Annotated in this window: 58 protein-coding genes (2 of these 58 running past the window's edge); 28 read left to right on the top strand and 30 right to left on the bottom strand. The window is 59.5% G+C overall.

The genetic code is table 11. The features are described from left to right. On the bottom strand, nt 1-665 hold the 5' portion of the coding sequence (locus AD670_RS09060) for a TatD family hydrolase (protein ID WP_053130733.1). Its footprint begins 142 nt before the window's first position; the window shows 665 of its 807 coding nt (coding positions 1-665); it begins with the start codon at nt 663-665; its stop codon lies off the left edge, out of view. Nucleotides 666-901: 236 nt separating this feature from the next. On the opposite strand from AD670_RS09060, the gene AD670_RS09055 reads away from it, so the two are divergent. The 3 genes from AD670_RS09055 to AD670_RS30765 all read left to right on the top strand — a co-directional run bounded on the left by AD670_RS09055 (nt 902) and on the right by AD670_RS30765 (nt 3,430). Then, a complete protein-coding gene (locus AD670_RS09055; protein ID WP_053130730.1) occupies nt 902-2,323 on the top strand; it encodes a transglycosylase SLT domain-containing protein in 1,422 nt (473 codons plus the stop codon). A gap of 103 nt (nt 2,324-2,426) precedes the next feature. Continuing rightward, entirely contained in the window at nt 2,427-2,861 is a 435-nt protein-coding gene (locus tag AD670_RS09050; RefSeq protein WP_017529401.1) for a DoxX family protein, read from the top strand. 260 nt (nt 2,862-3,121) lie between these two features. Further along, entirely contained in the window at nt 3,122-3,430 is a 309-nt protein-coding gene (locus tag AD670_RS30765) for a hypothetical protein (protein ID WP_082340934.1), read from the top strand. 4 nt (nt 3,431-3,434) lie between these two features. Here AD670_RS30765 and AD670_RS09040 read toward each other — a convergent pair whose 3' ends face one another. The 3 genes from AD670_RS09040 to AD670_RS09030 are packed head-to-tail and all read right to left on the bottom strand — an operon-like array spanning nt 3,435 to nt 6,874. Beyond that, nucleotides 3,435-5,210, bottom strand: coding sequence for a Gldg family protein (locus AD670_RS09040; protein ID WP_053130724.1), 1,776 nt, complete (start codon nt 5,208-5,210; stop codon nt 3,435-3,437). A gap of 15 nt (nt 5,211-5,225) precedes the next feature. Further along, entirely contained in the window at nt 5,226-5,951 is a 726-nt protein-coding gene (locus AD670_RS09035; RefSeq protein ID WP_053130721.1) for an ABC transporter permease, read from the bottom strand. Next, nucleotides 5,948-6,874, bottom strand: coding sequence for an ATP-binding cassette domain-containing protein (locus AD670_RS09030; protein WP_053130718.1), 927 nt, complete (start codon nt 6,872-6,874; stop codon nt 5,948-5,950). Before AD670_RS09030 ends, AD670_RS09035 begins: the two co-directional genes overlap by 4 nt. 207 nt (nt 6,875-7,081) lie before the next feature. On the opposite strand from AD670_RS09030, the gene AD670_RS09025 reads away from it, so the two are divergent. After that, entirely contained in the window at nt 7,082-8,068 is a 987-nt protein-coding gene (locus AD670_RS09025; RefSeq protein WP_053130715.1) for a hypothetical protein, read from the top strand. A 112-nt stretch (nt 8,069-8,180) separates the two neighbouring features. Next, nucleotides 8,181-8,654, top strand: a complete 474-nt coding sequence (greB, locus tag AD670_RS09020; RefSeq protein WP_053130756.1) for a transcription elongation factor GreB — start codon at nt 8,181-8,183, stop codon at nt 8,652-8,654. 44 nt (nt 8,655-8,698) lie between these two features. Here greB and AD670_RS09015 read toward each other — a convergent pair whose 3' ends face one another. Together AD670_RS09015 and AD670_RS09010 are read right to left on the bottom strand one after the other, a co-directional pair. Continuing rightward, a complete protein-coding gene (locus tag AD670_RS09015; RefSeq protein ID WP_053130712.1) occupies nt 8,699-11,209 on the bottom strand; it encodes an ABC transporter permease in 2,511 nt (836 codons plus the stop codon). Then, nucleotides 11,209-11,892 carry an ABC transporter ATP-binding protein gene (locus AD670_RS09010; RefSeq protein WP_016972350.1) on the bottom strand — a complete coding sequence of 228 codons (684 nt, stop codon included), beginning with the start codon at nt 11,890-11,892 and terminating at the stop codon, nt 11,209-11,211. Before AD670_RS09010 ends, AD670_RS09015 begins: the two co-directional genes overlap by 1 nt. A 10-nt stretch (nt 11,893-11,902) precedes the next feature. On the opposite strand from AD670_RS09010, the gene AD670_RS09005 reads away from it, so the two are divergent. From AD670_RS09005 to AD670_RS08995, 3 genes are all read left to right on the top strand, one after another. Beyond that, the gene (locus tag AD670_RS09005) at nt 11,903-12,508 is read left to right on the top strand and encodes an arylesterase (protein WP_053130709.1); all 606 of its coding nucleotides are present in this window, start codon (nt 11,903-11,905) and stop codon (nt 12,506-12,508) included. A gap of 58 nt (nt 12,509-12,566) precedes the next feature. Next, nucleotides 12,567-12,860, top strand: coding sequence for a hypothetical protein (locus AD670_RS09000; RefSeq protein WP_053130706.1), 294 nt, complete (start codon nt 12,567-12,569; stop codon nt 12,858-12,860). 72 nt (nt 12,861-12,932) lie between these two features. Next, nucleotides 12,933-13,901: a L,D-transpeptidase family protein gene (locus tag AD670_RS08995; RefSeq protein WP_053130703.1), complete on the top strand. Its 969-nt coding sequence runs from the start codon at nt 12,933-12,935 to the stop codon at nt 13,899-13,901. A 138-nt stretch (nt 13,902-14,039) separates the two neighbouring features. On the opposite strand, the gene oprI is transcribed toward AD670_RS08995, so the two are convergent. After that, a complete protein-coding gene (gene oprI, locus AD670_RS08990; RefSeq protein ID WP_003172710.1) occupies nt 14,040-14,291 on the bottom strand; it encodes an outer membrane lipoprotei OprI in 252 nt (83 codons plus the stop codon). Between the two features lie 611 nt (nt 14,292-14,902). On the opposite strand from oprI, the gene AD670_RS08985 reads away from it, so the two are divergent. Continuing rightward, complete coding sequence (locus AD670_RS08985) at nt 14,903-15,184, top strand: GNAT family N-acetyltransferase (protein WP_027606976.1); 282 nt, start codon at nt 14,903-14,905, stop codon at nt 15,182-15,184. A 72-nt stretch (nt 15,185-15,256) separates the two neighbouring features. Here AD670_RS08985 and AD670_RS08980 read toward each other — a convergent pair whose 3' ends face one another. Together AD670_RS08980 and AD670_RS08975 are read right to left on the bottom strand one after the other, a co-directional pair. Beyond that, nucleotides 15,257-16,333 (bottom strand): 3-deoxy-7-phosphoheptulonate synthase, encoded by a 1,077-nt coding sequence (locus tag AD670_RS08980; RefSeq protein WP_053130701.1) that lies wholly within the window; start codon nt 16,331-16,333, stop codon nt 15,257-15,259. A gap of 129 nt (nt 16,334-16,462) precedes the next feature. Further along, nucleotides 16,463-16,897 carry a pilus assembly protein PilZ gene (locus AD670_RS08975; protein ID WP_053130698.1) on the bottom strand — a complete coding sequence of 145 codons (435 nt, stop codon included), beginning with the start codon at nt 16,895-16,897 and terminating at the stop codon, nt 16,463-16,465. Here AD670_RS08975 and AD670_RS08970 point away from each other — a divergent pair. The 5 genes from AD670_RS08970 to cysB all read left to right on the top strand — a co-directional run bounded on the left by AD670_RS08970 (nt 16,896) and on the right by cysB (nt 20,808). Next, nucleotides 16,896-17,282 carry a thioredoxin gene (locus tag AD670_RS08970; protein ID WP_053130696.1) on the top strand — a complete coding sequence of 129 codons (387 nt, stop codon included), beginning with the start codon at nt 16,896-16,898 and terminating at the stop codon, nt 17,280-17,282. The two genes, AD670_RS08975 and AD670_RS08970, sit on opposite strands and share 2 nt — an antisense overlap. Then, nucleotides 17,279-18,241, top strand: coding sequence for a putative 2-dehydropantoate 2-reductase (locus tag AD670_RS08965; RefSeq protein ID WP_053130694.1), 963 nt, complete (start codon nt 17,279-17,281; stop codon nt 18,239-18,241). The genes AD670_RS08970 and AD670_RS08965 overlap by 4 nt, the downstream gene beginning before the upstream one ends. A 15-nt stretch (nt 18,242-18,256) precedes the next feature. Continuing rightward, nucleotides 18,257-19,174, top strand: coding sequence for a 5'-nucleotidase (locus AD670_RS08960; protein ID WP_053130692.1), 918 nt, complete (start codon nt 18,257-18,259; stop codon nt 19,172-19,174). Nucleotides 19,175-19,228: 54 nt separating this feature from the next. After that, entirely contained in the window at nt 19,229-19,729 is a 501-nt protein-coding gene (locus tag AD670_RS08955; protein WP_053130690.1) for a universal stress protein, read from the top strand. 104 nt (nt 19,730-19,833) lie between these two features. Beyond that, complete coding sequence (gene cysB / locus AD670_RS08950; RefSeq protein ID WP_003189876.1) at nt 19,834-20,808, top strand: HTH-type transcriptional regulator CysB; 975 nt, start codon at nt 19,834-19,836, stop codon at nt 20,806-20,808. A 5-nt stretch (nt 20,809-20,813) separates the two neighbouring features. Here the strand turns inward: cysB and AD670_RS08945 are convergent, their stop codons facing one another. Together AD670_RS08945 and AD670_RS08940 are read right to left on the bottom strand one after the other, a co-directional pair. After that, entirely contained in the window at nt 20,814-21,296 is a 483-nt protein-coding gene (locus tag AD670_RS08945) for a GreA/GreB family elongation factor (RefSeq protein WP_053130754.1), read from the bottom strand. A gap of 5 nt (nt 21,297-21,301) precedes the next feature. Continuing rightward, the gene (locus AD670_RS08940) at nt 21,302-21,670 is read right to left on the bottom strand and encodes a hypothetical protein (RefSeq protein ID WP_053130688.1); all 369 of its coding nucleotides are present in this window, start codon (nt 21,668-21,670) and stop codon (nt 21,302-21,304) included. Nucleotides 21,671-21,803: 133 nt separating this feature from the next. On the opposite strand from AD670_RS08940, the gene earP reads away from it, so the two are divergent. Next, nucleotides 21,804-22,937, top strand: a complete 1,134-nt coding sequence (gene earP / locus AD670_RS08935) for an elongation factor P maturation arginine rhamnosyltransferase EarP (RefSeq protein WP_053130686.1) — start codon at nt 21,804-21,806, stop codon at nt 22,935-22,937. 49 nt (nt 22,938-22,986) lie between these two features. Then, on the top strand, nt 22,987-23,559 hold the full coding sequence (locus tag AD670_RS08930; protein WP_003172723.1) for an elongation factor P: 573 nt from the start codon (nt 22,987-22,989) through the stop codon (nt 23,557-23,559). A 95-nt stretch (nt 23,560-23,654) separates the two neighbouring features. On the opposite strand, the gene AD670_RS08925 is transcribed toward AD670_RS08930, so the two are convergent. The 3 genes from AD670_RS08925 to AD670_RS08915 form a co-directional block, all read right to left on the bottom strand. Next, nucleotides 23,655-24,074, bottom strand: a complete 420-nt coding sequence (locus tag AD670_RS08925; protein WP_053130683.1) for an organic hydroperoxide resistance protein — start codon at nt 24,072-24,074, stop codon at nt 23,655-23,657. A 150-nt stretch (nt 24,075-24,224) separates the two neighbouring features. Continuing rightward, nucleotides 24,225-24,677, bottom strand: coding sequence for a MarR family winged helix-turn-helix transcriptional regulator (locus AD670_RS08920; protein WP_053130681.1), 453 nt, complete (start codon nt 24,675-24,677; stop codon nt 24,225-24,227). 80 nt (nt 24,678-24,757) lie between these two features. Then, entirely contained in the window at nt 24,758-25,708 is a 951-nt protein-coding gene (locus tag AD670_RS08915) for a LysR family transcriptional regulator (RefSeq protein ID WP_053130678.1), read from the bottom strand. 108 nt (nt 25,709-25,816) lie between these two features. Here AD670_RS08915 and AD670_RS08910 point away from each other — a divergent pair, with 108 nt between their 5' ends. Beyond that, nucleotides 25,817-26,566, top strand: coding sequence for a sulfite exporter TauE/SafE family protein (locus tag AD670_RS08910; protein ID WP_053130675.1), 750 nt, complete (start codon nt 25,817-25,819; stop codon nt 26,564-26,566). Here the strand turns inward: AD670_RS08910 and AD670_RS08905 are convergent. Then, entirely contained in the window at nt 26,556-27,437 is an 882-nt protein-coding gene (locus tag AD670_RS08905) for a LysR substrate-binding domain-containing protein (RefSeq protein WP_053130672.1), read from the bottom strand. The genes AD670_RS08910 and AD670_RS08905 overlap by 11 nt on opposite strands. Before the next feature lie 70 nt (nt 27,438-27,507). Here AD670_RS08905 and AD670_RS08900 point away from each other — a divergent pair, with 70 nt between their 5' ends. Beyond that, nucleotides 27,508-27,714: a DUF1127 domain-containing protein gene (locus AD670_RS08900; RefSeq protein ID WP_053130669.1), complete on the top strand. Its 207-nt coding sequence runs from the start codon at nt 27,508-27,510 to the stop codon at nt 27,712-27,714. A 45-nt stretch (nt 27,715-27,759) separates the two neighbouring features. Then, entirely contained in the window at nt 27,760-28,980 is a 1,221-nt protein-coding gene (locus AD670_RS08895; protein ID WP_053130667.1) for a winged helix-turn-helix domain-containing protein, read from the top strand. Between the two features lie 78 nt (nt 28,981-29,058). On the opposite strand, the gene AD670_RS08890 is transcribed toward AD670_RS08895, so the two are convergent. After that, entirely contained in the window at nt 29,059-30,405 is a 1,347-nt protein-coding gene (locus AD670_RS08890; protein WP_053130664.1) for a class II 3-deoxy-7-phosphoheptulonate synthase, read from the bottom strand. A gap of 125 nt (nt 30,406-30,530) precedes the next feature. On the opposite strand from AD670_RS08890, the gene AD670_RS08885 reads away from it, so the two are divergent. Continuing rightward, nucleotides 30,531-31,286 (top strand): spermidine synthase, encoded by a 756-nt coding sequence (locus AD670_RS08885; protein WP_032889040.1) that lies wholly within the window; start codon nt 30,531-30,533, stop codon nt 31,284-31,286. A 33-nt stretch (nt 31,287-31,319) separates the two neighbouring features. Here the strand turns inward: AD670_RS08885 and AD670_RS08880 are convergent, their stop codons facing one another. Then, nucleotides 31,320-32,111, bottom strand: a complete 792-nt coding sequence (locus tag AD670_RS08880) for a crotonase/enoyl-CoA hydratase family protein (protein ID WP_053130661.1) — start codon at nt 32,109-32,111, stop codon at nt 31,320-31,322. A 411-nt stretch (nt 32,112-32,522) separates the two neighbouring features. Here AD670_RS08880 and AD670_RS08875 point away from each other — a divergent pair, with 411 nt between their 5' ends. Beyond that, nucleotides 32,523-34,196, top strand: coding sequence for a DEAD/DEAH box helicase (locus AD670_RS08875; RefSeq protein ID WP_017136163.1), 1,674 nt, complete (start codon nt 32,523-32,525; stop codon nt 34,194-34,196). 69 nt (nt 34,197-34,265) lie between these two features. Here the strand turns inward: AD670_RS08875 and AD670_RS08870 are convergent, their stop codons facing one another. Further along, nucleotides 34,266-35,033 carry a class III extradiol ring-cleavage dioxygenase gene (locus AD670_RS08870; RefSeq protein WP_053130658.1) on the bottom strand — a complete coding sequence of 256 codons (768 nt, stop codon included), beginning with the start codon at nt 35,031-35,033 and terminating at the stop codon, nt 34,266-34,268. A gap of 105 nt (nt 35,034-35,138) precedes the next feature. On the opposite strand from AD670_RS08870, the gene AD670_RS08865 reads away from it, so the two are divergent. Further along, a complete protein-coding gene (locus AD670_RS08865; protein ID WP_053130655.1) occupies nt 35,139-35,795 on the top strand; it encodes a thiopurine S-methyltransferase in 657 nt (218 codons plus the stop codon). 54 nt (nt 35,796-35,849) lie between these two features. Here the strand turns inward: AD670_RS08865 and htpX are convergent, their stop codons facing one another. Both htpX and AD670_RS08855 read right to left on the bottom strand, forming a co-directional pair. Beyond that, complete coding sequence (gene htpX, locus AD670_RS08860; RefSeq protein ID WP_027607000.1) at nt 35,850-36,737, bottom strand: protease HtpX; 888 nt, start codon at nt 36,735-36,737, stop codon at nt 35,850-35,852. 303 nt (nt 36,738-37,040) lie between these two features. After that, nucleotides 37,041-38,252, bottom strand: coding sequence for a pyridoxal phosphate-dependent aminotransferase (locus tag AD670_RS08855; protein ID WP_017136168.1), 1,212 nt, complete (start codon nt 38,250-38,252; stop codon nt 37,041-37,043). A gap of 202 nt (nt 38,253-38,454) precedes the next feature. On the opposite strand from AD670_RS08855, the gene msrB reads away from it, so the two are divergent. From msrB to AD670_RS08840, 3 genes are all read left to right on the top strand, one after another. Beyond that, nucleotides 38,455-38,847 carry a peptide-methionine (R)-S-oxide reductase MsrB gene (gene msrB / locus AD670_RS08850; protein ID WP_053130652.1) on the top strand — a complete coding sequence of 131 codons (393 nt, stop codon included), beginning with the start codon at nt 38,455-38,457 and terminating at the stop codon, nt 38,845-38,847. A 218-nt stretch (nt 38,848-39,065) separates the two neighbouring features. Next, nucleotides 39,066-39,551, top strand: a complete 486-nt coding sequence (locus AD670_RS08845; protein WP_053130650.1) for a glutathione peroxidase — start codon at nt 39,066-39,068, stop codon at nt 39,549-39,551. Beyond that, complete coding sequence (locus AD670_RS08840) at nt 39,548-40,039, top strand: MarR family winged helix-turn-helix transcriptional regulator (protein ID WP_053130647.1); 492 nt, start codon at nt 39,548-39,550, stop codon at nt 40,037-40,039. The genes AD670_RS08845 and AD670_RS08840 overlap by 4 nt, the downstream gene beginning before the upstream one ends. On the opposite strand, the gene AD670_RS08835 is transcribed toward AD670_RS08840, so the two are convergent. Then, complete coding sequence (locus tag AD670_RS08835; RefSeq protein ID WP_053130645.1) at nt 39,993-42,302, bottom strand: response regulator; 2,310 nt, start codon at nt 42,300-42,302, stop codon at nt 39,993-39,995. The genes AD670_RS08840 and AD670_RS08835 overlap by 47 nt on opposite strands. A 163-nt stretch (nt 42,303-42,465) precedes the next feature. Between AD670_RS08835 and AD670_RS08830 the strand changes: the two genes are divergently transcribed. Then, a complete protein-coding gene (locus AD670_RS08830; protein ID WP_053130643.1) occupies nt 42,466-43,356 on the top strand; it encodes an ATP-binding protein in 891 nt (296 codons plus the stop codon). Further along, the gene (locus AD670_RS08825; protein ID WP_053130641.1) at nt 43,353-43,835 is read left to right on the top strand and encodes a GAF domain-containing protein; all 483 of its coding nucleotides are present in this window, start codon (nt 43,353-43,355) and stop codon (nt 43,833-43,835) included. The genes AD670_RS08830 and AD670_RS08825 overlap by 4 nt, the downstream gene beginning before the upstream one ends. Here the strand turns inward: AD670_RS08825 and AD670_RS08820 are convergent, their stop codons facing one another. From AD670_RS08820 to AD670_RS08785, 8 genes are all read right to left on the bottom strand, one after another. Continuing rightward, nucleotides 43,836-47,495 carry a transporter substrate-binding domain-containing protein gene (locus AD670_RS08820; protein WP_053130639.1) on the bottom strand — a complete coding sequence of 1,220 codons (3,660 nt, stop codon included), beginning with the start codon at nt 47,493-47,495 and terminating at the stop codon, nt 43,836-43,838. It lies immediately after the preceding gene. An 8-nt stretch (nt 47,496-47,503) separates the two neighbouring features. Then, nucleotides 47,504-48,124, bottom strand: coding sequence for a response regulator transcription factor (locus AD670_RS08815; protein ID WP_053130637.1), 621 nt, complete (start codon nt 48,122-48,124; stop codon nt 47,504-47,506). Nucleotides 48,125-48,380: 256 nt separating this feature from the next. Next, entirely contained in the window at nt 48,381-48,776 is a 396-nt protein-coding gene (locus AD670_RS08810; RefSeq protein ID WP_053130634.1) for a response regulator, read from the bottom strand. Between the two features lie 171 nt (nt 48,777-48,947). After that, the gene (locus tag AD670_RS08805; RefSeq protein ID WP_053130631.1) at nt 48,948-50,279 is read right to left on the bottom strand and encodes a deoxyguanosinetriphosphate triphosphohydrolase; all 1,332 of its coding nucleotides are present in this window, start codon (nt 50,277-50,279) and stop codon (nt 48,948-48,950) included. Nucleotides 50,280-50,350: 71 nt separating this feature from the next. Continuing rightward, nucleotides 50,351-51,514: an EAL domain-containing protein gene (locus AD670_RS08800; RefSeq protein WP_053130630.1), complete on the bottom strand. Its 1,164-nt coding sequence runs from the start codon at nt 51,512-51,514 to the stop codon at nt 50,351-50,353. Nucleotides 51,515-51,605: 91 nt separating this feature from the next. Then, nucleotides 51,606-51,944: a hypothetical protein gene (locus tag AD670_RS08795; RefSeq protein ID WP_053130627.1), complete on the bottom strand. Its 339-nt coding sequence runs from the start codon at nt 51,942-51,944 to the stop codon at nt 51,606-51,608. Next, nucleotides 51,941-52,324 carry a phage holin family protein gene (locus AD670_RS08790; protein WP_012723020.1) on the bottom strand — a complete coding sequence of 128 codons (384 nt, stop codon included), beginning with the start codon at nt 52,322-52,324 and terminating at the stop codon, nt 51,941-51,943. The genes AD670_RS08795 and AD670_RS08790 overlap by 4 nt, the downstream gene beginning before the upstream one ends. 2 nt (nt 52,325-52,326) lie before the next feature. After that, complete coding sequence (locus AD670_RS08785; protein ID WP_012723021.1) at nt 52,327-52,641, bottom strand: YqjD family protein; 315 nt, start codon at nt 52,639-52,641, stop codon at nt 52,327-52,329. Between the two features lie 346 nt (nt 52,642-52,987). On the opposite strand from AD670_RS08785, the gene AD670_RS08780 reads away from it, so the two are divergent. After that, on the top strand, nt 52,988-54,196 hold the full coding sequence (locus AD670_RS08780; RefSeq protein ID WP_053130751.1) for an ammonium transporter: 1,209 nt from the start codon (nt 52,988-52,990) through the stop codon (nt 54,194-54,196). On the opposite strand, the gene AD670_RS08775 is transcribed toward AD670_RS08780, so the two are convergent. After that, nucleotides 54,183-54,931, bottom strand: partial view of a monovalent cation:proton antiporter-2 (CPA2) family protein gene (locus tag AD670_RS08775; protein ID WP_156338161.1) — the final stretch only. It continues 988 nt past the right edge of the window; 749 of the gene's 1,737 nt are visible here — the last part of the coding sequence; the start codon falls outside the window, past its right edge; the stop codon is at nt 54,183-54,185. The genes AD670_RS08780 and AD670_RS08775 overlap by 14 nt on opposite strands.

Here is a 54,931-nt window from a genome sequence, read left to right as displayed (position 1 = left end):
GGCTTGGGGCGCAGGGTGCGTGGCAGCAAGTAGGGCGCGTCGCTCTCCAGCATCAGACGACCACGGGGAATTTCCCTGACCAGTGGATGCAGATGTGTCCCACGGCGTTCGTCGCAAATCCAGCCGGTGATGCCGATGTGCAAGTCGAGGTCGAGGTAGCTGAACAGGGCCGACTGTTCGCCGGTGAAGCAATGCACCACGGCGGCGGTGAGATGGTCGCGGTAGCCTTTAAGGATCTCCAGCAGGCGCTGGTTGGCGTCGCGCTCGTGGAGAAACACCGGCAGTTTCAGCTCCACCGCCAGAGCCAAGTGCTCTTCGAGGACTTTTTCCTGTTGCGGGCGCGGAGAGAAATCCCGATTGAAATCCAGGCCGCATTCGCCCACCGCACGTACGCGGCTTTCGTTGAGTAAACCGCGCAGACGTTTGGCGCTATCGCCGTTCCAATCGCTGGCGGAGTGGGGGTGGATTCCGGCCGTGCTGAACAGGCGTTGGCCGCTGTCATCGAGGTTTACGCACAGCTCCAAGGCCTGTTCGCTGCCGTCGACGCTGGTGCCGGTGAGCACCAATTGTTGCACCCCGGCAGCATAGGCGCGGTCGAGAACGGCCTGGTGCTTCTCGTCGAAACTGGGGTTGGTCAGGTTGACGCCGATATCAATGAGTTGCATGGTGCTATCTCCGCCTGCGGCCGGAAAGCATATCAGAGCTGTAGATTTATAAGAAAAACTAAGAACTACAATGAGTTATAGCTGTCTTTGAACGTCGCAAGTGACATCGTGGTTGGCCGTGAAGCTGACGCTGTGCCACCGTTGCGCGCTTTGCCAGCGCATAAAGCGCTCTGTTTCTGACCCCCAACCTTTCGTTTTTCGCGTGGGCGTTGGCCAGTATTCTTTCCGGAGAGCGGATGATCCGACCCTCGGCGTTGCTTATGTTGTGCCTGACGCTACTGCTGCCCATGGCGGCGGTCGCACGTCTGGACGGGCCGCTGGAAGTGACCAAGCCCGGCAAGGTGCGCGACCTGGCGGAGATTCGGTCGAGTCGCACCCTGCGTGTATTGGTCAACCAGAGCCGTAACAGTTCCGGCGAGGTCCAGGGCCAGGCCATCGGTGTCGAATACCATCGCCTGCGTGCATTCGAGCAATACCTCAATGGCCACGCCCGTGATGGCCAGGAAATCAACCTCAAGATCATTCCCAAGGCCAAGGACCAACTGCTCGGCGCACTGGCTCGTGGTGAGGGCGATCTGGTGGCCCCCGGTGAATTGCTGGATGTGAAGGCTGCGCACAAGATCAGCACCAGCGATCCGATCGCCAGCGGTGTGCCGTTATGGCTGGTGGGGGTGAAGGGTGAGCGGCGGTTTACCAAGCTGGAGCAACTGTCCGGACGTACCCTCGCGCTGACCACCGGCAGCGCGGCGGCGGATGCCATCAGCCAGGTCAATCAGAAGCTGGCCTTGCACAAACAGCCGCCGGTCAAGGTGGAATGGGTTGACCCGACCCTGGCGGTGGAGGATGTGCTGGAGATGGTCCAGGCGGGTATTTTTCATCTGACTATTGTCGAGAAACCGATTGCTGAGCGCTGGTCGAAGATCCTGCCCAAGTTGCGCTTCGACAAGCAGGTGGCAATCAGCGAACCGGGCGACGAGTACTGGTTTGTGCGCCAGGACGCCTCGATGCTGCGGGCCAGTATTGATCGATTTCTCAAGACCTATCGCACGCCGTCCGACCAGGACGTGGCATTCCAGCGCATCTATCGACGCCTCTACCAGGTGCGCAACCCGCTGGCCCGAGCCGACCGCCAGCGCCTGGAAAAACTGCGCCCGGTATTACAAAAACACGCCCGTGAGCAGGGTATGGACTGGCTGAACCTCGCGGCGCTGGCGTTCAAGGAGTCGGCTTTCGAGCCGGGTGCGCGCAGCAGCGGTGGCCCTACCGGCCTGATGCAGATCACCCCCTCGGCGGCGCAGCGGGTGGGCGTCAACAACATCGAGAGTCTCGACAGTAATGTGCAGGCGGGCGCGCGTTACCTGGCGTTGATCCGTCGCAAATTCTTCGCCAGCCCCAAGCTCAATGAGCGCGAGCGCATGGCCTTCGTATTGGCCGCGTACAACATGGGGCCGGAGCGGGTGCAGGGCATGCGCACCGAGGCCAAGCGCCGGGGCCTGAATCCCAACCAATGGTTCTTCCAGGTGGAGCGCATTGCCATGGAGCAGGTGGGAATGGGGGGTGTCAGCTATGTTAATAGCGTCAACAAGTACTACTTGGCGTTCGATCGGGAGCGAGAGTCCCTGGAACCGCCAGCGCCGAAAATCGCCTCACGGAAGTAATCGATTTGTTCGATGTTAATCAGGCATTTTTTCGGCTTTTATCATTGTTTAAACTGATTAATATAGCGGCCAACCAACCCCTACTTCGAAAAGGATTCACCCCATGAGCCCAATGATCAAAAGCCTACTGTCCACCCGTGCCGGCTACGGCCTGACCATCCTGCGCATTGTGGTCGGCATCATCTTCGCCGCCCATGGTTCGCAAAAACTCTTCGGCTGGTTTGGCGGTTATGGCCTGGCGGGTACAGCCCAGTGGATGGAAAGCATCGGCCTGGCGCCGGGTACCCTGATGGCGCTGCTGTCGGGTGGCACCGAGTTTTTTGCCGGCCTGGCGCTGATTATCGGTTTGCTGGTACGCCCGGCTGCATTGGGTCTGACCATTCTTTCGCTGGTGGCGATCTTCTCGGTGCATATCCATAACGGCCTGTTCATGGCCAACAACGGTTATGAGTTCGCACTGGCCCTGCTGGGCGGCTCCCTGGCGGTGTTGCTGGAAGGTGCTGGCAAGCTGTCGGCTGACCGCGCCATCGCCAACTGACGACTCTGCAAAACCCTGAAAAGGCCCGCCATGCGCGGGCCTTTTCGTTGCTCAGGATTCTTGACATGGGCCCTCCGGCTTCTCTAGGATGCTGCTCATGCGCCGATTTAAACAGCTAATTGCGGGGCGCCACGGGGTCTCAATGCGACCCGACAGAAGCCTGATCTCCCCTGAGGAGGTCACTTCGAAATACCGCTAAAGCGCTGGTTCGGTGTTGCCTCTCACCTGCCCGCAGACTTTTGAGGCAGAGACACGACACAATGAATGCACTACGCCCCCTGATACGCCTGGCTCCGATCACTGCGGACCTCACTCAGCGCAATCCAAAAATCCTCCTTGGCGGCAAGCATCAGCCGACGCTCCTGCGTTATCTGGACGGCTGGCCACGTCGCAGCGGGCGGCCCTCGGCACTCTTGATTCAGTTTGTTGAAGACGGCGATTCTCTCGCTCGTTTTGCGAATAACAGCTTCGATCTGGCAGTTATCCAGGCCCCCAGCGCTGATAACGCGCAGGAAGTCATTCGACAATTGACCCGCATTGCCAGGCAGGGATTGATTGCCCGGCGCTGAACGCTCAGTGGAGCACGACGTCCGCTTGCAATCGACGCCGGCGATTACCCAGGAAAACCAACCACGCAACCAGGCATAGCATCAGCGGAATCGCCAAGGTCACGACCATTTTTATAGTGAACTCCAGGCGATCTACCTGCGCGTACGCCTCGGCCTTCAGTGCATGTAATTCCATTGGCAAGCGCAGGCGTTCCTTGTTGAGAGCCACCAGTTGGGTCGAAGTGTCCACTGCCTGGGAGCCAAGGGAGACCGCTGTCGGGCTCAACATTTGCCATTCCTGCTCCGTTCGCAGCAGGCGCTTTTCCAATTCAATCGCCTTCTGACCGTAGGCCTGTAAGGCGCTATTGCGCATCCGGTCCAGCACATTCGGCGGTCTGTCCGCCGGCGCGCGTGGGCGAATATTGGTCAGTGCGTCGTCGGCGGACAAGTTATCCAGTGTATTCAAGATAAATAGCGTGTTGCTGTCGGCCGCTGAGCTGTTGACTTGATCCGTGAGTAAATCAGTGTCGGCAACCACCACCACATGGATCTGCGCCTCGTTTTGCAAACCTGCTGGCTTCCCTTCAACGCCGTCGGGGAATATCGAATAGGCCGGCCCTTCTATACGGGCTGCAATCACCTGGCTTTGCGCTTGATTGGAGGCATCATTGCTCATGGAGTCGAACTCGGTTGCTGAGACCAACTGGTTGGTTTCCAGCAACTCGGATTGCCCAGAGCTTTGCAGAAGAGGGGTGAACGTCGTGCGACCTTTTGGGCGGCGAATGAGCACGCCGCTGCTCGACACCGTCACAGTATTCAGTTTCCAGGTGCTGATATCGTGTGTGCTCATTGCCTGCCGAGGCAGGTTCAACCTACCCGGATACGGCGCTTTGAGATTCCCAGGCTCTGGTACCTGCGACGCCGCGTAGCGGTGGTCGATCAGAAACTTGTCCGTTGGCATCTGTATACCCCACGCTGCAAGCAGCTCAGGCAGTCGGGTATTGCTGTCGGTGGAGGTATTGGTTTTGGCTTTGGTGGAGGTGAGGTTCGATTTTTGCTCGCTTACGGGGTCGATAAATACCATTAATCTACCGCCCCTCAGTACAAATTGTTCAATCTCATACAGTGATTGCTCAGGCAGCGCCTGAGGTTGCACGACCATGAGCGTTTTGACCTGTTCAGGAACACGCTGGGTGGCCGCTCCCAGATCGACCAGGTTGAAATGTCGCTGCAGTTCCTTCAGCAACCGGCTCGCAGACTCTCCCATGGCCAGCCCCGAAAGCAGTCCGACAACAGGGCGTTCCGGATGCTGCAATTTATAGATCAGATGGCCGATTTCATATTCGAGCAAGGTCTCCCGGTCCAGGCTGAATGATTCGATGCGTTGTGCTCTGTGGCCGGCTCGGGTGCCGACCAGACCCAGGAACCCCTCATGGTCGTCGAGACCGAAAAGCCTGGCTTTGTAGGCGTCTTCTGAAAAAGGTAAGGGATCGACAAGGTGCAGGTTGATCATGCCCTTCGCGGCCTTTTCGTACTCCAGCAACCGGTCTTCGATGCGTTTGCCATAGCGTTTCAAGGCGTAGCTTCGTTTTGGATCGTTGTTGGCATTGAAGTAATACAAGTCCAGAGGGTGTTGCAGTGACACGAGTAGCTGACGTACTTGAGGAGATAGGGAATTGGTTTTCTCTGGTGAAAAGTCCCATCGGATATCAGGAAGTTTGCCTACCCAAACTAAATTGAACGCCAGGAATAGTAACCAGATGACAGTGAGTGTCATACCGGTGCGCAGAGCAGGTCGCATGGATGGCTTTCCTTCTCAGCTGTATTTGTAGTTGAGAGTAACTGTCGTCGCGGCGAGAAAGGCTAAGATCATGCTAATGAAGTAGAGCGTGTCACGAAGCGTGAACTTTCCATTGTCGATGGCGCTGTACCTCGAAAAAGGGCTGAGGGACACAAGGCTGTCTACCGCCCAGAGGGGAACCTGATGCTCAAGTGCGTCGAGCAAGTAAGACAGCCCGCTGATGATGAGCATCAAGCCCACTGTCAGTATGAAAAGGGCATTACGCTGACGCACCAACGTGAAAATAAAAAAGCCGACAGATAAATAACTGCCTGCCAGCAGCCAGCTCGACATGAATTGTGAGGCAATGACGCCGTTTTCCGCCCCACCCAAGTAGTTCGCAGTAATGACCAGCGGGAAGGTCAACAACAGGCCGATGCCCGCCACGACCCAGGCTGCTAAGAATTTGCCAAAAACCCATTCAAACGTCGTGATGGGTAATGTTTTCATCAGTTCGAGAAAGCCGGCGTTGGACTCGTCCGACCAGAGTTGTGCCGCCAATACAGAGATCAATAACAAATAGAGCCAGGGATGTAACTGGAAGAAAATCTGCATGTTGCTGCTGTCTTCTTCCGGCCAAGGACTCATGTGCAACCCCAATGCCACAGACAGTACTGAAAAAATCGCAATGCTCAGGTAGGTGCCGGGCGTACGGGCATAGTGGTTGAGCTGACGCTTGAAAATGACGGGCAGCAGTTTCAAAGGGGGGCCTCTCGGCTCAGATAGTGAACTACGTCGCTCAACCGACCGGGCTCCACGTTCAACGAGTTGATTTTCCAGCGACGATTGGCAATGAGCGTATTGATGTGGGGGTAGATGGTGTGCCCCGGCATGGCCAGAACGGTCACCGTACCGGGTGCATGCAGATGCTCTTCAATGCCCGCCACCCCAGGCAGCACGGCGAGAGCCAGCAGATCCAAGGGGGCATCTGCACGGAGGGTGACTGCCTGGAAGTGTCGGGAGTCGCGTTGTAGATCAGCCATTGGGGTATCGGCCACCAGACGATCGCCTGCGATAACCAGTGCGCGCGTACAGAGTTCGGACAATTCATCGCAGTGGCGTGAAGCCACGATCACGGTCATTTCTTGTGTCAGCGACTGGATGAGCGTCCTGAGCTTTTGTTTTTGATCAGGTGCGAGCCCCTCGGTCGGTTCATCCAGTAATAGCAAGGCCGGGGTATGCAAAATGGCCTGGGCGATGGCGACTTTGCGCTTCAAGCCGATGGAGAGCGCGTCGAGGGGAGTGTTGAGGACTGGCAGCAGTTCCAGGCGTGTGGTGGCCTGTTCCACCTGAGTGCGTATTGCCGTGCCGCAGAGTCCGCGAATGGTTGCGATGTAGGCGAGGAACTCTTTAACCAACATCGTCGGATGACTGACACCGCTCTGAAGTTGGTAGCCGATGAGTTTTTTTGCTTTAAGTGGGTGGGTTCTAGTGTTGATACCCTGAATCTTGATAAGCCCCTCGGAAGGAACGGTCGAGCCCGCTATTACATCGAGAAGTGCTGTTTTAACTGTAGGATTTTCTCCGAATAGCCCCAGGCATTCCTGTTTGTTTGCACTAAATGAAAAATCACTGATTATTTTTTTCTTATCCGAGTGTTTTGTCAGGTTGATTACTTCGATCATTTAGTTTTATGTGGTGTAGGGGGTGAGGTTAAAAAGGGTACGAGCAATAGCTGTTTTTGGGAACGCCGATCAGCGTTAATAGGAAAAGTCCTACGTGCGTGCCAGGTATATCGCTGAAACAATTGTTTCGTTTTTTAAACCTCTAAATATTGAGTGTTTGTCTGAAGGTTATAGAGACTTTTCGAATTTTAATAAGGCCCGATTATCATGATGCTTCTACGTACTCTTGTTCTTGAACGCGATGGTCAGGATGCTCCGGTCAACGGCGCATTGCTCTGTGGCTTTGCTGTTGGTCAGATCGCTTCCAACTTCCTGGTTTATAGCCTGGATGAAGAGGTTGAACCGGCGAGTTCCAGGGTTTATGTCGCAGTCTTGCGCAAAAAACTCGATCGGTATTTTCTCGGGGGGGTTGAGTCCCAGGAAGACCTGCAAGTGGCGATGCATGTCTTCAAGCAAATTCTCACCTCGGCGGCGGCGGGCACTAAGACGGGCGGCGTTACCGAAACTCAGGTTTCCTACCACTTCATCGATTTGAAGGGCTGCAAGCTGCCGCCTGCGAGGCCCGAGGAACATCACTCGGTGATCATCAAGAAGGCGCTGGTGATGAAAGTGATCACCCTGGGAATGTCTGCTCCGGTGATGCCGGCAATCGAAAGTGCTTCATTGATTGTGCCGTCCATTCGTTTCTCGTCGAAAATGAGTTCGTCTGCCAGGGAGGCTAATCCACCCGAGCCTCCTCGACTTCCCGTGCATGAATCTGTTGTAGAGGAGCCCCGGCCGATGCCAGTCGAAGCGCCTGTGGCCATTGCGCGGGCGGTTCCGGTTGCGCTGAATGAGCCAAGCGCCCCGGCGCAGCCGAAGCCTCAGGCATCCATGGACGACAGCACCCTGTTCGAAGTGGACAGTACGCTGACCAACCTCGCTCGTGTCGCTCAGGAGTTGACCCAGCAGAAACTCGCTGCCATGGAGCGGGAAGCGGCGCTTGATCAATGGCAGGCTCGATTGCAGCAGGAGCAAACGCAGTTGGATGAAAAGAACCGGGATCTGGAGCACCGCACCGCTCAGCTTCATGACCAGTCGCTGGCAGTCAGTCAGCGGACCGAAGCCCTAAGGGGGATGGCCGCGCAAGTCTCAGGCTTGCGACAGAGCTTGCGCGGTGTGCTGCTTGAACTGGATCAGGCTTTGGACGGTTAGACAGACCTGGCTACTTTCTCGGGTTCATTTATCATCCATGCCAGCGAACCGACGCCAGGATGTGATTTCCTGCCCTATCGGTACCTATGACATTGCCTGGGGATGCATGCGTTTGAGTACCAAGCTGATAACCAAAGAAGGTCATGAAGCGCTGAAGAAAGAGCTGGATTACCTGTGGCGCGAAAAGCGTCCGGATACCACGCGCAAGGTGACGTGGGCGGCCTCCTTGGGGGATCGCAGCGAGAACGCCGACTACCAATACAACAAGAAGCTGCTGCGCGAAATCGACCGGCGGGTGCGTTACTTGCGCAAGCGTCTGGAAGACATGCGTGTGGTGGAGTACATGCCCGAGCAGGAGGGGAAGGTATTTTTCGGCGCATGGGTCGATATTGAAAACGAGCAAGGCGAGACCAAGCGTTTTCGCATCGTCGGCTATGACGAGATTTATGATCGGATGGACTATATCTCCATCGACTCACCGATGGCCCGTGCACTGCTGCGCAAGGAAGTCGACGATGAGGCCATTGTGCAGACCCCGGGAGGCGAGGTGTGTTGGTGGATCACCGCTATTGAGTACGTGAAGTAAGCGACGCTACCCGCCCCCGGCAAGGGAGGCGGGTCATTGGCCGCTCAGCCCTCGCGCAATACCGTCAGCGGGCTCGCATTCAGCGCACGGCGTGTGCCGAACACCCCGGCACCGCCGATCAATGCAGCGCCGATCACAGGCAGCAGCAATAGCCAGGGGTGCGGGTGCCAGGCCAGGTCGAAGGCGTAGCGGTACAGCACCCACGTCACCAACTCGGTACCCAATGCCGCCAGCAAGCCACTGACTGCGCCCAGCAAGCCAAACTCGATACGCCGCGCCTTGACCAGCAGCTTGCGCTCTGCGCCCAGTGCTCGCAGCAGTGCGCCTTGGCGAATGCGCTCATCCAACGTGGCTTGCAGGCCGGAGAACAGCACGGCCATCCCTGCAGCCAGTACAAACAACAACACATATTCCACTGCCAGGGTCACTTGGGCGAGGATGCTGCGCAGCTGCTCCAGCAGGGCCTCGACCTGCAGGATGGTCACCGCCGGAAAGGCGCGGGACAGATCAACGATCTGCTGATCACGCCCAGGTGCGAGGTAGAAGCTGGTCAGGTAGGTGGCCGGCAGGTCCGTCAAGGTACCCGGTTGGAAAATCATGAAGAAGTTCGGCTGGAAGTTATCCCAGTTGATGGTTCGCAGGCTGGCAACTCGCGCCTCACGATTTTCCCCGGCAATGGTGAACACCAGATGATCGTTCAGCTTGAGCTTGAGGCTTTGCGCGACCTTGGCTTCCACCGAGACTCCGGGAATTCCATCGGTGGGTTGTTGCGACCACCATGAGCCTTCGGTCAGGGTATTGCCCGGCGGCAGGTCGGCGGCCCAGGTCAGGCTCAAGTCGCGTTGTACCGCGCGGTCACCGCTGGAGTCCTTGCTGACAATTTCCTGTACTGGCTCGCCATTGATACTGATCAACCGTCCTGGCACGACCGGGTACAGCGGCGCTGATTGTGCCTGCACTTCCAGCAGTCGGGCACTAAAGGCGTCCTTATCGGCTGGCAGGATATTCAGGGCGAAATAGTTAGGTGCGTCCTTGGGCAATTGGTTTTGCCAGGTGTCCAGCAACTCGCCACGCAGCAGTGCGATCAAGCCCATGGACAACAGGATCAAGCCGAACGCCAGGGACTGGCCCGCCGCCGCCAGCGGGTGGCGCAGCAATTGGCCCAGGCCCAGGCGCCAGGGCAGGGACGCGCGGGCCAGCAGGCGTCGTAGGCTCTGCAACAGCAGCAGGAGCAAGCCACCCAGCACCAGCGCGGCGACCACGCCGCCGCCCAGCAGGGCGAAGGTCAGCACAAGGTCGAGGCTCAGGCGCCACATGATCAGGCCCAGGGCGAACAGCGCAGCGCCGTAGACCATCCAGGTGCTGGACGGGATGGGCAGCAGGTCGCGCCTCAACACTCGCAGCGGTGGTACGCGACCAAGTGCGGCCAACGGTGGCAGGGCGAAACCCGCGAGAGCGACCAGTCCGGTGCCGATCCCGGCAATGGCCGGCAACAGTCCGCCTGGCGGAACGTCCGCCGGCAGCAGGTCGTGCAGGAAATAGAACAAGCCAAACTGTGCCAGCCAGCCGAGCAGCGCACCGGCCAGGCTCGCCAGCAACCCCAGTACACTCAATTGCAGGCTGAACAGCAACATGGCCTCGCGTCGCGACAACCCAAGGCAACGTAGCAACGCACTGGCGTCGAAACGGCGGGTGGCAAAACGGTTGGCCGACAGGGCCACGGCCACACCGGCCAACAGCACGGCCACCAGGCTGGCCATGTTCAGGTAGCGTTCGGCTTTGCCAAGGGCGCCGCCAATCTGCTGGTTGCCGTCCCGTGAATCCTGAAGACGCTGGTTGGGTGCAAGCCCCGGTTTGATCAGGTCACGGTAGGTTTGCAGCGCGGTGCTGGCCTGCGGCCCACGCCACAACTCGCGGTAGCTGACACGACTGCCTGGCTGGACCACGCCGGTGGCGTCCAGGTCTGCCAGGTTGATCATTACCCTGGGGGTCAGGCTGTAGAAGTTGCCGGCGCGATCCGGTTCGTAGGTCAGTATGCGTGCCAGGCGCAGGGTCTTCATGCCCACATCGATACTGTCGCCGACTTTCAGGTCCAGTGCCGTCAGCAGGCGCGACTCGACCCAGGCTTCACCGGGTTTCGGCCCGCCGCCCGGGGTTTCGTCCCCAAAGGGCGCCCCTGCGCTCTTTAGCTCACCTCGCAGCGGGTACTGCTCGTTGACCGCCTTGATGCTGGAGAGCTGGATACCATTGTCGGTGGCAATGACGCTGGAAAATTCAACCACGCGGGCGTGATCCAGGCCCAGTTCGGTCCCGGAGCGGATTTGTTCGGGGCGGGCCGGTGAGCTGCCTTCGAGCACCAGGTCGGCGCCGAGGAATTCGGTGGCGCGCAACAACATCGCGCCGTTAAGGCGGGCGCCAAAATAACCGATGGCGGTACTGGCGGCCACGGCTACCAGCAGGGCGAAGAACAACACACGCAACTCGCCGGCGCGGGCGTCGCGCAGTAATTGGCGCATGGCAAGGCTGAACAGGCGCAACAGCGGCAAGCGTGCCATCAAGGCTCCAGGGGGGCGACCATCAGGCCGGCTTCAAGGCGGATCAGGCGTCGGCAACGATGAGCCAGGCGCTCGTCATGGGTGACCAGCACCAGGGTCGTGCCGCTTTCTTTATTGAGCTCGAACAGCAGATCGCTGATGCGCTCGCCGGTGTGGCTGTCGAGGTTGCCGGTGGGTTCATCGGCAAACAGCACGTCCGGTTCGGCGGCAAAGGCGCGGGCAATCGCCACCCGTTGCTGCTCGCCCCCGGAAAGCTGGCGTGGTGAGTGGGTCAGGCGTTGGCCGAGGCCCACGCGTTCCAGCAGGTGCTTGGCGCGTTCGCGGGCGTCTTTGCGGCCATCCAGCTCCAGCGGCAGCATGACGTTTTCCAGCGCATTGAGGCTGTCGAGCAGTTGGAACGACTGGAACACAAACCCCACGTGTTCGGCACGGATGCGGGCGCGCTGGTCTTCGTCGAGGGTGCTGAGCGCCTGGCCAGCGAGCGTGACTTCACCGCTGCTGGGCAGGTCGAGGCCAGCCAGCAGGCCGAGGAGGGTGGATTTGCCGGAACCGGAGCTGCCGACGATAGCCAGGCTATCGCCCTTGTTCAGTTCCAGGCTCAGTTCGTGCAGGATAGTCAGTTCACCTTCCGCGCTGGGAACCACTTTGCTGAGGTTCCGCGCGGTGAGAATGCTTGCGCCCATGGAGAATCCGATGCGAATGTGGTTTTTGAGTGCTGGCCTGGCCTTGATGTGCATGGCCCAGAACGCAGCGGCGGGTACAGTCCTGATCGTTGGCGATAGTATCAGTGCCGGTTTCGGCCTGGATACCCGCAAAGGGTGGGTGGCACTGCTGGAGCAACGGCTCAAGAAGGAGGGTTTCGACGATAAAGTGGTCAACGCCTCCATTAGTGGTGATACCAGTGCCGGAGGTCTCGCGCGGCTGCCTGCGGCGCTTGCAGAGCATAAGCCGGACGTGGTGGTGATCGAGTTGGGCGGTAACGACGGCTTGCGTGGGCAGCCACCGGCGCAATTGAAACAAAATCTTGCGTCGATGATTGATCAGTCCAAGGCCGGCGGTGCCAAGGTGCTGTTGTTGGGGATGCAGTTGCCGCCCAATTATGGCCCGCGATACACCACGGCATTCGCCGAAGTCTTTGGCACGCTGGCCAAGGAAAAAAACATCCCGCTGGTACCGTTTTTCCTTGAAGGAGTGGGTGGTCATCCGGAGCTGATGCAGGCGGATCAACTTCACCCGGCTGTCGGCGCCCAGGGCAAATTGCTGGAAAATGTCTGGCCGACGCTAAAACCGCTGCTATGACGCTTTTCTACCGGCAGGCTTTCGGCTAAGGTGGCGCCCCCCCGATCTGGAGCCCCCGATGTCGCGTCCTGCCTGGTCCCTGTTTAACTACCAACTGATCGAGCCGGATGAGCAGCTGGATCTGTTCGCCTGCCAGGAAGTGCGGGTGCATCTGGTGACGCGCCAGTTGGAACTGGGCGGCTCCATTGATCGCACGCTGTGCGGCACACTATTGCCGGCGCAACCGCGCTGGTCGCAGGTGGATCGTTCGATTTTCCAGGACCAGCGCCTGTGCCCATTGTGCCGCGCTATTCTGGAGTCGCAGAAGCGTGGCACGCCGCCGATCTGGCCTGAGTTACGTTTCGAGTTGTAGGGGCAGCTAGAAGCGCGCTTCACGTATACAATCGATTTTTACCTACCCGTCGTTCTGCGAAGGATTTTCCGGATGTTGTCGCGCCTTTCCGTCATCACCTGCTGCCTGTCTATCGCTGCCCTTTGTGCGGCCGGCTCTGCGTCAGCCTTGCAGCTGCCCTTGCCACCACCGGGTGAAGATATCGTCGGTCAGGTCCAGGTGATCAAGGCCAAGTACGAAGATACCTTTGCTGATCTGGGCACTACCTACGACCTGGGTTATTCGGAAATGGTCGCGGCCAACCCGGGTGTCGATGCCTGGTTGCCGGGGGCGGGCACCGAGATTGTGCTGCCGACGCGTTTCATCCTGCCACCTGGTCCACGGGAAGGCATCGTGATCAACCTGGCGGAATACCGGCTCTACTATTTCCCCAAGGGCCAGGACGTGGTCTACACCTTTCCGCTGGGAATCGGTCGTGAGGGCTGGGGTTCACCTATCGCCCACACCAGCATTATCGCCAAAACACCGAATCCGACCTGGACTCCGCCGGCCTCGATCAAGGCCGAGCACGCCGCCAACGGCGACCCGCTGCCCAACGTGGTGCCGGCCGGCCCGGACAACCCCTTGGGTCCGTTCAAGTTCACCCTGGGGACGCCGGGTTACCTGATCCATGGTTCCAACATGAAATTCGGCATCGGCACGCGGACCAGCCACGGCTGCTTCCGCATGTTCAACAACAACGTGCTGGAAATGGCCGGGATGGTCCCGGTGGGGACGTCGGTGCGCATTATCAACGATGCCTACAAGTTCGGCAGCAGCGGCGGCAAGGTGTATCTCGAAGCGCATACGCCCTTGAACGACGACGGCACCCCCTCGGTGGTCGACAAGCACACGGCCGTGATCAACGCCTTGCTCAAGCGTGAAGACCTGGCCAATCACCTACGGGTGAACTGGGATCAGGTGCGTGATGTGGTCGCGGCCGAAGATGGCCTGCCGACCGAGATCGGTGTGCCGGGTGCTGCACCGATTGCCTCCAGCGCGCCGATTGATCTGCAGCAGTAAACGTCTGGTCCGCTAATGAGCCCGCCACGGTCTTGCGCTGCGGCGGGCTTTTTATTGCCTGCAATCGAGAGCCGAATCGCAGGCAATAAAAAAGCCGATCCAAGAATGGATCGGCTTGATAACAATCCCGAGGGATTATTACTTGCGGCTAGCTTTTTCAAGCATACGCAGAGCGCGCTCGTTAGCTTCGTCAGCAGTCTGTTGTGCTTTTTGAGCAGCAGCCAGAGCTTCATCAGCTTTACGGTAGGCTTCGTCTGCACGGGCCTGGGAGCGAGCTGCTGCGTCTTCAGTTGCAGTCAGACGAGCTTCGGTTTCTTTGGAGACGCTGCTGCAACCGGTAGCCAGAACTGCGGCCAGAGCCAGAGCAGAGAATTTCAGAACGTTGTTCATCGTGTTCCCCTTCAAGGACTTTCTATTAAATGGCTACTTTCTCAGAGTGAGCTAATAGCCGGCGTACATACTACCCATTACTTGTAGTAAGTAAACTGACGTAGCGCAAGAAGCAAAAAAAATTCTCGCACCGAATCTATTTTGGCTAATCTTTTGGAGGTTTGTATAAAAACCGTCCAAATTTTTTCATTCTGATGAAGATTGGATCCAGGCTGAAAGCACCGGCCCGCATGTGCCGAGCCTGGCAATCAGATGAAAATTTATATATCTGCGCCGACACTTTGGTTACGTTTGACGTTGCTTGCCAGAGTATCTTTTACGCATGTAGAGGTGACTTTAAGAGCGCCTGTTCGTCTTAAGGTTCAACTGCCGGCAATGTTCAGGCTTTCGGTCACCGGTTGATCGAGGCCCTTTCTATATCCACCAGCGGCTGGGATGACGGGTACGTCTTGAGCAACGACAGGATTGGTGCCTACTATTCCCTACGTGCTGGTTGTGAGCGCTAGAGGTTTTCTCGTTGTCGAAACCGGCACGGGGTGGCGTAGATGTTCCTTCGCCGGAAAAACATCGGTAAGGTAGGGGTCAGAATCCAAGACCCGCGAGGAGTAGTGATGAGCGAGGCGTTGTCCATCCACCATGACCAGGCTGGTCATCAGTTCGAGACCAATGTGGACGGTCATCGTGCCTATCTGACCTATATGGACCTCGGGAAGCAGACCCTGGACATCTATCGGACCTTCGTGCCCAACGCACTACGCGGCCGTGGCATTGCAGCCGCGTTGACCGAGGAAGCGTTGAAGTTCGCCGAAGAGCAAGGCTACACGGTGATCCCGTCGTGCTCCTATGTGGAACGCTACATGGAGCGCCACCAGCGCCATGCCGCGAAGCTTTGAAGCATAAAATGCAGCATGAAAAACGCCGGGCTCAGCCCGGCGTTTTTGTGTGCGCACCCTTCAGATACAGGTTCAGGTGCGTTTGCGTTTCGGCAATACGTCCTTGAGCTTGGCGTGCATGCTGCGCAGGGTGTTCTCGGTGGCAGACCAGTCGATGCAGGCATCGGTGATCGATACGCCGTACTGCAAGTCGGCCAGGTCCTTCGGAATCGCCTGGCAACCCCAGTTCAGGTGGCTCTCGACCATCAGGCCGATGATCGACTGATTGCCTTCGAGGATCTGGTTGGCAACGTTTTCCATCACCAGTGGCTGCAGGGCCGGGTCTTTGTTGGAGTTGGCGTGGCTGCAGTCGACCATGATGTTCGGCTTGATCTTGGCCTTGTTCAGCGCCTGCTCGCACAGCGCAACGCTGACCGAGTCATAGTTGGGCTTGCCGTTGCCGCCGCGCAGCACCACGTGACCGTAGGCATTGCCCTTGGTGGTGACAATGGAGACACCGCCTTCCTGGTTGATACCCAGGAAACGGTGAGGACTGGAAACCGATTGCAGCGCGTTGATCGCCACGGTCAGGCCGCCGTCGGTGCCGTTCTTGAAGCCTACGGCCGAGGACAGGCCGGACGCCATTTCGCGGTGAGTCTGGGATTCGGTGGTACGTGCACCGATGGCCGACCAGCTGATCAGGTCCTGCAGGTACTGCGGGGAGATCGGGTCCAGCGCTTCGGTGGCGGTGGGCAGGCCCATTTCGGCCAGGTCCAGCAGCAATTTACGACCGATGTGCAAACCGTCCTGGATCTTGAACGAGTCGTCCAGGTACGGGTCGTTGATCAAGCCTTTCCAGCCGACGGTGGTACGCGGTTTCTCGAAATAGACGCGCATCACCAGGTACAAGGTGTCGGACACTTCCGCTGCCAGCACCTTGAGGCGCTCAGCATATTCGTGGGCAGCCTTGAGGTCGTGGATCGAGCAGGGGCCGATCACCACAAAGAGGCGATGGTCGGTGCCGTCGAGAATGTCACGGATGACTTCGCGGCCCTTGGTGACGGTCTGCAGGGCAGCGTCGCTCAAGGGGATTTCGCGCTTGAGCTGATCGGGTGTGATCAGGGTCTCGTTGGATTCGACGTTTAGGTCATTGATCGGTAAATCAGCCATCGTGTTACTCGCCAGGGTCACGGGTGCCGGCCGCCAGCCATCCCCGTGCGGCGGGCACAGCATGATTTGAATGCAGGGGGAGGAACCTTAGCGCGTAATACGGGCCCGCGACAATGGGCAAAGCCCGCTTTAATCCCGCACAGCCTGCACAACCGCCTCATGGGAGAACTCGACGGCATGGCGCAGCACCCATTCCCGCGCCAGGGCTTCGACCTGCTGGGGCGTCGGATCGGTATCTTCGTGCTGGCGGCAATAGCGCTCTATCCTGCATGCTTGCTCGCCCATGCGCGCGCCGAACAACGCGTGTTCATCGGTAAACGAGATGCCTACGCGGTAGCCGTTTTCCACCTTGCGACACCAGGCCACGTAGCCTGGGTAGCGAGCGGTGGCGCCCAGGGAGGGAATGAGCAGATCAACAGCCGTGCCCTGACGCCAGGCACGGGGCCAATTGCAGGCGATGCCGCCCAGGCCGACAGTGAGCAGGCGTTGGCGGGGTATGGCGGGAGAGGGGCGTTGGATTAACTCGACAGCGACATCATCAGGGTGAGGTAAAAAACGACCCATGTACACGGACTCCGAGCACCGTCCAGTTGACGGCGGCAGCAGCAGTATAGTGAAGGAACTGGAATTGACCGACCTGGATATTGACCAGCAATTGCTGGGATTGCCAGGTATTTCGCTGGTGGTGTTCACCAGCGTCGGTTGTTCCAGTTGCCGTTGGGCGCGCCAGCAGTTGCCGGGCTGGCGTTTGCCTGTGGACCGCGTGTGTTGGGTGGATGCCGGGCACAACGGCGGTGCGGTCGAACGCTACCAGATCTTTCATTTGCCGGCGTTGTTTGTGGTGTGCGAGGGTCAATTCCTCGGACAGATACAGACACGCCTTACGCCAGCTGACACCTGCGAAGCAGTAAAAACAGCACTTACCCGCACCCCGGAGGATTTGCCATGACCGCACTTGAACCCCAGTCGCCACGTATCGGCATTATCGGCACCGGCGCCATCGGGGGGTTCTACGGCCTGATGCTGGCACGTGCTGGCTTCGATGTGCACTTCCTGCTGCGCAGTGAATACGCGGCGGTCAGCGAGCGTGGACTGCGCGTCAATAGCAATCTGCATGGCAACCTGCACCTGCATCCGGTGCAGGCCTACGCCCGTGCCGCCGATATGCCGCCGTGCGATTGGCTGCTGGTGGGGACCAAATCCACCGGCAATGTGGAACTGGCGCCGACCCTTGCCCAGGTCGCGGCGCCTGACGCCAAAGTGGTGTTGCTGCAAAACGGCCTGGATGTCGAGGACAGTCTGCGCGAACACCTGCCGGCGTCGCTGCATCTTCTCGGCGGGCTGTGCTACATCGGCGTGCACCGCTCCGGTCCGGGTGTGGTTGAACATCAAGCCCTGGGTCGGGTCAACCTGGGCTATCACAGCGGTTCGGCTGCCAACGATGAGGCTCGTCAGAAAGCGATTGTCGAAGCCGGCGCCGCGTTGTTTCATAAGGCCGGGATCGAGTCCCAGGCCATGGCCAATGTGCATCAGGCGCGCTGGCACAAGCTGGTGTGGAACGTGCCGTACAACGGCCTTTCTGTATTGTTGGGAACGGGCACCACGGCAATGATGGCGGACGAATCCAGCCGAGAGCTGATCCAGGCATTGATGGCCGAGGTGGTACAGGGCGCCCATGCCTGTGGCCATGAAATCCCCAAGAGTTACGCTGAGCAGATGTTTTCCATGACCGAGACCATGGATGACTACTTGCCGAGCATGTACCACGACCACCTGCATAAACGACCGCTGGAGCTGGCGGCCATCTATGCTCGACCATTGGCAGCCGCCAAGGCCGCCGGTTGCGAGTTGCCGCGGATGCAGGCGCTGTACCAGGCCTTAAGTTTTATTGATCGGCGTAATCGCTGAGTCGGGGGTAAATGCATGGCGAAGGGATTGGGCGATAAACTGGTGCTGGCGATTTCGTCGCGTGCGCTGTTCGACTTGAGCGACAGCCACAAGGTCTACCTGGCGCAGGGTGTCGAGGCCTACCGCAAATACCAGATTGAGCACGAGGAAGAAATCCTCGAACCTGGCGACGCCTTCCCGCTGGTCAAGAAGTTGCTGAGTCTTAACGCCAGCCTGGGCCGCGCTCGGGTCGAAGTGGTGCTGGTATCGCGCAATAGCGCCGACACCGGCCTGCGCGTATTCAACTCGATTCAGCACTACGGCCTGGATATTTCCCGCGCTGCTTTCGTAGGAGGGCGTAGTCCTTATCCTTATTTAGCGGCGTTTGGTTGCCATCTGTTTCTTTCTACCCATGCTGAAGATGTGCGCAGCGCCCTCGAGGCCGGCTTTGCAGCGGCGACGATTCTGTCGGGCGGTGCGCGCCGGGCTTCCAGTGAGGAACTGCGCATCGCCTTTGACGGTGACGCGGTGCTGTTCTCCGATGAGTCGGAGCGCGTTTACCAGGCCGGCGGGTTGGCGGCATTCCAGGCCAGCGAGCGCGAATCGGCGCGCCAGCCCTTGCACGGCGGGCCCTTCAAGGGGTTCCTGGCGGCGCTGAACCTGTTGCAGCGTGAGTTTCCTGATGAGGCGTGCCCGATCCGCACGGCGTTGGTCACCGCTCGTTCGGCGCCGTCTCATGAGCGGGTGATTCGTACGTTGCGTGAGTGGGACATTCGCCTGGACGAGTCTTTGTTTCTCGGCGGCCTGGAGAAATCCGCGTTCCTGGAGGCGTTTGCCGCAGATGTGTTTTTCGATGACCAGGCCGGTCATTGTGAGAAAGCCAGGGAGGTGGTGGCCACCGGGCATGTGCCCCATGGCATCAGTAACGAAGTGAGGATTCAGGCCGAGAGTTAGGGGCGCTGCTAAGCTCATTCAATCTCCTCCATTCCGGCAGTCCAGGGAGGTTTTATGATTCGTTCGATGCTGTACGCCACGGACCTTGGTCTGTACGCGCCCTATGTGATGCAGCATGCACTGGCGCTGGCGCGGACGTTCAAGGCTGACCTGTACGTGATTCACGCTGTCGAACCCATCGGGTTGTTCGCCGAATCGGTGTTGCAGAGCTACCTTGATGAACAGGCCTTGAGTGAGTGGCAGGCTCAGGGTTTGAGTACGGTGATGGCGACTATCGAGCAGCGGGTGCTCGAGAGTTTCCGCGAGGAGTTGGGGGAGAATGAGCAGGATTTGAAGTTGATCCGCTCGGTGCGGGTGATCCAGGGGGATCCGTGCGAGGTGATTCTCGACCAGTTGCGCAAACTGTCCGTAGACCTGTTGATCGTCGGAAGTCACAGCCACGCGACGGGAACGTCCACACCGCTTGGACGTACTGCCGCGCGGGTGCTGCAGCTGTCTACGGTGCCTGTTTACCTGGTGCCATCGTTACAACGTCGACGCAGTGATGACGTGTGATCGGTTGGAAACGATAAAAAGTTCTAGATTTATAAGTCTAACCTTTAATATAGTTATATACCGTCGCTGATACCCGTGGCGTCTATCTGCTTTGAGGGATACATATGAAGCTTCAACAACTGCGCTACATCTGGGAAGTGGCGCACCACGACCTCAACGTTTCCGCTACCGCTCAAAGCCTTTACACCTCGCAACCCGGTATCAGCAAGCAGATCCGCCTGCTCGAAGACGAGCTGGGCGTCGAGGTGTTCGCGCGCAGCGGCAAGCACCTCACCCGTGTCACCCCGGCCGGTGAGCGCATCATCACCACTGCCGGCGAAATCCTGCGCAAAGTCGAGAGCATCAAGCAGATCGCCCAGGAATTCTCCAACGAGAAGAAAGGCACCCTGTCGATTGCCACGACTCACACCCAGGCGCGTTATGCATTGCCACCGGTGATCCGCGACTTCATCAAGCAATACCCGGACGTGGCGCTGCACATGCACCAGGGGTCGCCGATGCAGATCGCCGAGATGGCCGCTGATGGCACCGTCGATTTCGCCATCGCCACCGAAGCCCTGGAGCTGTTCGGCGACTTGGTGATGATGCCGTGCTACCGCTGGAACCGTTGCGTTGTCGTGCCCCAGGGCCACCCATTGGCCAAGTTGCCGAAGCTGACCCTGGAAGCCCTGGCCGAATACCCGATCGTGACCTACGTCTTCGGTTTCACGGGTCGTTCCAAGCTCGACGAAGCCTTCAGCCATCGTGGCCTCACGCCGAAAGTGGTGTTTACCGCTGCCGACGCCGACGTCATCAAGACCTATGTTCGCCTGGGCCTGGGCGTGGGTATCGTTGCCAAGATGGCGGTCGATACCAACCTCGATAAAGACCTGGTGGTGCTCGATGCCAGCGAGCTGTTCGAGTCCAGCGTGACCAAGATTGGCTTCCGCCGTGGCACTTTCCTGCGGGGCTTCATGTGCGACTTCATCGAGAAGTTTGCCCCGCACCTGACCCGCGAAGTCATGGCCAAGGCGATCCAGTGCCACAACAAGCAGGAATTGGAAGAGCTGTTCGACGGCGTGGAATTGCCCGTCCATTAAGGGGGTTATTTGGCCTCGGTAACCGTAAAGTGTTGCCGGGCGCCTGCCACCAGAATCTCCACCTCATCACCTTCGAACTTGCCCAGCAGGCTTTTGCCCAAGGGTGAACGCGGGGTGATGACGGTCACCGGTTGCCCGACCACGTCCACCTTTAAACCCGCCGCATCCGGTGCCAGGAACAGCCACTGCTGGCGGCCGTTCTCGTCTTCCAGGCCCAGCAGTGTGCCGACTTCTATGCCACGTTGATCATCGTACGCACGCAGTGGCAGGTTCTGGCACAGCGCTAGCGCCTGCTTGATTTCCTCGACGCGCTTGGCTTGCCCGGCTGCCAGGTAAGACGCCTCCAGCCCGAGGGTGTCGTGTTTGTTTTCGGCGATATTTTCTTCGTGGGTCGCGGTTTCGTAGGCGGTCTGCGCGGCGCGCTGGGCGATGTCGAGGTCGGCGGTGAGCTTTTCCAGGATCAACTGGTGAACAGCGTGTTTATTCATGGTCATCAATCGCAGAATTGCAGGACATTGGCCCGGGTCTTTTCATTGGGCGCGTTCTGGTCCTGTTGCAACCAGAACTGGCATTTGGGGTTGGACAGATTGCGTGCGTTGTTGCGTGCCTGGTCCAAGGCTTGCTGTTGTTCCTGCTTCTGCAGGGTCTGTTGGTACTGCTCGAACATACGGTTCGGCGGCTCCGGCGTAACCGGTGCAGGTTTACCCAGTTGCTCAACGGCCTGGGCCACGGGCGCCAGGCTCTGCGGGAACAGATAGCGCGACGCCAGCCAGGTGGTCAGCGCAATAGCGATAAATCCCAGCCACACCCCGAGGGCAATGGCGAGCGTGAGCTTGGGCAGCGACAACGAGCGATCGGACATGATGGCCTCCTGGCAGGCATTAACGGCATGGCGGCGATTGTCGCACAGCCACTGCGCAGAATAATCGCGATCAAGCCTTCTGCATCAGCGCATTTATGCGGACAATCGAGTCCTTTGAGCGTTGGAGCCCGGAATGAAAGCCCGCTGGGATATTTTTTGCAGCGTCGTCGATAACTACGGCGACATTGGCGTGACCTGGCGCCTGGCCCGGCAATTGGTGGCAGAGCAGGGGTGCGAGGTGCGCTTGTGGGTCGACGACCTGCGCGCCTTCGAGCGCATGTGTCCTGACATTGATGTGCGTCTTGACCAGCAATGGCAAGAGGGTGTCGATGTGCGCCATTGGCCGGCCGTGTGGTCGAGCGCCCCGGCAGGCGATGTGGTGATCGCCGCCTTCGCCTGCCAGTTGCCGCCTGATTACATGGAAGCCATGGCCGCGCGTGAGCGCACGCCATTGTGGATGAACCTGGATTACCTCAGCGCCGAAGACTGGGTGGTGGGTTGCCATCGGTTGCCATCGGTGAAGTTCAAGGGGGTGCAGAAGTACTTCTTTTTTCCGGGTTTCCGGCCCGGCACGGGTGGGCTGTTACGCGAGACAGGATTGCTGGAGCAGTGTCAGGCGTTTCAGCAGGATGCCGCTGCGCAGCGCCAATTCCTGCAAGCATTGGGTGTGTTTCCGGCAGCCGGTGCGCGACTCATCTCGTTATTCGCCTACGAAAACGCCGGGCTGGCCAGTTGGCTGGACATCCTGTCGACCGACGGGCATGCCACTCATCTCTTGGTGCCGGAAGGGCGCATCCTCGGGGATGTGCAGCATTGGCTCGGTGTCGAAGGCTTGTCGGCAGGGGATGTTCATCAGCGCGACGCCCTGACCGTGCAGGTGCTGCCGTTTGTGCGCCAGGAGCAATATGACCGCTTGCTGTGGTGTTGCGACTTCAACGCCGTGCGCGGCGAAGACTCGTTCGTGCGCGCCCAATGGGCCGGGCGGCCGTTGCTGTGGCACATCTATCGCCAGGATGAAGACATCCACCTGGACAAGCTCGACGCGTTCCTGGACCTGTACACCGCCGGCTTGTCACCGGCCGCAAAGATCGCCTTGGTCGAGCTCTGGCAAGCCTGGAACACTGATGGCGATATGGCACAGCCGTGGAAAATGCTGTTGGAGCACTGGCCAGAGTTGACTCGGCACGCGCAGAGGTGGTGTCTGGAACAAGGCTTGCAGGTCGATCTTGCGACGGCGCTGGTACAGTTTTATGAAAGTTGGATATGATACGCCACCTTGATTTTTGTAAATCCCATCCAAATTTCGGATATATGCAATGAAAACTGGTAAAGAACTGAAACCCGGTACAGTGATCCGTCTCGAAAACGACCCTTGGCTGGTTCAGAAAGCTGAGTTCACCAAGTCCGGTCGTAACAGCGCAATCATGAAGACCAAGCTGAAGAACCTGCTGACCGGTTACAAGACCGAGATCGTCTACAGCGCCGATGACAAACTGGACGACGTGATCCTCGACCGCAAAGAAGCGACCCTGTCCTTCATCAGCGGCGACACCTACACGTTCATGGACACCACCGACTACACCATGTACGAGCTGAACGCTGAAGATATCGAAGCCGTTCTGCCGTTCATCGAAGAAGGTATGGAAGACGTCTGCGAAGCTATTTTCTTCGAAGAGCGCCTGGTTTCCGTAGAGCTGCCGACCACTATCGTGCGTAAGGTTGCCTACACCGAAGGTTCCGCTCGCGGTGACACTTCGGGCAAAGTGATGAAGCCTGCCAAACTGAGCAATGGTACCGAACTGCAAGTAGCCGATTTCATCGAAATCGACGACCTGATCGAGATCGACACCCGCGAAGGTGGTTCGTACAAAGGTCGCGCCAAGAAGTAATTCTGGCCCCGCCGATACGAAACAAGCCCACTTCTAGAAGTGGGCTTTTTTGTGGGCGCTTTTTACTTCGACGCTTGGCGGGCTTGCATCAGCGCCTAGACGGTTACGTGCAGTCGCACATCGACATTGCCACGGGTGGCGTTGGAGTACGGGCAGACTTGGTGAGCGGCGTCGACCAGGCTTTGCGCATCGTCCTGGTCCAGGCCTGGCAGGCTGACGTGCAGGTCGATATCCAGGCCGAAACCGCCGGGGATCTGGCCAATGCCCACGTGGGCAGTGATCGATGCGTCATCCGGGATTTTGCGTTTGGTCTGGCTGGCGACGAATTTCAGTGCGCCGATAAAGCAGGCCGAGTAACCGGCGGCAAACAGTTGTTCCGGGTTGGTGGCCTGGCCACCGGCGCCGCCCAATTCTTTAGGGGTGGAGAGTTTGACGTCGAGGATGTTGTCGTTGGAAACAGCGCGACCATCACGGCCGCCGGTGGCTGTAGCTACTGCGGTATAGAGAGTTTGCATGGTGTCGTCCTCTTGGTTTGTAGTGCTAAAATTTTGCGCGCTAAGTAGTTGGTGGTGCGAATGTATAGCGCTAATGTTTTGCGCGCAAGATAAATTTACAAATATTTTTGTGAGTAGCTACAAACCAATGTCGGAGGGGGCTTGCTGTGTTTAGATCGCGTTCTGCAGGTTGCCCCGCAACACAAGCAAATCAGCCTGCAGCTTGCGCAATTGCTCCAGCTCCAAACCGCTGGCGCCGAGAATGCACTGTGGAACACCCATGGCCTTTTCCTGCAAGGTACGCCCAGCGTCGGTCAGTTCCACCACCACCACGCGTTCATCTTCACGGCTGCGGGTGCGGCTGAGCAGGCCTTCGGCTTCCAGACGTTTGAGCAGGGGTGTGAGGGAGCCCGGATCGGTCAGCAGGCGGCTGCTGATTTCGCCGACGGTCAAGCCATCTTCTTCCCACAGCACCATCATGGCCAGGTACTGCGGGTAGGTCAGGCCGAGGGCCTGCAGCAGCGGTTTATAGACCTTGGTCATCAGCAACGAGGTGGAGTGCAGGGCGAAGCACAGTTGATTGTCCAGTAACAGGGATTCGCACGGGGCGGGATTTTTGCTCATGGTAGTGCCTCAAAAAAGCGTGTCTGCCCTGGAATCTAGCGGGCAAATCTTTAATGCGCCAGATAATTCGCTCCAAGCGGTCAGACCAGTCCACTCTGCAGCGCCAGATCCCAGGGTGGCACGGGACTGAATCGGGACTTGAGGTATTCCAGCAACAAGCGGCTGCGCGCATTGGGTTGCTGTTCCAGGCGCAGTGCGTAGATCCCTGTGGTCTCCGGGCTGGGCAGGCCGTTTTCGCAAAACAGTGGCAACAATTCTCCGCGCACCAGGTACTCACTGGCCAGCCAGGTGGGCAGATGGGCGATTCCCAGCCCAGCGAGAGCGCCCGATAACAACGCTTCAGCGTTGTTGGCACTCATGCGGATGCGCCGCGGGCGATACGTTGCACGTCGCCCGTCCAACTCAAAGCGCCAGGCGAACATCGGCGCCAGACCGTCCCAGTCCAGGCCGTCATGCTCGCTCAACTCACTTGGATGCGCCGGCGTGCCACGGCTTTTCAGGTAGGCCGGGCTGGCGCAGGCGATGCGCACGATACTGGCCAGGGGCGTGGCGATCAGCCGGGTATCGACGATATGCCCGGCACGCAATACCAGGTCGACCTTGCCCAGGTGTGCGCCCTGCATATCGACAAAACTGTCGATCAAGTGCAGGTGTACATCAAGTCCGGGGTAAACGTTGAGGAAGTCGGCGATCACCGGTGCCAGGTGCCGGCGACCGAACGCTGCCGGTGCATCCACACGAATCAGTCCTTCCGGCGCATGGCTCAGGGAAACGGCTTCCGCCCGCGCCAGTTGCAACTCGCTGACGATCCTGCGCGCCCGTTCGGCAAAGGCCAGGCCCGCCGGTGTCGGCACCACCGCGTGAGTGCTGCGCTGGAACAGGCGGCTGCCCACGGAGCTTTCCAGACTGTCGATGCGTCGGGCGACTGCCGAGGGAGTCAGCGGATGGCGACGTGCAGCGGCGGAGAAGCTGCCGGTTTCCAACACATCCAGAAACAGGCTCAGTTGATCGGTCAGCGTATTGGGGTTCATCGGTAAGTGCTTGTGCGAGATTGGCACAGCCATTGTGCGTTGCTGTGCGTTTCCGCGCTAGAGTCGACTGCGTAGCATGCAAGGCCTGAGAACGTGGAGTAGCGAGCGGTGTTGGATTTAGCGATTTACGTGATATTGGGCGCGGCCCTCGGCACGGTGGGTGGCCTGTTTGGGATTGGTGGCGGACTGATTGCGATCCCGGTGCTCGGCGTGTTGTTCGGCCTCGACCAGCAACTCGCCCAAGGCACGGCGCTGGTGATGGTGGTGCCCAACGTGATGCTGGCCCTGTGGCGTTACCACCAGCGCAACCGCATCGAACTGCGCCACGCATTGCCATTGGGGGTCATGGGCTTCAGCTTTGCCTGGCTCGGCTCAATCTGGGCGGTGGGGCTGGACGCAGGCGCCATGCGCATCGGCTTTATTGCGTTCTTGCTGACGCTTTCGGCTTACAACCTGCTGCGCATGTTCACACGCAATGCGCCGCCAACGGCACACATGCGTTACTCCTGGCCCTGGCTTGGCGTGTTGGGCGCGGCGTCCGGTTCCATGGGCGGATTGTTTGGAGTGGGCGGCGCGGTGGTTGCCACCCCGGTGCTCACCAGTCTGTTTGGCACCACCCAGGTCGTCGCCCAAGGTTTGTCGCTGGCCCTGGCGTTGCCCAGCACCGGCGTGACGTTGGTTACCTATGCCTGGCACCACGAGGTGGACTGGATGATCGGCGTGCCGCTCGCCGTCGGCGGCTTGCTCAGTATCAGCTGGGGCGTGAAGGTCGCCCATGCGTTGCCGGAGCGTGTGTTGCGCGGCCTGTTCTGCGGCTTTCTGGTGGTATGTGCGGTAATGCTGACCTTTAAAGTCTGAAGCCTTCAACGATGTATTCGGCCAGGCACTCGGTGATGGGGGAGGTCATTTGCGGGTTACGCAGCAAGTGCAGATTCATCGAGGGCAGCGCTGGGAAACCCTCGTCGCTGCCGAGTACGCGCAAGTCTTCAGTCACCAGGCTTTCCATGCAGATCATGGCAGCCAGGCCGGCACTCACCACTGCCAGGATCGCCGCCACGTTGGTGCTGTGATACGCCAGGCGATAATCCCGCCCGATTGCATCCAGTGCGGCCTGGGTCCACTGCGTGTACATGCAGTCGGGACCGGACACCGCCAGGGGCACGGCATCGTGCTCTTCCACGCAAAAACATGGCGCCGCTGCCCATACCATGCGCTCTGTGCGCAAAAGCTCGCCGATTTCCTTGCCGGGCTCGCGGCTGATAACGGTCAGCGCCAGATCCCGTCGCTGCATCAGCACCCTTGATGACTCGCAGTGCAGCTCGATCTGGATCAGCGGATATGCCTTGGAAAACCGCTTGAGGATCCCGGGAAGGAAACGCATCACGTAGTCGTCCGGCGTACCTATGCGTACCAACCCCACCATATGCGGCTCGCGCAGTGTGTTGAACACCTCGCTGTGGAGCTTAAGGATGCGCCGCGCATAACCCAGCAACACCTGGCCCTCGGGCGTCAGTCGCACCTGCCGGCCATCGCGCTCGAACAGCTTGCGCTGCAACACGTCTTCTTCCAGGCGCTTCATCTGCATGCTCACCGCCGATTGGGTGCGGTTGACCAGTTCTCCTGCGCGGGTAAAACCGCCCTGGTCGGCGATGGCGACGAAGGTGCGCAGCACTTCAGTGTCGATGCTCGGGTAGCCGGACAATTGATCAATCTCCGAGATGTATTGCATAAGAAACATTCGTTGGATTGATCATAAGGCCAGGCACACACTCGCGTCATCCCCACTGGAGGGCGAGAAGATGAAAGGTCAGAAAGGTTATGTGTTGATCGCCAAACAGCCGTTTTCCAGGCTGCTGCAAGTGGTATTGCGTTGGCAGGTGTTGCGCCACGAACGCCAGGTCCTGGCGAGCTTGAACGATGATGCGCTCAAGGACATCGGCCTCAGCCGTGCCGACGTGGAGCAGGAGAGCCATCGGCATTTCTGGGAAGATCCGCTGCGAAAATGACTGCGGGTGCAGTAGGGTAGGTCGCGAGCATTCAAGGAGATTCCCATGCCCGTCGACCTGTCTTTTTCACTCAAGCAAGCCCGACGCATGGCGCTGGCGGCCCAGGGATTTTCCGGGCGTCAGGCGCCAGCACAGATTAAAGCCGCACACATCAACCGCGTGATCGAGCGCTTGGGCGTGTTGCAGATTGATTCGGTCAATGCACTGGTGCGCTCTCATTACCTGCCGCTGTTCTCGCGCCTGGGCAATTACTCGCCGTTGATGCTTGAGCAAGCGGCCTGGAGCCAAGGCCGGCGGCGTTCGCTGTTTGAGTATTGGGGGCACGAGGCCTCGCTGCTGCCGATGGCGTTGTACCCGTTGATGCGTTGGCGTATGGAGCGGGCGCAGCAGGGGCGCGGCATTTATTCGCAGATGGCGCGTTTTGGTCGTGAGCAACAGGCCACGATCCAGCGCGTTTTGCAGACCGTCGAGCAGCAGGGCGCCCTGGGTGCGGGCAGTTTGTCGACCCGCGAAGAGCGGGCCGGCCCCTGGTGGGACTGGAGCGATGAAAAACATGCGCTTGAGTGGCTGTTCGCCGCTGGCCTGGTTACCGTTGCTGGCAGACGTGGTTTCGAGCGGCTCTACGACTTGCCCGAGCGCGTCATCCCCGGCGACATCCTCCAGCAGGCACCATTGGCCGAGGCCGAGGCCCAGCGTGGCTTGTTGCTGCACAGCGCCACCGCCTTAGGTGTAGGCACCGAAAAAGACCTGCGCGACTACTTCCGCCTTGACCCCGCCGATAGCCGCAGTCGCCTGGCCGAACTGGTTGAGGACGAGCAGTTGCAGGTCTGCCAGGTGCAAGGCTGGAAGCAAGTGGCCTACTGCCTGCCCGAGCCCAAAGTGCCACGTAAAGTGTCGGCCAGCGCACTGCTGTCGCCCTTCGATTCGCTGGTCTGGGAGCGCAGCCGCACCGAGCGACTGTTCGATTTTCGCTACCGGCTGGAGATCTACACCCCACAAGAAAAACGGGTGTACGGCTACTACGTGCTGCCGTTTTTGCACAATGAGCGGATCGCTGCCCGGATCGACCTGCGGGCCGAACGCGCCAACGGGTGCCTGGCCGTGCATGCGGTGCACGAAGAGGAGCCGGGGCTGGATGAAGAGGGGATGCAGGCGCTGGCGTTGAACCTGCGGCAAATGGCCGACTGGCTGGGGCTTGAACATATCCAGCTCAATTGCCAGCGGCCGAGTGCCGACCGGTTGCGGTTAGCCATGCTGCACCTGTAGGCGGAAGGCGCTTTGGTGGCAAGCCCGCTCGCCACACGAGGCTTTGTTGCCACAGGAAGCCCTATTTCCAAACGTCTGCTAGCGTTTGACCTGCTTCAACGTCTCGGCAATCAGGAATGCCAACTCCAGCGACTGATCGGCGTTCATCCTTGGGTCGCAGTGGGTGTGGTAGCGGTCCGACAAGCCATCTTCAGTGATCGGCCGCGCGCCGCCGATGCATTCGGTAACGTTCTGCCCGGTCATCTCGATATGAATCCCGCCGGCATACGTGCCCTCGGCCTGGTGCACCTGGAAGAACTCCTTGACCTCGCCGAGGATCTGCGCGAAGTCGCGGGTCTTGTAGCCGCTGCTGGCCTTGATGGTGTTGCCGTGCATCGGGTCGGAGCTCCACAACACCTGCTTGCCTTCGCGCTGCACCGCGCGGATCAGGTTGGGCAGGTGGTCGCCGACTTTGCCTGCACCCATGCGCGCGATCAGGTTGAGACGGCCGGGGTCGTTGTCGGGGTTGAGGATGTCGATCAGACGGATCAGGTCGTCCGGGTTCATGCTCGGCCCGACCTTGACGCCGATCGGGTTGTTCACCCCGCGCAGGAATTCGACATGGGCGCCATCCAACTGACGGGTGCGGTCGCCGATCCACAGCATGTGGGCCGAGCAGTCGTAGTAGTCGTTGGTCAGGCTGTCGCGGCGTACGAAGGCTTGTTCGTAGTTGAGCAGCAGCGCTTCGTGGGCGGTGAAAAAGCTGGTCTCGCGCAGTTGCGGCGAGCTGTCCATGCCGCAGGCGCGCATGAAGGCCAGGGTTTCGTCGATGCGGTCGGCCAACTGGCTGTATTTTTCGGCCAGGGCGGAGTTGGCGATAAAGTCCAGGTTCCACTTGTGCACCTGGTGCAGGTCGGCAAAACCACCCTGGGCGAAGGCGCGCAGCAGGTTGAGGGTGGCGGTGGACTGGTGGTAGGACTGCAGCAGGCGGTCCGGGTCCGGCACGCGGCTTTTTTCGTCGAAGCCGATGCCGTTGACGATATCGCCACGGTAGGCGGGCAGGGTGATGCCATCGATGGTCTCATCGTTGGCCGAGCGCGGCTTGGCGAACTGGCCGGCCATGCGTCCGACTTTCACCACCGGGCAGCCGGCAGCGAAGGTCATCACAATGGCCATTTGCAGCAGCACCTTGAAGGTGTCGCGGATTTTCGCAGCGGAGAACTCAGCAAAGCTCTCGGCGCAGTCGCCACCTTGCAGCAGGAACGCGCGCCCCTGGGTCACTTCCGCAAACTGACGGCGCAACTCGCGGGCTTCCCCGGCAAACACCAGCGGCGGATAGCTGGCCAGGCTTTGCTCTACTTGCAGCAAGTGCGCAGCGTCCGGGTACTGGGGTTGTTGCTGGATTGGCAGGGCGCGCCAGCTGTCGGGGCTCCAGGGTTGGCTCATCATGAACTCGATTGGCTGATTGACGGTCGGGCGCCAATGTTATCAGCAATTAGTGCGTGACCTGTTGCCGCCGGTTGGCCGACAATCGCGCCTTTGCCGTGCAGCAAGCCCGTTTAGGAGTTGTGATGACAGAGGAGCGTGTCGAGCGCCTGCTGGCCGAAGTCCATGATGATTTCGGCATGATCCGTGTGCTCGAAGTGGCCGATTACCGCTTTCTCGAATTTGGCGACGCCATCGAGCAAAGCTGCGTGTTCACTGCCGACCCGAGCTGGCTGGAGTATGACTATACCCGCGCGATGCTGATCGGCGCGTTGTGCCATGAGCAGCCGGAGAGCGCGCTGTTCCTCGGCCTGGGAGCTGGCACATTGACCCAGGCGTGCCTCAAGTTCCTGCCGCTGGAAGACGTCGAAGCCATCGAGCTGCGTCCCGATGTGCCGCGCCTGGCCATCGAGTACTTGGGGCTGGATGATGATCCGCGCCTGTATATCCGCATCGGTGACGCCTTGGAATTGTTGGAGACTGCTGAATCGGCGGACCTGATTTTCGTCGACCTCTACACCGATGTCGGCCCCGGCGTCGGACACCTGGCGTGGACTTTCCTGGAGAACTGCCAGAAGAAACTCAACCCCGGTGGTTGGCTGGTGATCAACCAGTGGGCCACCGACGATGGCAAGCCCTTGGGCGCGGCGTTGCTGCGTGGTTTGTACCACCGCCATTACTGGGAACTGCCGGTGAAGGAGGGCAATGTGATCCTGCTGGTGCCTTCGGAGCTGGACCAGGAGCTGGATCTGGATGCGCTGTCTACTCGGGCTGAGTTGTTGGCGCCGCGCCTGGGGTATTCGTTGCAGCCGTTGATCAAGGCGATTCGGCCGGCTACGTAGTCGCCTGTACCGACGCCATCGGGGGCAGGCGACTCAAATGCCCTTGAACACCCCCGGCCGCTTCTCGATCATCGCCCGCACGCCTTCCTTGGCGTCTTCGCTGTTCAGCAATTTATCCACCATCGGCGGCAGCGCGGCAGCCGCAACGGTTTCGCCTTCCATGCGCGCCAGGCGGGCCGACATCAACGTGGCCTGGACGCCAAGCGGCGCCTGGCGCGCAATGCGACTGGCCAGTTCGATGGCGCGGGGCAGCAGGTCTTCACTGGCCATCACCTCCTGCACCAAGCCCAGGCGCAGCGCTTCATGGGCGTCGAACTCATCGCCGGTGAGCAGCCAGCGCATGGCGTTGCCCCAGCCGGCGATCTGATGAAAGCGCAATGTCGCACCACCAAACGGAAAAATCCCACGTTGCACTTCCATCTGCGCAAAGCGGGTATTGCTCGCGCACAGATTGATATCCGCAGCTAGCATCAACTCGATGCCGATGGTCAGGCAGTAGCCCTGGGCCGCGACGATCACCGGTTTACTGACCCTGGTGCCTGCGAAAACGCCCCACGGATCGCAACCTCCCAGCGGCGGTTGCCAACCTCCCGCCATCACGCCGCTGACATTTGCCAGGTCCAGGCCCGCAGTGAAGTGGTCGCCGTGGGCAAATACTACGGCCACCCGTGCTTCTTCATTTCGATCAAAATCGCCATAAGCCAGGCTCAGCTCATTGAGCAAGTCCAGGTCAAAGGCGTTGCGCTTGGCGACCCGATCCAGGCCCAACAGCAGGACATGGCCCTGCAGTTCACGGCTGACGCGGCTGCTGTTGGCTTGATTCATGGGGTATGCCCTCGGACAGGGGAAAGGTTTCGGACCAATGGGAGGTGAACCGTTTAAGCGTCATGAGCAACAGGGCCGGGCCTTTGAAAAATAGACCCTGGTGCGCTTATCTGCAAAGGCTGTGATGCAGCGCGGTTTATCGGCGCCTGGCGATAAAAAAAGCTCCCTTTTTCAGGTATTTCCGGTATAGTGCGCGCCGGCCTTTAACCGGGCCGCGTTTAGGTAGCGCAATTCCCCGAAGTCAGCTTCGGCTGCATGTCCGCACAGCGGACTCTCCCTTGACGAATCTTTTTCATTCATTCGTTTTCGCAAATCCCCGCCGACAAAGCAGCCAGGGCGACTCTTGAGTCTCAACACGGCATGCGCAGCTTTGGAGCATGGGTCTTTGCGGATGCACTTAGAGGCAGACCCATGACCCAGGAAACCGGCGGCTTCGCCGCTTTTAATCTTAACCCGAACATTCTCGCTGCCGTCATCGCGACCGGCTACGAAGAACCTTCGGCGATTCAGCAGCAATCGATCCCGATCATCATGGCCGGCCAGGACATGATTGGCCAAGCGCAAACCGGTACCGGTAAAACCGCCGCGTTCGCCCTGCCTATCCTGCACTGCATCGATCCTGCCAAGCGCGAACCGCAAGCCCTGATCCTGGCGCCAACTCGTGAGTTGGCGCTGCAAGTAGCAACCGCTTTTGAAACCTACGCCAAGCAAATGCCAGGCGTTACCGTTGTTGCCGTTTACGGCGGCGCACCGATGGGCCCGCAACTGAAAGCCATCCGTAATGGCGCTCAGATCGTTGTTGCCACCCCGGGCCGTCTGTGCGACCACCTGCGTCGCGACGAGAAAGTCCTGTCGACCGTGAACCACCTGGTTCTGGACGAAGCCGACGAAATGTTGAAGCTGGGCTTCATGGATGACTTGGAAGTCATCTTCAAGGCGCTGCCACCGACCCGTCAGACCGTACTGTTCTCGGCCACCCTGCCACAGTCGATCCGTGCCATTGCCGAACGCCACCTGCGCGATCCGCAACACGTGAAGATCCAGACCAAGACTCAGACCGTTACCGCGATCGAACAGGCTCACCTGTTGGTTCACGCTGACCAGAAGACCTCGGCTGTATTGAGCCTGCTGGAAGTCGAAGACTTCGACGCCCTGATCATGTTCGTGCGTACCAAGCAAGCGACCCTGGACCTGGCCAGCGCCCTCGAAGCCAAAGGCTACAAAGCCGCTGCGCTGAACGGTGACATCGCCCAGAACCAACGTGAACGCGTGATCGACTCCCTCAAGGATGGCCGTCTGGACATCGTTGTGGCGACCGACGTAGCGGCCCGTGGTCTCGACGTTCCGCGTATCACTCACGTGTTCAACGTTGACATGCCTTACGATCCAGAATCCTACGTTCACCGTATCGGCCGTACTGGCCGTGCCGGTCGCGAAGGTCGTGCACTGCTGCTGGTGACTCCACGTGAGCGCCGCATGCTGCAAGTGATCGAGCGTGTAACCGGTCAGAAAGTGGCTGAAGTCCGTCTGCCGGATGCCCAGGCCGTTCTCGATGCCCGCATCAAGAAACTGACCAACAGCTTGTCGCCGCTGGTGGCTGACGCTGAATCGACCCACGGCGACCTGCTGGACCGCCTGACCGCCGATATCGGTTGCACCCCACGTGCCCTGGCTGCCGCCCTGCTGCGCAAGGCTACCAATGGTCAGGCCCTGACCCTGGCAGCGATCGAGAAAGAGCGCCCACTGGTGCCGAACAACGCGCCACGCGGTGATCGTCCAGAGCGTACCGGCGACCGTCCGGACCGTGGTGATCGTGAGCGTCGCGCTCCGGTTCCATTGGCTGAAGGCCGTGCTCGTTGCCGTACCGCGCTGGGTGCGCGTGATGGTATCGCTGCCAAGAACCTGCTGGGCGCTATCCTCAACGAGGGTGGCCTGGCACGTGAAGCCATCGGTCGCATCCAGGTCCGTGACAGCTTCTCCCTGGTGGAGCTGCCGGAAGACGGTCTGGAAAAACTGCTGGCTAAGCTGAAAGACACCCGCGTTGCCGGCAAGCAATTGAAGCTGCGTCGCTACCGCGAAGATTGATCCGCCCTTGGGCTGATTGATCGCACATAAAAAATCCCCGACTGGTTCGGGGATTTTTTTTGTCCGGTGTTAACCGAAGCGGTAGATGTCCATACCCAGCGCGCCCAGGGTGAACCCCTGGTGTGCAACGCTGAAGTCACCCCCTGCGCCGCGCGCAAAGTACAGCGGCAACAAATGTTCATCGCTGGGATGGCTGCGCACGGCGTGTGGCGCCTGGCGACGGTAATCATGTAAGGCCGCCTCGTCATTGGCGGCGAGTGTGCCCACCATCCAGTCACGGAAGTCGCGTGCCCAAGGCTCGATACTCTCAGGTCCGGCCTGCCAGTTCAGCTCGCCCAGGTTATGGGTGATGCTGCCGGAGCCGATCAACAGTACGCCCTGTTCGCGCAAGCTGGCCAAGGCGTGCCCGACGCGGGTTTGCAGGGCAGGGCCCATGCGACTGGGCAAGGAGACTTGCACCACTGGAATGTCCGCTGCCGGGTACATCAGCGAGAGCGGTACCCAGGTGCCATGGTCAAACGGGCGGCGCTCATCGATTCGCGCATTCAAGCCGTCGGCATGAAGCAGGCTGACGATTTGGTTGGCCAATTGCGGGTCGCCCGGCGCCGGGTACTGCACGGCGAACAGCTCGCGGGGGAAACCGCCGAAGTCGTGCCAGGTCTCGGGCGCGGCGCTGCCGCTGACCAGCAGTTCCTGGCTTTCCCAGTGCGCCGACACCACCACAATTGCCTTCGGCCGTGGCAGTTCAGCGGCCAGGCGCTGCAGGGCAGGGCCGCTGGCGCCGGGTTGCAGGGCAAGCATGGGCGATCCGTGGGAGATAAACAGGCTGGGCAACATAAGGAAGGTCCTGAGGTTTAACATGGGCCCATCTTTAATCAGATCATTGATCTAAATCTAATATAAGTTTTAGCGCTTTTTGATCGAATTTTCGGAGGTGATTCCATGGAGCCCACATTTTGGCAGGAACGCTGGGCGCGCAATCAGATCGGCTTTCACTTGCCCGAGGTCAATCCTTACCTGCTGCGGTACTGGCCTTCGCTGACCCTTGCCCAGGGTGCGAAGGTACTGGTGCCGCTGTGTGGCAAAAGCCTGGACCTGATGTGGCTGGCCAGCAACGGCTATCACGTACTCGGTGTTGAACTGTCGGAGCAGGCGGTTGAAGCCTTTTTCAACGAGCAGAACCTGACGCCGCGAATCACTCGGCACGGTGTGTTCAAGGTGTACCAGGCTGATTTGATCGAAGTATGGTGCGGCGATTTTTTCGCCTTGGACGCTGGGATACTGGCTGATTGCACTGCACTTTACGACCGTGCCGCCCTGATCGCCTTGCCGCCGCTGATGCGTGCGCAGTACGCCGAGCAGTTGAACAGCCTGTTGCGGCCAGGCTGCCAGGGGCTGTTGATCACCCTGGACTACGACCAGACGCAAAAAGCCGGCCCGCCCTTTGCGGTGACGGATGATGAGGTGAAGGTGTTGCTGGGGGTCCAGTGGCACCTGGAGGTGCTCGACACTCAGGATATTCTGGGTGAGAGTTGGAAGTTCGTGCAGGACGGTGTCACGCGCCTGGAAGAGTGCGTTTATCGGCTCACCAAGATATAAAATCCGGGCACAAAAAAAGGGGCGATCCAATCGCCCCTTTTGCATTGCCGGGTATCAGCCCCGACGACGCAGTGCGTCGATACGCTCTTCCAGCGGCGGGTGGCTCATGAACATGCGAGCCAGGCCCTGCTTGACGCCACCGTTGATGCCAAAGGCGGTCAGGCTGTCGGGCATATGCACCGGCAGGCCCTGTTCGGAGCGCAAGCGCTGCAGCGCACTGATCATTGCGCTGGTGCCTGCCAAGCGTGCGCCGGCTTCGTCTGCGCGGAACTCTCGTTTGCGCGAGAACCACATCACAATCGCGCTGGCCAGGAAGCCCAGTACCACTTCGGCAAAGATGGTCGCTACAAAGTAGGCGATACCACGGCCGCCTTCGTTCTTGAAGATCACCTTGTCGACAAAGTTGCCGATGATCCGTGCAAAGAACATCACGAAGGTGTTAACCACGCCCTGCACCAGCGCGAGGGTGATCATGTCGCCGTTGGCTACGTGGCCAATTTCGTGGGCGAGCACCGCCTTCACTTCATCGGGTGAAAAACGTTCGAGCAGTCCCTGGCTGACCGCTACGAGGGCGTCGTTCTTGTTCCAGCCCGTTGCAAAGGCATTGGCCTCGTAAGCAGGGAAAATCCCGACTTCGGGCATTTTAATACCTGCTTCTTGAGACAACTGCTCCACGGTTTGCATCAGCCATTGTTCATGGCGAGTGCGTGGTTGAGTGATGATCTGGGTGCTGGTGCTCATCTTCGCCATCCACTTGGAGATGAACAGCGAGAACAGCGAACCGGCAAAACCAAAGACCGCACAGAAAATCAGCAGCTGATTGAGGTTCAGATCAACCCCGTTGGCCGCCATGAACCCGTTGAAGCCGAAAAGGCTCAGGGTGATGCTGGCAATCAGCACGACCGCCAGGTTGGTGGCCAAGAACAGCAGGATGCGCATCATGGTTGTAGAATTCTCCTCATGCTTAATATGTCGCGTACTGCGGGGTATATAAGGTGCGGCTTGGGGTGATTCAACCGAGCGACTATTTCAAACTGTGTCCTACAGCTTGAATGTAGAGCCTTGAAGGGATTTTCCGATGATGAATGTCATCCGTTAAAAGCCACTTTTTGCCTTGCGGCCCCGTAACCACAGGGGCTTGTGGGTGTAGAAACGCAAGTGCAGTGCGGGGAAAGTGGATAGTCAGAGAAGTGTTGCCAGATAATCGCTGTACGACCGAATGTCGGTCGTACAGCACCATGGCTGTTACTGGCGATAGGACTTGAGGAAGTTGCCGATACGGCCAATGGCCATGTCCAGGTCATCCACGCGCGGCAAGGTCACCACGCGAAAGTGATCCGGCCACGGCCAGTTGAACGCCGTGCCCTGGACCACCAGCAGCTTTTCCGACAGCAGCAGGTCGAGCACGAACTTCTCGTCATTGAGGATCGGGCAGACTTTCGGGTCAATCCGTGGGAAGGCGTACAACGCGCCCATGGGCTTCACGCAGCTCACGCCCGGGATTGCATTGAGCAGCTCCCAGGTACGGTTGCGCTGTTCCAGCAGGCGGCCCTGGGGCAGGACCAGGTCATTGATGCTCTGGTAGCCGCCGAGGGCGGTCTGGATCGCATGTTGGCTTGGCACGTTGGCACACAGGCGCATGTTGGCCAGCATGTCGATGCCTTCGATGTAGCTCTGGGCGTTGTGCTTGGGGCCGGAAATGGCGATCCAGCCGGAGCGGAAGCCCGCCACGCGGTAGGACTTGGACAGGCCGTTGAAGGTCAGGCACAGCAGGTCGGGCGCCAGGGACCCGGTGCAGATATGGACTGCATCGTCATAGAGGATCTTGTCGTAGATCTCATCCGAGAACACCACCAGGTTGTGCTGACGTGCCAGCTCGAGCATGCCCAGCAGCACTTCCTTGGAATACACGGCGCCAGTGGGGTTGTTTGGGTTGATGATCACCAGGGCCTTGGTGTTCGGTGTGATCTTGGCCTTGATGTCGGCCAGGTCGGGGAACCAGTCGGCACCTTCGTCACACAGGTAGTGCACCGGATGGCCGCCGGCCAGGGTCACGGCGGCGGTCCACAGTGGGTAGTCCGGCGCCGGCACCAGCACTTCGTCGCCGTTGTTGAGCAGGGCCTGCATGGACATCACGATCAACTCGGACACACCATTGCCCAGGTAGATGTCTTCGATGCCGACACCTTCGACCTGCTTCTGCTGGTAGTACTGCATCACCGCTTTGCGCGCGCTGAACAGACCCTTGGAGTCGCTGTAGCCCTGGGCGGTGGGCAGGTTGCGGATCACATCCTGGAGGATTTCGTCCGGCGCTTCGAAACCAAAGGGCGCCGGGTTGCCAATGTTCAGCTTGAGGATGCGATGGCCTTCCTCTTCCAGGCGTTTGGCGTGCTTGAGCACCGGGCCGCGAATGTCGTAGCAGACGTTGGCGAGCTTGTTCGATTTGCTGACCTGCATGGCGATGTGATCCTGAAAATGAACGATCCAGACGGCGTGGGCACTACCGTACTGTGAATCCTGCGAGGCCCGCACCCATAAATACGTTTGAATGCCGATAGCGCGGGTGCCAGACTGGCGTTTTGAAGAGGCGCAATCATACGTGCCGCCTGATCCATGGAAAAGACACAGATCAGGCTTTTTAAGTTGCCGAGGTGTACCGATGGAAAAGTTGCAGAAAAGCGTTGAAGAATGGAAGGCAATGCTCGATCCAGAGCAGTACAACGTGTGCCGCCTCAAGGGCACCGAGCGGCCTTTCAGCGGTAAGTACAATGAGACCAAGACCGAGGGCGTGTATCACTGCATCTGCTGCAATGAGCCGCTGTTCGATTCGACCACCAAATTTGATTCCGGCTGTGGCTGGCCAAGCTTCTACGCGCCGATCGCCGACAGCGCAATGATTGAGATCCGTGACGTCAGCCACGGCATGATTCGCACCGAAGTCACCTGCGCCAAGTGCGATGCGCACCTGGGCCACGTGTTCCCGGACGGCCCGCCGCCCACTGGCCTGCGCTACTGCATCAACTCGGTGTGCCTGGACCTTGTTCCTCGTTAACTCGACTGACGGCGGGCCCTTGTAGGAGCGAGCTTGCTCGCGAAAGTCGTCAACGATTACACGTGCATTCTGGTTCAGCGCGGTGTCCTTGAGTTTTTCGCGAGCAAGCTCGCTCCTACAGAGTGTTGATGGGATGCCATCAGTCCGATCAATTAAATTGCACACAATTGAATTGCCTACTATGTTTCACCTTCTTCCCCCTTTATCGAGGCACTGCCATGAGCAACAACCTGCTGAGCATCCCTTGCACCACCATCAAGGGTGAGCAAAAGACCTTGGCCGATTTCGCCGGCAAGGCCGTGCTGGTGGTCAACACCGCCAGCAAATGCGGCTTCACCCCGCAATACAAGGGCCTGGAGCAACTCTGGCAGCAGTACAAGGACCAGGGCCTGGTGGTGCTGGGCTTTCCCTGCAATCAGTTCGGCAAGCAAGAGCCCGGCGACGAGGGGGCGATTTCCCAATTCTGCGAGCTGAATTTCGGTGTCAGCTTTCCGTTGTTCAAAAAGATCGACGTCAATGGCAGCGATGCCCATCCACTGTTCGTGCAACTGAAAAAACAGGCGCCGGGCCTGCTGGGGTCCAAGGGCATCAAGTGGAACTTCACCAAGTTCCTTATCGGTCACGATGGCCAAGTGGTTAAACGCTTTGGTCCTACCACCAAGCCGCAGGACTTGACCCAAGAGATCGAAGCCTTGCTCAAATGACCGACCTGCCTACCGTGTCACTGGCCCTGGACAACCAGCTGTGTTTCAAGCTCTACGCGGCGTCGCGCGCTGTCACCCGCGCCTATAAGCCGATGCTCGATCAGTTGGGGCTGACTTACCCGCAATACGTGGTAATGCTGGTGTTGTGGGAGTGGCACGACACGCCTGCGCTACAGCCGACGGTCAAGGCCCTGGGTGAACGCCTGATGCTCGACTCGGGCACGCTGACGCCGCTGCTCAAGCGCCTTGAGCAGCTTGAGTTAGTGACGCGTCGGCGCAGTGCCAGGGATGAGCGTGAAGTGCACCTGAGCCTGAGCGAGGCCGGTGTGCAACTGCGGGACCGGGCCCATGGCCTGAAGACGCGCTTGTTGTGTGATCGCGGCATCGATCTGAATCAGGCCGATGCCTTGCGCGATGGCCTCGACCAGTTGCTTGCGCAGCTCAAAGACTTGTCGTCCCAGGCACCCACAGGTCCAGCAGCGCATTGAGTTCTTCGCGGCGGAACGGCTTGGCCAGATAGTCATTCATCCCCGCCGCACGGCAGCGCTCGCGTTCTTCGGACAGGGCGTTGGCGGTCAACGCGACAATCGGCAGGTCCGGCCAGCGCCCGCTGCGACGAATCTGCCGGCTGGCCTCATAGCCATCCATCACCGGCATATTGCAGTCCATCAGCACCATATCGAAGCGTTGTTCTTCAAGAAACTTGAGGGCTTCGCCACCGTGGGCGGCCACGATCACTTCGCAGCCCAGCTTGCTGAGCATGCCCTTGGCCACCAGTTGGTTGACGGGATTGTCCTCCACCAGCAGGATGCGCGCCCGATGTGCGAGCGGCGCGGCATCCAGTTGGACGGGGTCAAGCACCAGGTGCGCGTCGGTGCGCAAGTTGCGTTGCAGGATCTGGTACAGCGCGTTGCGGCTCAACGGGCGCGCTTGCTGGTGCAACGGCGCCAGTGCCGCCACTTCTTCGCTGGGCATGAAATTGCCATAGGCGGTCACCAGCAGGATGGGCGCGGTAATCCCCGGCCGTATGCGGAACAGGCATTCCGGGCAGTCGGTAATCAGCAGGTCAGGCGTGTACCCGCTCAAATCGTCATCCATGGTGAAACAACGCGGGGCCAGTCCCCAGCTGGGCAGCAGGGTCATGAGCAGCTCTGTCAGGCCGCCGCCGACGTTGGTGATGGCAATGACCTCGCCCTTGAGGGGCGGCGGCTGTACGGCGGGCAAATGGGTGGGCAGTGGCAGGTCTGCGCAGAACTGGCTGCCAAAGCCGACTTCCGAGCTGATACTCAAGCGCCCCTTCATTGCTTCGCACAGGTTGTGCGTCAGCGCCAGGCCCAGGCCCGTCCCGCCAAACTGGCGAGTGATACCGGCGCCGGCCTGGGTGAACGGTTGGAAAATTCTCACTTGGGCCTCCTGCGCAATGCCGATGCCGGTGTCGCAGACTTCAATGCGCACCCCGCCGTCGTGGGTGCGCAGGCGCACATCCACACGACCAAAGCGTGTGAACTTCAAGGCGTTGGAGAGTAGGTTACTGACAATCTGCCGCACACGGGTCGGATCACCCAGTACCTGGGCCGGGAACTGCGGGTCGATCAGGCAGCTCAGTTCCACGCTCGGTGCGGCGTTCTGCGACAACAGGTTGGCGGTGTCTTCCACCAACGCGCCCAGGTCGAAGGGGATGCGCTCCAGCTCCAACTGGCCCGCGTCGAACTTGGACAGGTCGAGAATATCGTTGAGCAATTCCACCAGCACTTTGCCGGAATCATGGGCGATAGACAGTTGCTGGCGCTGCTCGGCGTTCAACGGGCTGTCCAGCGACAGTGCGATCATGCCCAGCAGGCCATTGAGCGGGGTGCGGATTTCGTGGCTCATGTTCGCCAGGAAGGCCGCCCGTGCCTGGGCCATGCCCAAGGCATTTATCTTCGCTGCTTCCAGTTCATCGTTGGACTGGGTCAGTCGCTGGTTGCTGGCCTTGAGCTCAAGGGTGCGCGCGGAAACGATGTGTTCCAGTTGCCCCAGGTATTCAGTCAACCGGTCTTCGGCGTGGCGACGCTGCTGGATCTCGGTTTCCATGTTTTCGAATTGCTGGTTGGCGACGGTCACCAATACGCCGATTTCATCGTGCTCATGCCCTGGCGGACAGTCCAGGCGTACCTGCTTGCGTGTGCTCAGCTCGCGAATAATGCGCACCAGTGGTTGGGTCAGCATCACGTAGAACAGGCCCAGCAAAATCCCGGTCAGCAGCAGGCTGCGGGCGAACCCGTTGAGCAGGGTTATCTCGGCGCGGCGCAGGAACCGGCTACCGAAGGCGTAGGTATCGACGTCCAGGCGCAGTACGCCAAGTGACTCGTTGGGCATGTGGCTCAGGAACAGTTGGTCTTCGAACTGGCGGTTGGCGCCAAACATGAAGTCACTGATAGGCCGGTACGTGCTTTCCTTGCGTGGCCGGTCGACATCGGCCAGCACCACACCGTTGTTGTCGATCAACTGCGCGCGAATGATGGCGGGGGAGTGCAGCAGGCCCAGGGTCAGTTCCTGGGCCAGTTCGGCATCGATGTTGTAGGCGATACGTGACGCGGGGTTATGGCTGATTTCGATCAGCGAACGTATTTCACGGTTGATGGATGCGTCTTCGCTGGCATAATCAATGCCGATTTGGATCAGGCTGAGTAAGGTTCCCAAGACGAAACCGACCAGCACAGTCAATCTGGCTTGTTTATAAGACAAGCGGTGGGCGAACTTGATATCCATCGAGTGTTGAACCACTTCACGTTTCCCTTCGCCCGGCAAGCATAGCTGAACATCCACAGGCTCAGGCTTGCCCGGTATGAATCGTTTTTCACGCAGCCCCAAGCGGTCTGTCGCAGGGTTGCCAATACGCCATCTTTTGCAAGAACTTGCCAGAGGAATAATCGTGGATTCTCGATTGAGTGCCTTTCTAGAACGAGCCGATGCAGTGCTTGCTCGCCTGGAGCCGCTATTGCCCGCGCCACGCCAAGCCATCGACTGGAACCAGTGCCTGGCCGCCCGTTGGCAGCGTGAGGGCCGCAGTGGCTTCCTGTTGCCGCTGGACGTGAGCCTGGACATGCGCCTGTCCGACCTGATCGGCGTGGATAAGCAACGTGAAACACTGGCGCGCAACACCCAGCAGTTTCTCGATGGCCTGCCTGCCAACCATGCGTTGCTGTGGGGGTCGCGGGGTACAGGTAAATCGTCCATGGTGCGCGCTTTGCTCGCCCAGCACGCCCAGGCCGGTTTGCGCCTGATCGAAATCGAGCGTGACCACTTGGCCGATCTGCCGCGTGTGGTTGAGCAACTGCTCAAGTTGCCGCAACGTTTCATCCTGTTCTGCGACGACCTTTCGTTCGAAGCGGGCGAAGGCGACTACCGTGTGCTCAAGAGCGTGCTGGACGGCTCCCTGGAACAGGCCCCTGAAAACGTGCTGCTGTATGCCACGTCCAACCGCCGCCACCTGGTACCGGAAAACCAGAGCGACAACGATAACTGGAAACGGGTGGATGGCGAGTTGCACCCCAGCGAGGCGGTGGAAGACAAGATTGCCCTGTCTGACCGTTTTGGCTTGTGGCTGTCGTTCTATCCCTTCACCCAGGAGCATTTCCTCGACGTGGTCGAGCACTGGATCGGTGAGCTGGCGAACAAGGCGGGTTTGCAGTGGCATCGCGATGAAGCCCTCGACATTCTCGCCGTGCGTTGGGCCACCGGGCGCGGCAACCGTAACGGCCGTTGCGCGTATCAATTCGCCCGTTACTGGGTGGGTCTCAAATTGCTGGAGCGTCAACCATGATCGATTTAAAGCAAGCCGGCACCGGCCTCGGTGGCTATGCCATGCTGTGCGCCCAGTTGGAGTCACTGCTGGCCGATGAACGTGATTTCATCGCCAACAGTGCCCAGTTCTCGGCTTTCCTGTTCAGCCAACTTGAGGATCTGAACTGGGCCGGTTTTTACCTCAACCGCAATGAAGAACTCGTGCTGGGTCCGTTCCAGGGGCAGATCGCTTGTGTGCGTATTCCGTTTGGCCGTGGCGTGTGCGGTACGGCGGCGGCCTCGCGGCAAACCCAGCGAGTAGAAGATGTGCATGCGTTCCCCGGGCATATCGCTTGTGACAGCGCATCCAACAGCGAACTGGTGGTGCCACTGGTCAAGGACGGTAAATTGCTGGGTGTCCTTGACCTCGACAGCCCGTTGCCAGCCCGCTTTACCCCTCAGGATCAGGCGGGTATCGAACAACTTGCAGCGATTTTCCTGCGCTTGACCGACTGTTGATCAAACAGGGGCGCGTCCCGCCCCTTGCTGGCTATCCAGCGCGTGAAGCCGCACTTGCAGAATCCTCTCCAGCTCCAGCATCAGCTTTTCCAGGGACTTCACACTCGCTTCGATCCGAGGCCGATCATCGCCTCTGGCACAGGCCTGTTCGAGGGCTTCGCACTGCGAGGCCAGCGCACTGGCCTGAACGATGCGAGCAGCACCCTTGATCTTGTGAGCCTGTTCGATGATGTCCTCGGTGCCGGCCTGAGCCGTTATCAGCGCGACCAACTCCTGGCGATCCTGGCGACTGCTGCGCAGCAGTTCCTGGAGCAGTAGACGGCTCATATGTGTGTCGCCACCGGTAAGGGCCTCGAAATTGCCGATGTCCATGACCAGGCCTTTGGGGTGGGGACTGATCTTTGCCAGTTGCCGCTCCAGCGCCGTGAGGTTGATGGGTTTGAACAGGCAGTCATCCATGCCTGCCTGTGCACAGCGTTGCTTCTCTTCGGGTTGGGCATTGGCGGTAAAACCCAATACCACACAAGGCGTCAGTTGTTCGCGCTGCTCGTATTCGCGGATCGAACGGCTCAACTCGTAGCCATTCATGATCGGCATGTTGCAATCGGCGATTACCAGGTCGAAGTGCTCCTGGCGCCAGGCCTGGAAACCGGCGGCGCCGTTCTGGGCTGCGGTGAACAGGTGGCCCAGGTAACCCAACTGCTGACACATCAACAGGCGATTCGCCGGATGATCGTCCACGACCAGCACATTGAGCACTGGCACGTCCGCAGTTGCGGCGGGCTTGAGTTCGTCCACCACCTGCACCGCCTGCAGGCGATTCATCTTCAGGTTCACATGCACCTGGGTGCCCACCATGGGCACGCTGCTCAGGCTCAGTTGCCCGCCCATCATTGCGCACAGGCTGCGGCAGATCACCAGTCCAAGGCCGGCACCGCTCCTGGCCAACTGTCCTGAGTTGTCCGCCTGGGCAAAGGGTTCGAACAGACGCATCTGGTCCTCCCGGCTGATACCGATGCCGGTGTCCTCCACCACCAGTTTCATCTCGACCTGCTGCGCCAGTTCGGTGGCTGATACGTCAACCTTGATTTTTACCTCGCCACGTTCGGTGAATTTGATGGCATTGCTGACGAGGTTGGACAGCACTTGCTTGAAGCGCAACGGGTCGATCAGGACTTCGGTGTGTTCGAGATCGGAGGTGAACTCCAGCAACAGGCTCAGGGTCTTCTGGCGTGCCAGGCCGTCGAAGACACGCACCACCGACTCGATCACCTCCCTCAGGTTGACGCGTTCCGGTGCCAGGCTGAGGCGGCCGGATTCAATACGCGCAATATCCAGGATGTCGCCGATCAGCTCCAGCAGGTCCTTGGCCGAGTTGTAGGCGACTTCGATGGCAGGGCGATCGAGGTGGCCCTGGTCCGCACGCTTCAGGGTCAACTCCAGCATGCCGATCACCGCGTTCATTGGCGTGCGGATTTCGTGGCTCATGGTGGCGAGGAACGTACTCTTGGCCCGATTGGCTTCGTCGGCCCGCTCCTTGGCGGTGCGCAGTTCGTCGAACAGCTGGCGTCGCTCACTGATGTCGATCCAGCCACCGATGATGCCCTGAACTTCGCCGACGGAGTCGCGGTACGGCAGGATCCAGTGGTAGATCGTGAGTTTTTTTCCGCGAATATGCAGGGTGCGGTCCAGGATCAGCGGCTTGCCTTCGGCCACCACCCGCTGATAGTCGGCATGGTATTGCGCCGCTTCTGCTGCAAGGGCAGTGCTTATCTGGACCGCGCTTCTGCCTATCACGTCCTCACGTTTGACGTCGAAAACCTGCAGGTAGCTGTCATTGCAGGTCTGCAGCAGCCCCTTGTTATCACGGACGTAGATCGGATGCGGGGTTTCATTGACCAGCGCGCGCATGAACTCGAACTGATCATTGAGGGCGCGCTCGGCCATTTTTCGGTGTTTGATCTGGCGGCGCATGTAGGCGTTCCAGCTCAGGGAAATCAACAGCAGCAGCCCCGTGCCGATGATGATGCGCGCAATCAACTGGTGGTAGTCACGCCAGTAGCTGTCGGATGCGGCGCTATAGCCGCGCCAGCGACTGTTGATCACCCCCAGTTCATCGGGGTCGATGCTGAGTAAGGCCTTGTCGAGAATCGAGCTGAGTTCGGTGGCGCTGCGGGATGTCGCCAGCCCGAAGGTGGCCGGCATCGTGCCAATGCTGGAGCTGATTTGAATCTTGTCCTGGAACATTTGCGAAGACAGGAAGTAATTGGCGACCACCAGGGTATTCACCGCGCCTTCCACATTGCCTTGTATCAGCAATTCGGCGGACTTGAACGTGTCACCGGTCTCTACCAGTTGGATCTTCGGAAAGTGTTCGCGCAGGAATTTCTTCAGTGGGCTGCCTTGGGTGACCGCCAGGCGCTTGCCTTCCATTTCCTCCAGGCTTGCTGGGGCCTGGCCGTCCTTGCGTGTCAACATCACATAGGAGTTTTCCAGGTATGGCCGACTGAAGTTCAGTTGGGCTTCCCGCTCCACGCTGGGGATGATTGCTCCGATGAGGTCCGCCTTGCCGGCCTCCACCTGCTCGATCATCGTGTTTACATCACGCCCGCGCTGGATCTCGAAGCGCAGCCCGGTGCGCAGGCGAATCAGTTCCAGCAGGTCGGCTGTAATGCCGCGAAAATTGCCATCGGCGTCGAAGAACGTCAGCGGCGCGAAAGTGGGGTTCACGATCACATTGACCACCGGGTTTTCTCGCAGCCAACGTTCTTCGCGAAAGGACAGTTGCAGCTTTTGGTCGGTCAGCAGGATATCGCTGCCGGCACTCCAGCGTTTGGCGATCGCTTCCCGTTCGGTGGTGGGGACGGCCATCAGTACGGCGTCGACGATGCTCAACAGCATTCGCTGGTCCTGGGGCATTGCAAAGCTGAATCCATAGGCTTCATGTTTGCCGAAGTTCGCCATGCGAATGTTCTTCAGGTAACCCTTGTTGATCATGTAGTGGGTGGAAATGGTATCGCCGAGAAAAACGTCAGCCTGGTCAAATGCCACTGCATTCAAGGCGTTTTGATAAGAGGGGTAGGCACGGATGATTGCCTTGGGGTACAGCTTTTCCACCTCGTGCAGTGGCAGATAGTGATAGACCAATGCCAGCCGCATGCCGGCCAGCCCATCATTCAGGCTGCGGGTTTCGCCTTCACGAGTCACCAGTACCGGCCGATCCACGGCGTACGGTTTCGACAGGGTCAGGTTGGGAATTGCCGCTTCAAAGCTGTTGGAGGAACCCAGTAAGTCGATATCCCCCGCTTCAAGGGCACGAATGGCGGCCTCTCGTGAGGGGTAGCGCAACACCTTTACCGGCAAGGCCAGCGCCATTGCCAGCAAGCCGGCGTAATCGGCGGTGAGTCCTTCATAGTCGCGTCCGCTGGAGGTGAGGTCAAAGGGCGGGTAGTCAGGGAACGCCGTACCCAGCACCAGTTCGCGTTTGTTCTGGAGCCATTGGCGTTGGGTCTTGCTCAGGTGGGGTTCCAACTGTACGGAACTTGCGCGACTCAATAGGCTGAAATGTTCCGCGTTCGCTGAAGGGGCTGCAGGCACAGCGGTGCTGAAGCACAAACCGGCACTCAATATAATCAAATAGTCCTTTATACGCCTGGGCATCCGATTTCTCACACTAGCGCGTTTCGTTTTGCCATCTCGATAAGTTCTACCAAGGACTTGGCTTGAAGTTTTTGCATCAGCCTCTTTTTATAGGTGCTTACTGTTTTGTTGCTCAGGAACATGCCTTTCGCTATTTCCTTGTTGGTACGGCCTTGTGCAAAAAGTTGCAGTACCATCAACTCCCGATCGTTAACGGCCTTGAACAGTTCAAGTTCCTTGCCGCTCTCGTCGTTGGTGTTCAAGGCCTGGCTGGGGAAATAGTTGTACCCGGACAGCACGGCGCGGATGGCGCTCATCAACTCACTCAGGTCACCTTCCTTGCACACGTAGCCATCGGCCCCGGAGCGCATGCAGCGAGTGGCAAACAGGGTGGGGGATTGAGCGGTCAGAACCAGGGTTTTCATCGAGGCGTTCATGGCGTTGAATCGACACAGCACTTCCAGTCCGTCGAGTTTTGGAATGCTGATGTCCAGGATGATCAGGTCCGGCATGCATTCGCGGACCATTTGTATGGCATCGCAGCCGTTATCCGTTTCGCCGACTACTTTGAAGTTTTCTTCGTGCTCCAACAACATTCGTATGGCAAGTCTTATAACGGGATGGTCATCAATAATAAAAACTGTGTTCATGATCATATTCCATGCAAGTGCAAATAAAGCGGGCACATTAGCTCAGAAGTCGAGGGGTAAGCATGAACCTGAGTGGCAACAGGTATAAAACAGGAAACTTCCTACGTTAAAAAAGGTAATGACCTACCCATCCATCAGGCGCTGTAAGTCGAGAGGTTAGGGTTTCGCAGGGAAACGGTCTGGATCGGCATGGCAGGGGACTTGCGGTGCTTATGCGCGATTTTTTCGACGGGTGAATTTGTTTAAAGTCCTACATTCATAACGTGAGTAATGTATCGGTCAAATGGGCAAGCTCATCTTTATTCAACGGCTTCAGCAAGTAACCGAGCAATGGCAGGCCACGGTTGAGGGCTTGGGTTTGCAACACGGACAGTTCTGTCTCGGGAAGTCCGCTAAGCAAGATGGCGGCCTTGATAAAGCATTGGCGACTGGCAATTTCAATCAATTCAAGTCCAGGCAGGTCGGGTAGGCACTGGTCACACAGGATGATGTCGAAAGGCGCTTCGGCCTGGGTCATCACTCGGATTGCCTGCTCGGCGTTTTCGGCCGGGGTCAGTTGTTCGAAGCCGAAACTTCTGAGCAGGCATTGCGTCGCGAGCAGTTGAAAGGGATGGTCCTCCACCAACAGGATTCGAAGGGGGTAACTGGGCATAGAAGGCACACGGTGAGTTAAGCATCGATGGGGGGCACGTAGGAACTGTTCGCCAGACTTGCCCGGAGCGTGCGCGATTATTCTTTGGGTGTTTGTGCGAATTCGATCAGGCCGCTCTGTTCCCGTCGTAGGCAGATTCTGTTCAGTGAACAGGCGGCGTGACCCGGCTGGTTATTGAGGGCTGGAGCGCCCGGTCATCTCCCGTGCCATTTCAGTGGCATAGCTGTCGGTCATGCCGGCGATGAAGTCGATCATCCGCAGGAACGACTTGTGCAACGGCCACGCCGGGTCCGGCGCGTTGTTACCCAGCAGGTCGAGAATGCGCCGGTTCTTGAACGATGGCGTGCGCCCGCCATGCTGTTCCAGTGCCGCGCCGCAAAAGGCGTTCAACAGGATTTCCAGAGTGGTGTAGGCGCCGATCTCGTGCAGGGTCTTGCGCTTGTCCTGGAAGATTTTCTTGCGCGCCATGTCCTTGGCATCCAGCACGCAACGTTTGGCGGGACCGTGCATATGCTCCACCAGGTCGCCGGGCAGGGTGCCGGCCAACAAGGCATCCTGTTGCTCGACGAAGGCGCGCGCCGCGGCGTTGGTCAAATGCTCGATGGCCTTGCCGCGCAGGATCGCCAGCTTGCGTCGGCGTGAATCCTGGGAGCCCAGTTGCCGATAGGTCTGCGGCAGGTCATCGCCCACCAGGTCGAGCAGCAATGACTCGACTTCGGCGTACTCCAGCAGGTCCATTTCCAGGCCGTCTTCCAGGTCGATCAAGGCGTAGCAGATGTCGTCCGCCGCCTCCATCAGGTAGACCAGGGGGTGGCGAGCCCAGCGTTGTTCTTCGAGTTGCGGCAGGCCGAGTTTGTGGGCGATCTGTTCGAGGATCGGCAGCTCGCTCTGGTAGCAGCCGAATTTGTGTTTCTTGTAGCCCAGGGAGTCGGCGTGGCGGGCGGTCCAGGGGTACTTGAGGTACGTGCCCAAGGTCGCGTAGGTCAGCCGCGTACCGCCGTCGAACTGATGATATTCAAGTTGGGTCAGTACCCGGAAGCCTTGGGCGTTGCCTTCGAAATTAAGGAAATCGCCACGCTCGGCGGCGCTCATGTCGTCCAGCCAGCCGCGTCCGGCCGCCTGCTGGAACCAGTGGCGGATAGCATCTTCGCCGGAGTGCCCGAATGGCGGGTTACCGATGTCATGGGCCAGGCAGGCCGATTGCACCACCATGCCCAGGTCGCTCGGGTCGCACCAGTCGGGCAGGGCGCTGCGCAAGGTTTCGCCCACGCGCATGCCGAGGGAGCGGCCTACGCAGCTGACTTCCAGGGAATGGGTCAGGCGTGTGTGGATATGGTCGTTGCTGGACACCGGGTGCACTTGGGTCTTGCGCCCCAGCCGACGAAACGCGCCCGAGAAGATAATGCGGTCATGGTCTTTGTGAAACGGGCTGCGGCCGAGTTCTTCCGGGCTGTGCAGGGGTTTTCCAAGGCGTTCGCGGGTAAGCAGGGTGGGCCAATCCAAGGCGGGTACTCTCCGTACGGTGAATGACCCTCCCAGCTTCCCGGTTAAGCCCCGACGGGGCAAGCGAAAATCTAGAGTCCGGCCGCGTCGATATCGATTAACAGCAAGCGCTGACCGTTATCGAAGAATTGTCCGGCGGTGAGGCAATACTGGTTGGTCGTGGCGTCGCGATAGGTCGAGGACAAGGTCAGCCGTCGCTCCTCCCAACCTTCGGCCAGCAGATGATAGAAATACGGGCGCCAGGACCAGTTGTGGCCCAGGTAGCGGCTGTCGGCTTGCCAGGCGTCCTGATGCCACTCGAAGTTGGGTGTCAACTGGGTGCCATGCCGGTCGCACTGGTAAAAGCGCAGCAGCCAGGGGAAGTCCGGTAATTGCGGCAACTGGCTCAGCGGCGCCTGGCCCAGGGCCCAGGCCTGCAGGATTTTCATCAGTTCAACCAATTGCTGGCGCAATTGCATGATGCGCCCGCGTTCCGCCAATTTCTGCTGCACGTACGTCGCACGCAGTTGGGCAAAGCGCGGCACGAAGGCGTCGGTGGCGAACCAGTCCAACTGCGCCTGGGCAAACAGGTAGCCCTGCACATAGCGCGAACCGCATTCCAGGGCGAAGCTCAACTGCGCCTCGGTTTCCACGCCCTCGGCAATGATCCAGCAGCCGGTCTTCTCCGCCATCTGCGCCAATGCGCGCACCACCTCACTGCTCGGCCCACCCTTGGCGGCTTCCTGGAACAGGCGCATGTCCAGCTTGAGAATATCCGGCTGCAACGCCAGCACGCGGTCGAGCTGGGAATAGCCAGCGCCAAAGTCATCGATGGCGATGCGGGCGCCGGCCTCGCGATAGCGCACGACCACCTCGGCCAGGCGCTGGATGTTACCGCCCAGTTCGGTGATCTCGAACACGATGCGCCGGGGATCGACGCCATGGCTGTGGATCTGTTTGAGGCTCGGCAGCGCCTGGCCGGGGCGCAGGCGGTTGATCCAGCGCGGTGAGATGTTCAGGCTGAGGAACCAGTCTTCGGGGGCTTCATGCAAACGGCTCAAGGCATCGTCGCGGATCTGCCGGTCGAGGCGGCGTAAGGTCGCGCCTGGCGTGCGCGGGTCGGCGAACAGCGGCCCCACGGACTGCAAACGACCGTCAGCCTGGCGTAGACGCCCCAAGGCTTCGACGCCGGCAATGCGGCCGGTGGCGGTGTCGATAAACGGCTGGAAGCAGGCGAGCGGTTGCCCGTCGATCACGGAGCCTCCTTAAGAGAGGTGGCGAAAAAAGACCCGGACCTCGAAAACGAGGACCGGGCCGATTCTGTTAGCAAGAATGCAGCCAGCAGGCTCAACCTTTGCGTGAATTGCCTTGCATGGCCAGTTTGATCAGCGGGATTAATCCGGCACCGAGCCGAACCAGGCGCGTCACACTGCTGATACCGCCGCCCTTGGCGCCCTTACCGGTGAAGAAACCGATCAGCGTTACAGCGGCCACGCCCCACAGCGGCGCGTGCTTGATGCCCAGGCCGCCCTGGAAGCTCTGGCCCATGTTGCGCACCTTGTTCAGTGGCACCATCAATTGCTGGGACTCGTGGCGAATCTCCTGGCGGTGCATCTCCATGCGCAGGCGGATCAACGCCTTGCGCATTTCCCGGCGGGAGGTTTGCTGGATTTCATTCGAGCTCATGGCAACAGGCGCTCCCGATCGTTGGCCAGCTCTTCGAGAGTGGCGTGGAACGGCGTGGACTCATCGAACACTGCCGCTTTCAAGCGCACCCCGCAAAAGGCGGCGGCCAGGGAATAGAACACACAGAGGCAAATGATGCCGGTCAGGCGGTAGCCCGTGTCCCACACCAGGATCATCACCAATGTCGACAATCCCACCAGCAACAACAGAGCAAACACCAGCGCGAGGCCGGCAAACAGCAGCAGGCTGACGGTGCGGGCCTTCTGTTCCTGCAATTCGATGCCAAACAGTTCGACGTGGCTGTGCAGCAAGCCAAGAACGGCCGCGCCCAGGCGTCGTGAGGTAGTACCAGTGGACGAGCCAGTTTCGCCGATAGACATGATTAGCGCCTTGTGGCCAGCAGGCCGATCAGAAAGCCCACGCCGGCGGCAATGCCTACCGACTGCCAAGGGTTGGCCTGCACGTAATCTTCGGTCGCGGTGACCGCCGCCTGGCCGCGTTCGCGCAGGGAGTCTTCGGTTTGCTTGAGGGTTTCGCGGGCCTGCAACAGCGTGTCATGAATCTTGGCACGCAGCTCATCGGCCTGGTCGCCCGCAAGCACCTTGGTGTCGTCCAGCAACCTTTCGGTGTCAGTCACCAGGGTTTGAAAATCCGCCATCAATATTTCTTGAGCAGTCTTTGCAGTTCTTCTGGCCATGGTTATCTCCGTGATTGGCTGATCGGTACGTGTGGTTTCGAGTCACCGGCATCGGTGAAGGTTCAGTGCAATTGTCTGGTACAGCTTTTGCTTTGCCTTGGTGCGCACGCCCCGGGGCTTGCGCTGAATCCGGGCGGTCGGGGCTCAGGTCTCGAAAAACCTTACCCTAAATAACTGAAACTCGCGGAAAAACCCTGTCGGCAACGGCCTGTTGTGTTGAACGCTGCGCTAAAGCGGTTCACGCCCTCTGAAGAGGGGCGGTACCGGTGGTGCCAATTTAGTGCGCGCAACCCTGGCTTGAACCGCTTTGGTGCTTTTTGCCTTTAACGCAGGCCTGCCAACCTCCATGGAAAATTTGCAAAGTGCGGTGGACACCTTGGTCCACAGCTCCAACACCCTGTTTATCCTGATCGGTGCGGTCATGGTCCTGGCCATGCACGCCGGCTTCGCGTTCCTCGAAGTCGGCACCGTGCGCCAGAAAAACCAGGTCAATGCGCTGTCGAAGATCCTCAGTGACTTCGCCATCTCGACCCTGGCCTATTTCTTTATAGGCTATTGGATCTCCTACGGTGTGAGCTTCCTGCAACCGGCGGCCGTGATCAGCGCCGATCATGGCTATGGCCTGGTGAAGTTCTTCTTCCTGCTGACGTTTGCGGCAGCGATCCCGGCGATCATCTCCGGCGGTATTGCGGAGCGTGCAAAGTTCGCTCCGCAGTTGTGCGCCACCGCGTTGATCGTGGCGTTTATCTACCCGTTTTTCGAAGGCATGGTGTGGAACGGCAATTTCGGTTTGCAGGCCTGGCTGCTCGCGACGTTTGGCGCCAGCTTCCATGACTTTGCCGGCTCCGTGGTCGTGCATGCCATGGGCGGTTGGCTGGCGCTGGCGGCGGTGCTGTTGCTGGGGCCGCGTAATGGGCGCTACCGCGAAGGGCGCCTGGTGGCATTCGCGCCATCGAGTATTCCGTTCCTGGCCCTGGGCTCGTGGATTTTGATCGTCGGCTGGTTCGGCTTCAACGTGATGAGCGCGCAAACCCTGAACGGCGTCAGCGGGCTGGTGGCGGTCAACTCGCTGATGGCCATGGTCGGTGGCACCGTTGCCGCCCTGGTGATCGGCCGCAATGACCCCGGCTTCCTGCATAACGGTCCGTTGGCCGGTCTGGTGGCGATCTGCGCCGGTTCTGACCTGATGCATCCGGTGGGTGCGCTGGTCACGGGCGTGGTCGCGGGCGGGCTGTTTGTGTGGTGCTTTATCGCCGCCCAGGACCGCTGGAAGATCGACGACGTGCTGGGCGTATGGCCGCTGCATGGCCTGTGCGGCGTATGGGGCGGGATTGCGTGCGGCATCTTTGGCCAGACGGCGTTGGGTGGCTTGGGCGGCGTAAGCCTGATCAGCCAGTTAATCGGTACGGGGCTTGGCGTGGCGGTCGCGTTCGGCGGCGGTCTGCTGGTGTATGGGGTGATCAAGCGCGTGTACGGGCTGCGCCTGAGCCAGGAAGAGGAGTATTACGGCGCAGACCTGTCGATCCACAAGATCGGCGCGGTCAGTCAGGATTGATCGGCGCCTCTTGGTCGGTGCTCGGGTGCGTGTAAAAACCGTGCAGCAGGCGATAGCGGTTATGCCGTACTTCATCGACCCGCGCTTGCACCTGTTGGTCCGGCAGGCCCAGCAGGATCAGGGCGTGGGAGGCGAGCATCAGGCTCGACTCCAGCAACTCGGGCACCACTTCGCTGGCGCCCGCGGCTTTCAATTCGGCTAACTGGCTGTCATCGCGGGTGCGCACCAGGATAGGCACGTCGGGGTTGATGTGGCGCGCTTCCTTCAGCACCGCCAGGGTGACATCGCTGTTGTCCACGGCAATTACCATTAGGCGCGCGCGTTCCAGGCCCACTGCACTGAGCAATGCGCCACGTCGACAATCGCCGTAATGCACGCTGCTGTCTTCGGTGGCGGCTTCCTGTACCCGCTCCGGGTCGTCATCCAGGGCGATAAACGCCTGTTGCTCATTGCGCAGAAAGCGCCCGATGGATTGCCCGACCCGGCCATAGCCGCAGATGACGGCATGCCCGCGTAATTGGGCGTTGAGGGCGGTAATTTCTTCAAGTTGTACCTGTTGGTTGGGCTTACGATGCAGGCGCAGGGCAATCGCTGGCGCGGCGCGCAACAGCAGTGGCGTCAACAGCATCGAACAGAACGTGGCAGCCAGCAGCAAACCGTTGAATTCATCGGGGATCAGCCGGCTCTGCTGCATCTGCGCCATCAGCGCAAAGCAGAACTCACCGCCCTGGGCCA

The organism is Pseudomonas sp. MIACH, from assembly GCF_001269925.1.
Classification (GTDB): Bacteria; Pseudomonadota; Gammaproteobacteria; order Pseudomonadales; family Pseudomonadaceae; genus Aquipseudomonas.
This window is presented reverse-complemented; position numbering and strand designations above follow the sequence as displayed.

Excerpts from the sequence above, each read along its gene's own strand:
- AD670_RS09055 (WP_053130730.1), top strand. The coding sequence starts at position 902 with ATGATCCGACCCTCGGCGTTGCTTATGTTGTGCCTGACGCTACTGCTG.
- AD670_RS09050 (WP_017529401.1), top strand. The coding sequence starts at position 2,427 with ATGAGCCCAATGATCAAAAGCCTACTGTCCACCCGTGCCGGCTACGGC.
- AD670_RS30765 (WP_082340934.1), top strand. The coding sequence starts at position 3,122 with ATGAATGCACTACGCCCCCTGATACGCCTGGCTCCGATCACTGCGGAC.
- AD670_RS09040 (WP_053130724.1), bottom strand. The coding sequence starts at position 5,210 with ATGCGACCTGCTCTGCGCACCGGTATGACACTCACTGTCATCTGGTTA.
- AD670_RS09030 (WP_053130718.1), bottom strand. The coding sequence starts at position 6,874 with ATGATCGAAGTAATCAACCTGACAAAACACTCGGATAAGAAAAAAATA.
- AD670_RS09025 (WP_053130715.1), top strand. The coding sequence starts at position 7,082 with ATGATGCTTCTACGTACTCTTGTTCTTGAACGCGATGGTCAGGATGCT.
- AD670_RS09015 (WP_053130712.1), bottom strand. The coding sequence starts at position 11,209 with ATGGCACGCTTGCCGCTGTTGCGCCTGTTCAGCCTTGCCATGCGCCAA.
- AD670_RS09010 (WP_016972350.1), bottom strand. The coding sequence starts at position 11,892 with ATGGGCGCAAGCATTCTCACCGCGCGGAACCTCAGCAAAGTGGTTCCC.
- AD670_RS09005 (WP_053130709.1), top strand. The coding sequence starts at position 11,903 with ATGCGAATGTGGTTTTTGAGTGCTGGCCTGGCCTTGATGTGCATGGCC.
- AD670_RS09000 (WP_053130706.1), top strand. The coding sequence starts at position 12,567 with ATGTCGCGTCCTGCCTGGTCCCTGTTTAACTACCAACTGATCGAGCCG.
- AD670_RS08995 (WP_053130703.1), top strand. The coding sequence starts at position 12,933 with ATGTTGTCGCGCCTTTCCGTCATCACCTGCTGCCTGTCTATCGCTGCC.
- oprI (WP_003172710.1), bottom strand. The coding sequence starts at position 14,291 with ATGAACAACGTTCTGAAATTCTCTGCTCTGGCTCTGGCCGCAGTTCTG.
- AD670_RS08985 (WP_027606976.1), top strand. The coding sequence starts at position 14,903 with ATGAGCGAGGCGTTGTCCATCCACCATGACCAGGCTGGTCATCAGTTC.
- AD670_RS08980 (WP_053130701.1), bottom strand. The coding sequence starts at position 16,333 with ATGGCTGATTTACCGATCAATGACCTAAACGTCGAATCCAACGAGACC.
- AD670_RS08970 (WP_053130696.1), top strand. The coding sequence starts at position 16,896 with ATGTACACGGACTCCGAGCACCGTCCAGTTGACGGCGGCAGCAGCAGT.
- AD670_RS08975 (WP_053130698.1), bottom strand. The coding sequence starts at position 16,897 with ATGGGTCGTTTTTTACCTCACCCTGATGATGTCGCTGTCGAGTTAATC.
- AD670_RS08965 (WP_053130694.1), top strand. The coding sequence starts at position 17,279 with ATGACCGCACTTGAACCCCAGTCGCCACGTATCGGCATTATCGGCACC.
- AD670_RS08960 (WP_053130692.1), top strand. The coding sequence starts at position 18,257 with ATGGCGAAGGGATTGGGCGATAAACTGGTGCTGGCGATTTCGTCGCGT.
- AD670_RS08955 (WP_053130690.1), top strand. The coding sequence starts at position 19,229 with ATGATTCGTTCGATGCTGTACGCCACGGACCTTGGTCTGTACGCGCCC.
- cysB (WP_003189876.1), top strand. The coding sequence starts at position 19,834 with ATGAAGCTTCAACAACTGCGCTACATCTGGGAAGTGGCGCACCACGAC.
- AD670_RS08945 (WP_053130754.1), bottom strand. The coding sequence starts at position 21,296 with ATGAATAAACACGCTGTTCACCAGTTGATCCTGGAAAAGCTCACCGCC.
- AD670_RS08940 (WP_053130688.1), bottom strand. The coding sequence starts at position 21,670 with ATGTCCGATCGCTCGTTGTCGCTGCCCAAGCTCACGCTCGCCATTGCC.
- earP (WP_053130686.1), top strand. The coding sequence starts at position 21,804 with ATGAAAGCCCGCTGGGATATTTTTTGCAGCGTCGTCGATAACTACGGC.
- AD670_RS08930 (WP_003172723.1), top strand. The coding sequence starts at position 22,987 with ATGAAAACTGGTAAAGAACTGAAACCCGGTACAGTGATCCGTCTCGAA.
- AD670_RS08925 (WP_053130683.1), bottom strand. The coding sequence starts at position 24,074 with ATGCAAACTCTCTATACCGCAGTAGCTACAGCCACCGGCGGCCGTGAT.
- AD670_RS08920 (WP_053130681.1), bottom strand. The coding sequence starts at position 24,677 with ATGAGCAAAAATCCCGCCCCGTGCGAATCCCTGTTACTGGACAATCAA.
- AD670_RS08915 (WP_053130678.1), bottom strand. The coding sequence starts at position 25,708 with ATGAACCCCAATACGCTGACCGATCAACTGAGCCTGTTTCTGGATGTG.
- AD670_RS08905 (WP_053130672.1), bottom strand. The coding sequence starts at position 27,437 with ATGCAATACATCTCGGAGATTGATCAATTGTCCGGCTACCCGAGCATC.
- AD670_RS08900 (WP_053130669.1), top strand. The coding sequence starts at position 27,508 with ATGAAAGGTCAGAAAGGTTATGTGTTGATCGCCAAACAGCCGTTTTCC.
- AD670_RS08895 (WP_053130667.1), top strand. The coding sequence starts at position 27,760 with ATGCCCGTCGACCTGTCTTTTTCACTCAAGCAAGCCCGACGCATGGCG.
- AD670_RS08890 (WP_053130664.1), bottom strand. The coding sequence starts at position 30,405 with ATGAGCCAACCCTGGAGCCCCGACAGCTGGCGCGCCCTGCCAATCCAG.
- AD670_RS08885 (WP_032889040.1), top strand. The coding sequence starts at position 30,531 with ATGACAGAGGAGCGTGTCGAGCGCCTGCTGGCCGAAGTCCATGATGAT.
- AD670_RS08880 (WP_053130661.1), bottom strand. The coding sequence starts at position 32,111 with ATGAATCAAGCCAACAGCAGCCGCGTCAGCCGTGAACTGCAGGGCCAT.
- AD670_RS08875 (WP_017136163.1), top strand. The coding sequence starts at position 32,523 with ATGACCCAGGAAACCGGCGGCTTCGCCGCTTTTAATCTTAACCCGAAC.
- AD670_RS08870 (WP_053130658.1), bottom strand. The coding sequence starts at position 35,033 with ATGTTGCCCAGCCTGTTTATCTCCCACGGATCGCCCATGCTTGCCCTG.
- AD670_RS08865 (WP_053130655.1), top strand. The coding sequence starts at position 35,139 with ATGGAGCCCACATTTTGGCAGGAACGCTGGGCGCGCAATCAGATCGGC.
- htpX (WP_027607000.1), bottom strand. The coding sequence starts at position 36,737 with ATGATGCGCATCCTGCTGTTCTTGGCCACCAACCTGGCGGTCGTGCTG.
- AD670_RS08855 (WP_017136168.1), bottom strand. The coding sequence starts at position 38,252 with ATGCAGGTCAGCAAATCGAACAAGCTCGCCAACGTCTGCTACGACATT.
- msrB (WP_053130652.1), top strand. The coding sequence starts at position 38,455 with ATGGAAAAGTTGCAGAAAAGCGTTGAAGAATGGAAGGCAATGCTCGAT.
- AD670_RS08845 (WP_053130650.1), top strand. The coding sequence starts at position 39,066 with ATGAGCAACAACCTGCTGAGCATCCCTTGCACCACCATCAAGGGTGAG.
- AD670_RS08840 (WP_053130647.1), top strand. The coding sequence starts at position 39,548 with ATGACCGACCTGCCTACCGTGTCACTGGCCCTGGACAACCAGCTGTGT.
- AD670_RS08835 (WP_053130645.1), bottom strand. The coding sequence starts at position 42,302 with ATGGATATCAAGTTCGCCCACCGCTTGTCTTATAAACAAGCCAGATTG.
- AD670_RS08825 (WP_053130641.1), top strand. The coding sequence starts at position 43,353 with ATGATCGATTTAAAGCAAGCCGGCACCGGCCTCGGTGGCTATGCCATG.
- AD670_RS08820 (WP_053130639.1), bottom strand. The coding sequence starts at position 47,495 with ATGCCCAGGCGTATAAAGGACTATTTGATTATATTGAGTGCCGGTTTG.
- AD670_RS08815 (WP_053130637.1), bottom strand. The coding sequence starts at position 48,124 with ATGAACACAGTTTTTATTATTGATGACCATCCCGTTATAAGACTTGCC.
- AD670_RS08810 (WP_053130634.1), bottom strand. The coding sequence starts at position 48,776 with ATGCCCAGTTACCCCCTTCGAATCCTGTTGGTGGAGGACCATCCCTTT.
- AD670_RS08795 (WP_053130627.1), bottom strand. The coding sequence starts at position 51,944 with ATGAGCTCGAATGAAATCCAGCAAACCTCCCGCCGGGAAATGCGCAAG.
- AD670_RS08790 (WP_012723020.1), bottom strand. The coding sequence starts at position 52,324 with ATGTCTATCGGCGAAACTGGCTCGTCCACTGGTACTACCTCACGACGC.
- AD670_RS08785 (WP_012723021.1), bottom strand. The coding sequence starts at position 52,641 with ATGGCCAGAAGAACTGCAAAGACTGCTCAAGAAATATTGATGGCGGAT.
- AD670_RS08780 (WP_053130751.1), top strand. The coding sequence starts at position 52,988 with ATGGAAAATTTGCAAAGTGCGGTGGACACCTTGGTCCACAGCTCCAAC.